We start from the raw sequence: 57,671 nt of genomic DNA on the forward strand, positions 1-57,671 counted from the left end.
TCATGAGCTATCGCGATGGCACGGTGGCGGGCGCATCGGCGCGTGTGATGCGCATCAGCTTCTCGGGCGAGCTCGCATATGAAGTGAACGTGCCGGCCAACGTGGGCCGCGCGGTGTGGGAAGCGCTGATGGAAGCGGGCGCCGAGTTCGACATCACGCCGTACGGCACGGAAACGATGCACGTGCTGCGCGCGGAGAAGGGCTACATCATCGTCGGCCAGGATACCGATGGCTCGATGACGCCATACGACCTCGGCATGGGCGGGCTTGTCGCGAAGTCGAAGGACTTCATCGGCAAGCGGTCGCTCACGCGTTCGGATACGGCCAAGCAGGGGCGCAAGCAGTTCGTCGGCCTTTTGACCGACGATCCGCAGTTCGTGCTTCCGGAAGGCTCGCAGATCGTCGCGGGTCCGTTCCAGGGCGATACCGCGCCGATGCTCGGTCACGTCACGTCGAGCTATTACAGCCCTATTTTGAAGCGCTCGATCGCGCTGGCCGTCGTGAAGGGCGGTCTCGACAAGATGGGCGAATCGGTTCTGATTCCGCTTGCGAACGGCAAGCGCATCACCGCAAAAATCACCAGTTCGGTGTTCTACGACAGCGAAGGAGCACGTCAGCATGTTGAATGAGATCAAGGCATCCGCGACGGTCGTCGACCGTGCTATCAGCGGACAAGGCGTGTGGCAAGAGTCGCCCCTCGTAGGCACCGATGCATTGATGAAAGTGCATCAGAGCGGTTCGCCGAAGGCGTTTCGTCTCATCGAGCGTCCGTTCCTGGAACTCGTGAACGTGCGCGGCGATACGCGCGATCCGGCGTTCGTGAAGTCGGTCCAGAGCGTGATCGGCTGCGTGCCGCCCGAGAAGCCGAACACCATCGCGCGCGGCAACGGCTACACGATGTTGTGGCTCGGTCCCGATGAATGGCTCGTGCAGTCCGACACGGCGCACGATGCAGCGCGTCCCGCGCCGCTCGAAGCGAAGCTGCGCGATTCGTTCGCCGGCCAGTTCTCGGCGGCGGTGGATATCGGCAGCGGCTATACGGTGCTCGACATCGACGGCCCGAAGACGCGTGAAGTGCTCTCGCGCGGATGTCCGCTCGATCTGCATCCGAAGCTGTTCGGCGAAGGGCAATGCGCGCAGAGCCACTTCTTCAAGGCATCGATGACGATCGTGCCGCTGGGCGGCGATCGCTATGAGCTCGTCATTCGCCGCAGCTTCGCCGATTACTTCGTGAAGATGATGCTCGACGCCGCCGAGCCGCTGCTCTCATGAAGCCGTTCGAGCCGCTTGGCGTGTTCAATGCGGGCGGGCAGGGCTGGCGCGTCGTCGTCGATGAACTCATCGTGAAGACGCGCGTCGGCCTGTACGAGCACGAGCATGAAGGGCCGCAGCCGGTTTGCATCGATGCGAGCCTGCGTTATCGCGAGATGCCGCATGAATCGAGCGATGGACTGATCGATTACGAAGCGTGGTGCAATCGAGTGAGTGCTTTTCTCGAGACGAAGCCGCACACGCGGCTGCTCGAAACGCTCGCGATCGAGATCGCCGCGCTCTCGTTCGACGAATGGCCCGCGCTCGATGCGCTTACGCTGACGCTGCACAAGCCGAAGATCCGCGAGGGCACGAAGCGTCTCGGTCTAGAGCTCGATTGGCGGCGCGCGGACTACGATGCGTGGCGTCTGAAGGCGGCGGCGCTTCACGCGGCTGCGCGATGAACGCGTCACGCGATACCGCCGCGCAGCTCTCCGTACGTGCATGCAAGAAGCACGATGCGGGCGCGGCGCTCGCGCTGCTCGATCGAAGTATTGCGCTGAAGCATCGGCGCATCGCGCTGATTCGCTATTTGCACGCGCAGTATCTCGATGCGCCGCTCGAAGCGCGGCATCACGATTACGTGAAGGCCATTGCGGCGCGCTTGAGCGTGGACGCGTTGATGCGCATCGCGGCTGCGGCGCGCTCGCGCTTCGATGCATGACGCAGGCGCGATGGTCGAAAGGAAGGGAGTGTAGTGCTGGCTTTGGCCAGGGAGTGAGTTTGCAGGTGGTATGAGTAGGGCGATTTTGAAGCCGCGCTTGCGCGGCTTTTTTTTGTTCGGACCGAGGGCGATTGCCACCCTCGCGCCGCCTCCGTCTTCACGCCTCAACGCAAATTCAAAACCTCCTTCCTGACCGTCTCCAACGACGCGCCTGACGCCCACGCCGACTCCCGCGCCCGCTTCCCGCCAGCCACGAAATAAGGCGTATCAACCCGCGCCAACACCTCTCGCCCGCGAATCCGATCCGCGATCTTCTCCGCCAGCATGATCGTCGGCGCATTGAGATTGCCGGTTGTAATCTGCGGCATGATCGAGGCATCGACGACGCGCAAGCCGTCCATCCCATGCACGCGTCCTTCGCCATCGACGACAGCCATATCGTCATAGCCCATCTTGCAGGAACACGAAGGGTGAAAAGCCGTCTCCGCCTTCGCTCTCACGAACGCATCGAGTTCCGCGTCGCTCTTCAGATCATCGGAAGGATGAAGCTCGCGTCCCCGATACCGCTCCAAAGCAGGCTGCCGCATGATCTCGCGCGTAATGCGAATCGCGTCGCGGAACTCGCGCCAGTCGAGCGGGTCGGCCATGTAGTTGAAAAGAATGCTCGGATGCGCGTTCGGATCGCGTGACGTCAACTTCACGCGCCCGCGGCTCGGCGAACGCATCGATCCGACATGCGCCTGGAACCCATGCATCTTGATCGGGTTCGATCCGTTGTAATTGATCGCGACAGGCAGGAAGTGGTACTGGATGTTCGGCCAGAGATCGTCATCGCGCGTGCGAATGAAGCCGCCCGCTTCGAACTGGTTGCTCGCGCCAATGCCCGTCCCGTTCAACATCCATTCGAGCCCGATTGCAGGCTGATTCCACCACTGCAACGCCGGATACAGCGACACCGGCTCCTTGCACTCGTACTGCATGTACATCTCGAGGTGATCCTGTAAATTCTCACCGACGCCCGGCAGATCGTGAACGACGGGAATTTCCAGCGCCTTCAGCCAGTCCGGCCGCCCCACGCCCGAGCGCTGCAGCAATTGCGGCGATGCAATCGCGCCGCTGCACACGAGCACCTCGCGCCGCACATGCGCGGTGACGCGCTGCCCGCCATGCAGATACGCCACGCCAATCGCACGCTTGCCCGAGAACAACACGCGGTCGGTGGTTGCATGCGTAACTATCGTGAGATTGCCGCGATGCTTCGCGCGATCGAGATAGCCACGCGCCGTGCTCGCGCGCCTTCCCTTCGCCGTAACGGTGCGATCCATCGGGCCGAAGCCTTCCTGCTGATAGCCGTTCAGATCTTCGGTGCGCGGATAGCCCGCCTGAACGCCGGCCTCGACCATCGCCGCGAAGAGCGGATTATTGCCCGGCTTGCTCGTCGTCACATGCACGGGGCCATCGCCGCCGTGATACGCATTCGGCCCAATATCGCGCGTCTCCGCCTTGCGAAAATACGGCAGACAGTCGAGATAGCTCCAGTTATCGAGACCGGGCATTGACGCCCAGTTATCGTAATCGAGCGCATTGCCGCGGATATAGCACATGCCGTTGATCAGCGACGAACCGCCGAGCCCCTTGCCGCGCCCGCATTCCATGCGCCGGTTGTTCATATGCGGCTCGGGCTCGGTTTCATACGCCCAGTTATAGCGCCGCCCTTGCAGCGGATATGCCAGCGCCGCGGGCATCTGCGTGCGAAAGTCGAAGCGGTAATCCGGGCCGCCCGCTTCGAGCAGCAGCACCGTGATGTCTTCGTCTTCCGTGAGGCGCGACGCGAGCACGTTGCCCGCCGATCCCGCGCCGACGATGATGTAGTCGTATTCGTTCGCGCTCATCGCACTGCTCCTCAAAACACGGGCTGATAGGGACCGAGCTCGACCTGCACGGACTTGATACGCGTATAGGCATTGAGCGTGACGATGCCGTTCTCGCGCCCGATGCCCGACTGCTTGTAGCCGCCCACGGGCATTTCAGCCGGCGACTCGCCCCACGTATTGATCCAGCAGATGCCCGCTTCCAGCCGATGAATCACGCGATGCGCGCGCGACAGGTTTTCCGTCACGACGCCCGCCGCGAGACCGTAATCCGTATCGTTGGCGCGCGCGATGACTTCGTCTTCGTCATCGAACGCGAGAATGCTCATGACCGGACCGAAGATCTCTTCGCGCACGATGCGCATGTCGTCCCGGCAATCTGCGAACACCGTCGGTTCGACAAACTGGCCGCGCGCGAATGCACCATCGGTGATGCGCGCGCCGCCCGCCACGAGCCGCGCGCCTTCGTGCTTGCCGCTTTCGATGAAGCCGAGCACTTTCTGCAACTGCGCCGCGCTCACGAGCGGCCCGAAGTTGGTTCGCGGATCATCGGGTGCGCCGATCCGTATGCGCTTCACACGCTCCAGAACCAGAGCTTCGAACTTGTCGATGACACCGCGCTCGACGAACACGCGCGTGCCGTTCGTGCACACTTGTCCGGAGCTGAAGAAGTTCGCGCTCGTGGCGATATCGGCGGCGCGTTCGAGGTTGGCATCGTCGAACACGATGAGAGGCGACTTGCCGCCCAGCTCCATCGTCACTTCCTTGAGCGTCGCTCCGCCCGCGCGCGCCATCACTTTCTTGCCGGTTTCGACGCTGCCCGTGAACGATATCTTCTCGATGCCCGCATGTTCCGCGAGCATCGTGCCGACGCGTCCGTCGCCCTGCACGACGTTGAAGAGGCCCGCGGGAACGCCTGCTTCGCTATAGATCTCCGCGAGCTTCAGTGCGGTCAGGGGCGTGACTTCGCTGGGCTTGAAGATCATTGCGTTGCCCGCCGCGAGCGCGGGCGCCGACTTCCAGCACGCGATCTGAATCGGGTAGTTCCACGCGCCGATGCCCGCGCACACGCCGAGCGGCTCGCGCCGCGTATAAACGAACGACGATTCGCGCAGCGGAATCTGCCCGCCTTCGATGGCGGTCGCGAGCCCCGCGTAATACTCGATGACATCCGCGCCCGTGACGATATCGACGGCGCGTGTCTCCGCGATCGGCTTGCCGGTGTCGCGCGTTTCCATGGCGGCGAGTTCGTCGTTGCGCGCGCGAAGCAGATCGACCGCGCGCCGCAGGATGCGCGAGCGCTGCATCGCGGTCATCGCGGCCCATTCGCGCTGTCCCTCGCGCGCCGATCGCACCGCGCGATCGATATCCGCCTGCGACGCCTGCTGCACGCGCGCGAGCGTTTCGCCCGTGGCGGGGTCGAGCGTGTCGAAGGTTTCGCCGCTCGTCGCATCGACGTATTCGCCGCCGATATAAAGCCGTTGCTCTCCGAATGCGGACATGTTGCGCTCCTTTAAATGTGTGCGATCAGCCGCGCGCGTCCAGCACGAGGTCGATGTATTCATATGCGAGGCGCAGCGCGCCCTTCGTGTCGAACGGTTCGCCCGCGAGCGCGCCGCGCAGCCACAGGCCGTCGATCAGCGCGGCGAGACCGCTTGCGGCACGGCGCGCGGCGGGCTTCGTCAATGCTCTGGAGAAATCGGCGCACAGGTTCGAATGCAGACGCCGCGTGTTCACGCGCTGCAGCCGCCGCAACTCGGGCTTGTGCATGCTTTCCGACCAGAACGCGAGCCACGTCTTCATCACGGGCCCGTTCACCTGTTCGACATCGAAATTCGCGGCGACGACCGCGCGCAGCTTAGAGCGCGGGTCGGCCTTCGCGGCCTTGCGGCGGCGCGACGTGCCTTGCCACAGCGAGCGCAGCACGTGGCGCATCGTGGCTTCGAGCAGGCCGTCCTTGTCGCCGAAGTAGTGGCTCACGATGCCCGTCGACGTGCTCGCGCGCTGCGCGACCGAAGCGAGCGTCGCGCCCGCGAGTCCAGACTGGTCGATGGTGTGCAGCGTGGCGTCGATGAGTTGCGCGCGGCGGATCTCGCGCATTCCGAGCTTGGGCATGGCGGCTTTGTCTTGAACCTTGCGTACCTTGGATCGAGCCGATACTAGTTTTTTTATTTTGAACGGTCAATCAATAAAAACCGGGTCGAAAGGCTTTCGGGCTGCGATGTCGGTTTCAGTCAAACGCGCGTCGCATTGAGTCACGGTCGCGGGATCGTGGCAGCGCTACCCTCGTTGCACGGGCGCGATGACTCAAACGAGTGCGGCGGGTGTATCGCGCGTGCCGTCCACGAAACAAGGAGACGATCAATGAGCAGCAATCGCGGCGTCGTTTATCTGGGGCAGGGCAAGGTCGAAGTGCAATCCATCGACTATCCGAAGATGGTCGATCCACGCGGCCGCGCCATCGGCCATGGCGTGATTTTGAAAGTAGTCAGCACCAACATTTGCGGCTCGGACCAGCACATGGTGCGCGGCCGCACGACCGCGGAGGTCGGCCTCGTGCTCGGCCATGAGATCACGGGCGAGGTGATCGAAGTGGGCCGCGATGTCGAGACGCTGTCTATTGGCGATCTCGTGTCGGTGCCGTTCAACGTGGCGTGCGGCCGGTGTCCGACGTGCAAGTCGCAGCATACGGGTGTGTGCCTGAACGTGAACCCGTCGCGCGCGGGCGGCGCTTACGGCTATGTGGACATGGGCGGCTGGATTGGCGGCCAGGCCGAGTATGTGATGGTGCCGTACGCCGACTTCAATCTGCTGAAGTTTCCCGACAAGGCGCAGGCCATGTCGAAGATCCGCGACCTCACCTGTCTCTCCGACATTCTTCCGACGGGCTATCACGGCGCGGTGATGGCGGGCGTGGGACCGGGCTCGACGGTGTATATCGCGGGCGCGGGGCCGGTGGGCATGGCGGCGGCGGCATCGGCGCGGCTGCTGGGCGCGGCGTGCACGATCGTCGGCGACATGAACGAGGCGCGTCTTGCGCACGCGCGCGCGATGGGCTTCGAGACGATCAACCTGTCGAAGGACGCGACGCTCGGCGAGCAGATCGAGCAGATTCTCGGCAAGCCTGAAGTGGATTGCGCGGTCGATTGCGTGGGTTTCGAGGCGCACGGCCACGGCACGGACAGCGGTCACGAAGCGCCCGCGACGGTGCTCAACTCGTTGATGGAGATCACCAAGGCTGCGGGTGCGATCGGCATTCCGGGTCTTTATGTGACGGATGATCCGGGGGCGGTCGATGTTGCTGCGAAGAAGGGTAGTTTGAGCATCCGGTTCGGGCTCGGCTGGGCGAAGTCGCATTCGTTCCATACCGGGCAGACGCCTGTCATGAAGTACAACCGCAATCTGATGCAGGCGATTTTGTGGGACCGGCTGCCGATTGCGGATATCGTGAATGTGACGGTCGTTTCGCTCGATGAAGCGCCGGAAGGGTATCGGGCGTTTGATGGCGGAGCACCGAGGAAGTTTGTGCTGGATCCGCACGGGTTGTTGAAGGCGGCTTGAGGTTTTCTTTGCTCCCTGCGGGTGGGGTCGGTTTTTTGGACCTCGCCGGTGGGGGCTTTTCGTTTTGCTTCATTTCGTTTTGCTTCGCTTCGTTTCGTTTCGTTTCGTTTCGCCGGATCCCGTTTTCATGCCGGTCTATTAGCGTTGCCCCTATGCGGGGCGGCAGTCACTTTCTTTGCTGCTGCAAAGAAAGTAACCAAAGAAACAGCTATCCCCATCCAAAGTACTTCAAGCCGGCCCCGGCACAGAACTTCGCAAGTGGTCCGGCAGTAGCGAGTGCCCTCATAGGCCTAACCGGGCTTGGATCGCGCACGGTCTGCCACATCGCACCGCTCAACTGACTGGTAAGGCGCCAAATAGCTCCGGCCCGCTTCGCGGCCGACCGGTCAATTGGGTCGGCGCACACTTCCTTGCTAACGCTTCTATCTCTCCGCAATTGCCGCAAGTTGGTTTCCCTTGCAGACCCGGCGGCAGCGCGTAGCGCTGTGCCGGAGCTATTTGGTGCTGAACCAGCGCGCTTAATGTTCTGGCGTGTCAGACCGTGCGCGGTCCAAGCCCGATTAGACCTTTGAGGGCACTCGCTACTGCCGGACCACATACCATCTTCTGTGCCGGGGCCGGTGTGAAGTACTTTAGATGGGGATAGCTGTTTCTTTGGTTACTTTCTTTGCAGCAGCAAAGAAAGTGACTGCCGCCCCGCATAGGGGCAACGCCAATAGACCGACACGAAAACAGGATTTCATGAAAGCGCACGCAGGAGGCCCGGCCCAAGGGCAACACCAATAGACCGACACGAACACGGGAATCCGGCGAAACGAAAACCCGTCGCCCCACCAAATCCCCCAAAATCAGCGTCATACTTACCCCATGACCGCCGATTACCTCCGCACTGCGCTCTCCGTGCGCCTCGCGCTCCCCTCCGATGCCGCGGAGATCGCCCGCATCCACGTCAAGGCCTGGCAGGCCGCCTATCGTTCGATCTTTCCCGCCGAATACCTCAATTCGCTTTCCATTCCGAAGCGTCAGGCGCTATGGACCGCGCTGATCGCGCGCGGTATGCCCCGCGTAATGCTGGCGCAGCGCAACGACGTCGCGCTGGGCTGGATCGCATGGGGCGCCTCGCGCGACCACGACAGGCGTGAAACGGACGCCGAAATCGAAGCCATCTACATCGATCCGGCGTATTGGCGCAAAGGCGCGGGCCGCATGTTGATCGATGAAGCGATCAACGCCGCGGCAAGCGAAGGCTATCGGGAAATGACGCTCTGGGCGCTCGAGGAAAACGTGCAAGGCCTGCGCTTCTACAAGGCGCTCGGCTTCGCTCTGGATGGCGTGTTCCGGACGGAACGGGTCGGCGGATGCGAAGTCTGCGAAACGCGGCTTCGCATGGCGATCTGACCGATCGCTCAGGCAACCATCGCAGGGACGGGAGACAAAGGCGGAACCTGCTTTCGGCGCTCCCGCGTCGGCGCCGTGCCGAACGCGTCGCGATAGCTCTTCGAGAAATGACAGGCGGACTGGAAGCCGCACGCCATCGTGATGTGCATGATCGACATATCGGTCTGCAGCAGCAACTCGCGCGCGCGCCGCAGCCGTAACGTCAGATAGTAATGCGTCGGCGTCATGCCCAGATGCTCGCGGAAAAGCCGCTGCAACTGCCGTTGCGACATATTCGCCAGCCGCGCCAGTTCCTCGCGCGACAAAGGCTCTTCGATGTTGTTCTCCATCAGCGAGATGACTTCGAAAAGCGACTTGTTCGCCGACCCCAGACGCGCGACCAAAGGCATGCGCTGCTGCGCGCTCGTATCGCGCACATGCTCGACGATGAACTGCTCCGCAATCTGCGTGACCCGCGCCGTGCCGACGCGCGCCGCGATCAGGTTGAGCATCATGTCCAGCGGCGCGACGCCGCCCGTGCACGTAACGCGATCGCGATCGACCACGAACAGCTCTTTGAGAAAGCGCGTGTCGGGAAACTCTTCTTTAAGCGCCGACATGTTCTCCCAGTGAATCGCGCATGCATAGCCGGCGAGCAGGCCCGCGCGCGCCAGTGCATAGGTGCCGGTGCACAGGGAGCCGAGCACGCTGCCCGTGCGCGCGAAGCGGCGCAAGGCGGAAAGATGCTCGGGCGTGGTCGAACGCTGCACGTCGATGCCGCCGACCACGAACACGATGTCAGGCTGCCCCACGCAATCCACCGGACCGGTATCGACGGAAAGCCCGTTGCTCGCCGTCACCGGGCCGCCATCGGGACTCACGATCGACCATCGATAAAGCGGCTGCCCCGTCAGGTAGTTCGCCATGCGCAGGACTTCGATCGCATTGGTGAACGCGATCATCGTGAAGTTGGGGAGCGGCATGAACGCGAAGTGCGACAGCGACGCCGTGCGATCGGAGGACATGTGAGAACTGATTCCTTGGAATCTATTGATTGGCGCCGTCATGCGCGGCGCTTTGCTACTTCTGCAATTTTGGTTTCGAGTGCAACTACCATGCCATCAGGCGAAACCCTGAGCAGCATGAGGCACTGCTCATGCTTTGCCCCATCCGCGCACCGGGGCGGGGCCAGACGGGTAAAGGAATGCACTCCTGAAGCGCACGATCGTTCCGGCGCAGTGCAGCAGAAAGCCTAAGGGAATGCGCTACACCGAATCTGAATTCGCCACTTGTCGAAAACAGACGCGCATGTCGGAAAAGGTAAAGAACACGTCTAAATTCGTAAATTGACCGGCAGGGCGAAAGACAAGAATAGACGCAACGACAAAGCCCTCGACGAAACGCTGGAAGCCCTGTCAGGCCCGAGTCGAACGACAGTTCTTTCGCGCCGCGCGAACCCCCTCTACCAAGCGACACGGAGCACATCAGGATGAGCACCCTGCACGACAACAGCATCATCATCGACGGACTGAATATCTCGAAGTTCGAACGCTCCGTGTTCGAGGACATGAGAAAGGGCAAGGTCACCGCCGTGAACTGCACTGTCTCGGTCTGGGAAGACTTCCAGAAGACCATCGACAACATCGCGGAAATGAAGCAGCAGATCCGCGAATACAGCGAAATTCTCACGCTCGTGCGCACGACCGATGACATCCTGCGCGCGAAGAAAGAGAACAAGACCGGCATCATCTTCGGCTTTCAGAACTCGTATGCGTTCGAGGACAACCTCGGCTATATCGAAGTGTTCAAGGAACTGGGCGTGAACGTGGTCCAGCTTTGCTACAACACGCAAAACCTCGTGGGCACGGGTTGCTATGAAGCCGATGGCGGCCTGTCCGGCTACGGCCGCGAAGTGATTCAGGAAATGAACCGCGTCGGCATCGTGGTGGATCTCTCGCACGTCGGCGCGAAGACTTCTTCCGATGCGATCGCCTGCTCGAAGAAGCCCGTCACGTATTCGCACTGCTGCCCGTCGGGCCTCAAGGATCATCCGCGCAACAAGACGGACGATCAGCTGCGCGAGATCGCCGATGCGAACGGCTTCGTCGGCGTGACGATGTTCTCGCCGTTCCTGAAGAAAGGCCCGGACGCGACCGTCGAGGATTATCTCGAAGCGATCGAATACACGATCGATGTGATCGGCGAAGACAAGGTGGGCATTGGCACGGACTTCACGCAAGGCTACAGCACCGAATTCTTCGACTGGATCACGCACGATAAGGGCCGTTATCGCCGTCTGACGAACTTCGGCAAGGTCGTGAACCCCGAAGGCATCCGCACGATCGGCGAGTTTCCGAACCTGACCGCGGCGATGGAAAAGGCCGGCTGGAGCGAATCGCGCATCAAGAAGGTGATGGGCGAAAACTGGCTGCGCTATTTCGGCGAAGTCTGGAACGTCTGAGAGCAACGACAACTATAAAGGAACCCTGCGATGCAACCCCAACTGCCTATCGACGTCGATCCGCAAACCGGCGTATGGACCACCGACGCGCTGCCGATGCTTTACGTGCCGCGCCATTTCTTCACCAACAATCATGTCGCCGTCGAGGAAGCGCTCGGCCTCGAGACGTATGCCGAGATTCTCTACAAGGCCGGCTACAAGTCCGCCTATCACTGGTGCGACAAGGAAGCGGAGAAGCACGGCATCGCCGGCATGGCCGTGTTCGAGCATTACCTGAAGCGCCTGTCGCAACGCGGCTGGGGTCTGTTCGACATCGTCGAAGCCGATCCGGCGACTTCGTATGCGCGCATTCATCTGCGTAACTCGTCGTTCGTGCTCCAGCAGCCGGGCAAGCAGGGCAAGCTCTGCTACATGTTCGCGGGCTGGTTCGCCGGCGCGATGGACTGGGTGAACGACACCGCGCCCGACAGCGCGAAGAAGGGCCCGCGCTCCAAATCCGTCGAGACGCAATGCGCGGCCGAGGGACACGATCACTGCGTGTTCGAAGTGTCGCCACTGGCTTAACCGCGTCGGAGACAACGCGGCAAAGTAGTTGCATGTAAAACCATTCCGAGGTCGATCGCAATGCGTTACCCGAACCTTTTCAAGCCTCTTCAGCTGAACAAGCTGACCCTGCGTAACCGCATCGTCAGCACCGCGCACGCGGAGGTCTATGCCGAACCGGGCGGCTTGCCCGGCGACCGCTATATCCGTTACTACGAGGAGAAGGCGAAGGGCGGCGTCGGCCTTGCCGTGTGCGGCGGTTCGAGTCCCGTGTCGATCGACAGCCCGCAAGGCTGGTGGAAGTCGGTGAACCTCGCGACCGATAAGGTCATCGACCCGCTTTCGCGTCTCGCCGAAGCGATGCATCGCCATGGCGCGTTCATCATGATCCAGGCGACGCACATGGGCCGCCGTTCCGCATGGCACGGCGAGCACTGGCCGCATCTGATGTCGCCGTCGGGTGTGCGCGAGCCGGTGCATCGCGGCAACGCGAAGATCATCGAAGTGGAAGAGATCAAGCGCATCATTCAGGACTTCGCGGCGGCCGCGAAGCGCGTGAAGGATGCGGGCATGGACGGCATCGAGATTTCGGCGGCGCACCAGCATTTGATCGACCAGTTCTGGAGCCCGCGCACCAACTTCCGCACGGACGAATGGGGCGGATCGCTCGAAAACCGTCTGCGCTTCGGCGTGGAAGTGCTGCAGGCCGTGCGTGAAGAAGTGGGCAAGGACTTCTGCGTTGGCTTGCGCATGTGCGGCGACGAGTTTCATGAAGACGGTCTCTCGCACGAGAACCTGAAGGAGATCGCTCAGGCGATGTCTGAAAGCGGCCTCATCGATTACGTCGGCGTGATCGGTTCCGGCGCGGACACGCACAACACGCTCGCCAACTGCATGCCGCCGATGGCGCTGCCGCCCGAGCCGTTCGTGCATCTCGCGGCGGGCATCAAGTCGGTCGTGAAGCTGCCGATCATGCACGCGCAAAGCATTCGCGATGCGGGTCAGGCCGAGCGTCTGCTCGCGAACGGCATGGTCGATCTCGTCGGCATGACGCGCGCGCAGATCGCCGATCCTCACATGGTCATCAAGATCCGCGATGGCCGTGAAGATGAAATCAAGCAGTGCGTCGGCGCCAACTATTGCATCGACCGTCAGTACAACGGCCTCGATGTGCTGTGTGTGCAAAACGCGGCGACATCGCGCGAAGAGACGATGCCGCATGTGATCGAGAAGACGCGCGGGGCTAAGCGTAAGGTCGTCGTGGTCGGCGCGGGTCCCGCGGGCCTCGAAGCGGCACGCGTCGCGCGTTCGCGTGGTCATGACGTCGTCCTGTTCGAGAAGAACGATTACGTCGGCGGCCAGATCATGCTCGCCGCGAAGGCGCCGCAGCGCGAACAGATGGCCGGCATCGTGCGCTGGTTCGACATGGAGACGAAGCGTCTCGGTGTCGATCGCCGTCTCGGTGTCGCCGCGGACGACAAGATGATCATGGCCGAGAAGCCGGACATCGTCGTGCTCGCGACGGGCGGCTCGTCGTTCACGAATCAGGTGCCCGCGTGGGGCGTGGAGCAGGGTCTTGCGGTCAGCTCGTGGGACATTCTCTCGGGCAAGGTCGAGCCGGGCAAGAACGTGCTCGTCTATGACGGCGTGTCCACGCATGCGGGCGCGGGCGTCGCGGACTTCATCGCGTCGAAGGGCAATAACGTCGAGATCGTCACGCCTGATGTGAAGGTCGCCGACGACACCGGCGGCACGACGTTCCCGATCTTCTATCGCCGTCTCTATGCGCAAGGCGTGATCCATACGCCGAACTACTGGCTCGACAAGGTGTACGAGGAAGACGGCAAGAAGATCGCCGTGATCCGCAACGAGTACACGGAAGAGCAGGAAGAGCGCGCGGTGGATCAGGTCGTCATCGAGAACGGCATCACGCCGAACGACGCGCTCTACTGGAAGCTCAAGCCCGAGTCGCTCAATCGCGGGCAGGTCGATGTGCACGCGCTCTTCGCGTCGCAGCCGCAGCCGTCCCTGAGCGAAACGCTCGGCAACGGACGCTTCCTGCTGTTCCGCGTCGGCGACTGCATCTCGATGCACAACATCCACAGCGCGATCTACGATTCGCTGCGCCTCTGCAAAGACTTCTGACGAGGGTATTGGACGATGAACCCCGTGTTTGTCATCACCGCGCTGCTGTGGCTTTCGATGGCGGGCCTCGCGTTCGCCTTGCTCAAGCGCGCAGCCTACTGGCGCGAAGGCCGCGCGACCGCGGCGGGCGTGTACGGATGGGCGAATCTGCTCACCATCCCCAAGCGCTATTTCGTGGATCTGCATCATGTCGTGGCGCGCGATCCGTATATCGCGAAGACGCACGTCGCCACTGCCGGCGGCGCGATTCTCGCGATGGCGCTCGTCTTCATCAACTACGGTCTCGCGATCTACTCGCCGTGGCTCGACCGCGCGATCTTCATCGCGGCGATCATCATGCTCGTCGGTGCGGTGTTCGTGTACAAGCGCCGCCGCGCGAAGAACGTGCCCGCGCGTCTGTCGCATGGACCGTGGGACAGCCTGCCCTTGCTGCTCGGCTCGTTCGCGCTCGGCCTCGCGTTGTTCATGCTGCTGCCCGCGTCGTGGATGTCCGGCGCGCTCGCGATCATCGTCGCATTGCTGATCGCGGCGGGCGCCTGGACGATGACTTTCGGCGCGGCGCAAGGCGGCCCGATGAAGCACGCCATGGCGGGTCTGCTGCATCTCGCGTTTCATCCGCGCCAGGAGCGCTTCAAGGAAAAGACCGGCCAGGAAGTCGTGCCGCCGACGGCCCTGAAAAAGCCCGTGCTCGATGCGAAGGAATATGGCGTCGGCAAGCCGGTCGAGTTCCGCTGGAATCAGCTGCTGAGCTTCGATGCCTGCGTGCAGTGCGGCAAGTGCGAAGCCGCGTGCCCCGCGTTCGCATCGGGCCAGCCGCTCAATCCGAAGAAGCTGATTCAGGATCTCGTCGTCGGCATGGTCGGCGGTTCCGACTCGCAATACGCGGGCAGCCCGACGCCCGGCATTCCGGTCGGCAGGCATTCGGGCGGTCCGGCCAAGCCGCTGATCTCGCAGATGATCGAAGCGGACACGATCTGGTCCTGCACCACTTGCCGCGCCTGCGTGCAGGAGTGCCCGATGCTGATCGAGCACGTCGATGCGATCGTCGACATGCGCCGCAACCAGACGCTCGTCGAAGGCAATGTGCCGGGCAAAGGTCCGATCACGCTCGCGAATCTGCGTGAGACGGGCAGCCAGAACGGCTATGACATCGGTGCGCGTTACGACTGGTCGGTGGATCTGCAGGTGCAGGTCGCGCAGCCGGGACGTCCCGTGGATGTGCTGCTGATCGCCGGCGAAGGCGCGTTCGACATGCGTTATCAGCGCACGCTGCGCGCGCTCGCCAAGGTCATGAACAAGGCGGGCGTGGATTACGCGGTGCTCGGCGGCGCGGAAACGGATACGGGCGATACCGCGCGGCGTCTGGGGGATGAAGCCACGTTCCAGCAATGCGCGTCGAAGCTGATGAACACGCTGTCGCAGTATCAGTTCCGTCGCATCGTCACGGCCGACCCGCACGTGCTGCACAGCCTGCGCAACGAGTATCGCGCGCTCGGCGGCTATTACGAAGTGCAGCATCACACGGCGTTCATGGCGGAACTCGTCGCGAACGGCAAGCTCACGCCGAAGGCCGCCGCCGTGTTCAACGACAAGAAGATCACGTATCACGATCCGTGTTATCTCGGCCGCTACAACGGCGAGACGGAAGCGCCGCGCAAGCTGCTGAAGACCATCGGCATCAAGGTCGTCGAGATGGAGCGTCACGGCATGCGTGCGCGATGCTGCGGCGGTGGCGGCGGCGCGCCGTTGACCGATATCCCCGGCAAGCAGCGCATTCCCGATATCCGTATCGCCGATGCGAAGTCGATCGGTGCGGAAGTGGTCGCCGTCGGTTGCCCGCAATGCACCGCGATGCTCGAAGGCGTGGTCGGTCCTCGTCCCGAAGTGCTCGACGTGGCGGAGCTCGTTGCCGCCGCGCTGGAGTAAAGCAATGAACGACATCAAACGAATCGATCCGCGCCGTCCGTTCATCGTCACGGCGGCGGGACTGAAGCGCATCACGCTCGGTGAAGTCGGCAATGGCGTCGTGCTCGATTTCGCGCATGGCGGCCACAAGGAAGCCGTGAAGCCGCGCCGCACGACGAAGCCCGCCACGCGCTCGCTGCTCGTCGCGGCGCACACGGACCGCGGCGCGCTCGACGATCACGCACGCCAGGCATTGGCCGCCGCCGCGTTGCTCGCGGATGATCAGACGGAAGTCGTGCTGGTCGCGTTCGGCGAGTTCAAGGACGATGCCGCCGCGCTGGGCGCGGACCGTTTCATCGAACTGCCCGCTTTCGACCGGCGCAATTACGCACCCGACGAAGAAGTGCGCGCGCTGACGGCGTGCGTCGCGGCTTACACGCCCGCGCACATCTTCATGCCCGACAACGCGACAGGCGACGGCGATCTCGGCCGCCGCTACGCCGCGCGCGCCGATGTATCGATCGCGACGCACGTCGTCGAGCTCGATGCCGCGCACGTCGCATCGTATGCGCATGCGGGCCGCGCGATCGCATCGCGTGCCTTGCCCGATGTCGTTTTGCTTGCAGCCAATGCCGTCGATGCGAAGCTGCCCTTCGTCGGCGCGGGCGAGGCGGTGAGTCCTGAAAGCATCGTGCCGGCATCGAAAGTGAGTGCTTACATCGATCTCGGCATCGAGGAGATGGACGCCGCGCAGGTCGCGCTGGAAGAGGCGGACTTCATCGTGTCGGCGGGCAACGGCGTCTCCGATATCCCTGCGTTCGAGACCCTCGCGAGCACGCTGGGCGCCGCGATCGGCGCGAGCCGCGTCGCCGTCGACGACGGCAAGTTCACGCGCGACAAGCAGATCGGTGCGACCGGCAAGACCGTCGAGGCGAGCGTGTATATCGCGTTCGGCATTTCGGGCGCTGTGCAGCATTTGCAGGGCATCAAGGATTGCCGCCATGTGATTGCCGTGAATCTCGACGCCAGCGCGCCCATTGCCAAGCGCGCGAACCTGACGATCGTCGCGGACACGCAGGAAACGATCAAGGCGCTGACCGATGCAGCCGCCGCCGCGCGCGCCGCGCGTGCGAACGGTGGTTCGATCGTGCAGACGGCGCATGTCGCCGAAGGAGTCGCAGCATGAAGATCGCCGTTCTCGTTTCCACCGGGCGTCATCCGGTCAGCGGCACCGCGCGCTATAGCCGCAACGATGCCGCCGCATTGACCATTGCCATCGACATCGCCAAGACGCATCACGCGCAACTCGACGTGCTGCATGCGGGCGATCCGGCCAATCCCGCGTTGCAGGAATACCTCGCGCTCGGCGCGCCGAAGGTCGAAGTGCTGAACACGCAGGGTGATGCCTGCGCGGCGCTCGCGCAGCGGCTCGCCGGTTACGACCTCGTGTTCACCGGCACGCGCGCCGAGGGCGCGTTCGACAGCGGCACGCTGCCTTACAAGCTCGCCGATGCGTTGAACGTGCCGCTCGTCGGCGCGGCCGTCGATGTCAACGTGACGAAGGAAGGCGTGGAAGTGCGCCAGTTCATGCCGAAGGGTTTGCGCCGCCGCGTGCGCGCCCAACTGCCCGCGCTCGTCGCCGTGCATCCGCTCGCCAATGCCGCGCCGCGCTATGCCTATGCGCGCATGCGCGAGGGGCATGTCGCGCCCGTCGCCGCGACCGCGCCGGCAGATAGGGAAAACACCGCATGGAGCGTAGGCGCGATCACGGCGAAGCCGAAGAAACTCGCTGCGCCCGAGAAGCGTTCGGGCCACTCGCGCATGCTGTCCGCGACGACGACGGAAAGCCGCGGCGGCAGCGTCGTAATTGAAGGGAGTTCCGTCGAAAAAGCACAAGTGATTCTGGCGTATTTGCGCGAGCATCAACTCGTCGACTATTGATTTCCGGCACGGCCGGGCGACCCACATACGAAAGCAGAAGCCCGCGTTCAAAGGTGTTTGGCGGGGCACCAGACGTGACGCAAAACGGAGCACACGATGAAAGTTTCGGCAGACGTTCGCGCGATGATCGAACGCCGCAAAAAGGGCCATACGCTCGAGGCGCCGTTCTATACGAGCGCGGAGATTCACGCGCTCGACCTCGATGCGATTTTCCGCAAGACCTGGATCCAGGTTGCCGTGGAGCCGGATATTCCCGAGCCGGGCGATTACACGACGGTCGAGATCGGCAACGATTCGATCCTGATCGTGCGCGACGACGACATGGAAATCCGCGCGTTCTACAACGTGTGCCGCCACCGCGGCGCGCGCTTGTGCAACGAGGAGAAAGGGTCGCTCGGCAATATCGTGTGCCCGTATCACAGCTGGACGTACAACCTCTCCGGCGACCTGATGTTCGCCGAGCACATGGGCGACCAGTTCGACCGCTGCAAGCACAGCCTGAAGAAAGTGCATGTGCAGAATCTCGCGGGCCTCATCTTCATCTGCCTCGCCGACGAGCCGCCCGCCGACTTCGCCGTGATGCGCGAAGCGATGGAGCCGTACATGCTGCCGCACGGCCTCAAGGACTGCAAGATCGCGGCGAGCATCGATATCGTCGAGAAGGGCAACTGGAAGCTCACGATGGAGAACAACCGCGAGTGCTATCACTGCGTCGCGAACCATCCCGAGCTGACCATTTCGCTCTATGAATACGGTTTCGGCTATCAGCGCTCGCCGGCCAACGAGGAAGGCATGGCCGCGTTCGAGAAGACCGTCGAAGAGCGCACGAAGCAATGGGAAGCAATGTGCCTGCCGTCCGCTGAAATCGAGCGTCTCGCCGATCTCGTGACGGGCTTTCGCACGCAACGCCTGCCGCTCGATCGCGACGGCGAATCGCAGACGCTCGATGCGAAGGTCGCATCGAAGAAGCTGCTCGGCGGCTTCGAGCGTGCGGACCTGGGCGGACTGTCGTTCTGGACGCAGCCGAACTCGTGGCATCACTTCATGAGCGATCACATCGTGACGTTCAGCGTGATTCCGCTCGCGTCGGGCGAAACGCTCGTGCGCACGAAATGGCTCGTGCATAAGGATGCGCGCGAGGGCATCGACTACAACGTCGACAACCTCACCGCCGTGTGGCGCGCGACGAACGATCAGGACCGCACGCTCGTCGAGTATTCGCAGCTCGGCGTCGCGAGCAACGCGTACGAGCCGGGTCCGTACTCGCCGTTCACGGAAGGGCTCGTCGAGAAGTTCTGCGAGTGGTACATCGGACGTCTTGCCGATTATGCGAACACGCCGGAGCAGGGCGTCGATGCATCGCACGGCGAGAAAGTCGTTTCCTTCATGCGCTAAGCGCGTTCGAACAGCAGCAAGCAGGAGCAGAACATGATGCGCGATCAGGCTACGTTCGAGCCGACCGACAGCCGTGTCACCCAGCCGAAGTTCTGGGGGACGCTGCCCGTGCGCTGGGATTGCGATACGGACGAGACGCTCGTCTGCTGTCACGTCCGGCAGGAAACGCACGACGTCAAGAGCTTTTTCTTCAAGGCGCCGGGCGAACGCACGTTTGCGTTCGAGCCGGGGCAGTTCATCACGCTCGAACTCGAGATCGACGGGGAGCAGATCAACCGCTGCTACACGATCTCGTCGGCGCCGACACGTCCGCACACGATCTCCATCACGGTGAAGCGCGTGCCGGGCGGGCCGGTGTCGAACTGGCTGCATGACAACATGGTTGCGGGCGCAACCGTGCGCGTGCTCGGGCCGTCCGGCGAGTTCACGTGCGCGCGTCATCCGGCGCGCAAGTATCTGTTCCTGTCGGCGGGATCGGGCATCACGCCGCTCATGTCGATGAGCCGCGCGCATCACGAGCTCGGCGACGATGCGGACATCGTGTTCGTGCACAGCGCGCGCACGCCGGACGACATCATCTTTTCGCGTGAGCTCGATCTCATCGCGTCGAATCACAAGAACTTCCGCACGTCGTTCGTGTGCGAGCGGGTGGGTGCACGCACCAACTGGCCGGGCGTCACGGGCTTTTTGACCTTGCCGCTATTGAAGCTGATCGCGCCTGATTTTATGGAGCGCGAGATCTTCACGTGCGGTCCCACGCCTTACATGAAGGCAGTGCGCAATCTGCTCGACGAAGGCGGTTTCGATCGCAAGCACTATCACGAGGAAAGCTTCTCGTTCGGCGTCGTCGAGGAGGTTGCGGCGGAGCTTACGACCGCGCATGTCGCTGAAGCGCTCACCACGCAGACGGATTTCGTCGAAGCGCGTAAAGAGGCGGTCGGGTTCGCTCCGGCGCCGACTGAGCCGATCGAAGCTGCGCCTGTCGAAGCTGCGCCTGTCGAAGCCGAGCCGGTCGAAGCCGAGCCGGTAGAAGCCGCTCCGATCGACACGAAGTTCAAGGTGAACTTTGCGAAGAGCCGCCGCGAGATCGAATGCGGCGGCGGCGAACACGTGCTCGACGCCGCGAAGAAGGCTGGCGTGCGTCTGCCTTCGTCGTGCACGCAGGGCATGTGCGGAACGTGCAAGGTGAAGCTCGTGTCCGGCGAAGTGAGCATGAAGCATGCGGGTGGCATTCGTCAGCGCGAGATCGATCAGGGCATGGTGCTGCTGTGCTGCAGCAAGCCTTTGAGCGATCTCGTCGTTGACAAGTGAGGTCCTGGGTCGTGCGCGTCAAACCGCGTCGTTTCTGGACAATTGAGTGTCGGAAAAGCGCGTTACGTATCAATTCTGGCTGGTGATTCTGTTCGCTACACGGCGTGGGGCCGCTTAGGGGGAAACCTGATGAAACCGATGAGAAGAATGCTCGTACTTGGGGCGATGACCGCCGCCCTCGCCGCGAGCTTTGTGGCGAACGCCGCTGACAAGCCGACTATCAAGATCGGTTACGTTGAAGGCTGGGACGATAGTGTGGCGACATCGAACGTTGCCGCGCGCATCATCGAGAAGAAGCTCGGCTATCCGGTGCAGCTCGTGCCGGTGGCGGCGGGCGTGATGTGGCAGGGCGTCGCGCGCGGCGACCTGGACGCGACGCTTTCCGCGTGGCTGCCGGTTACGCATGGCGCGTACTGGAACAACTTCAAGGGCAAGGTCGTGAATCTCGGTCCGAACTTTCAGGATGCGAAGATCGGCCTGATCGTGCCGGAGAATGTCGACGTCAACAGTCTCTCCGATCTCGAGGCGAAGAAGGCGGAGTTCGATTCGCGCATTGTCGGCATCGATGCGGGCGCGGGCGTGATGCAGAAGACGAGCGAGGCGATCAAGGCTTACAACCTCGACTACAAGCTGCTGCCGAGCTCGGGCAGCGCGATGACGGCGGAACTGGCGCGCTCCGAGGCAGCCAACAAGCCGATCATCGTGACGGGCTGGAAGCCGCATTGGATGTTCGCGAAGTACAAGCTCAAGTTCCTTGAGGATCCGAAGAAGGTCTTTGGTGAAGCTGAGCATGTGGATAATGTCGTGAATCCAGAACTCGAAAAGAAGGCTCCGCCGGTGGTGGCTTTCCTGAAGAAGTTTCAGTGGAAGCCGGGTGAGATCGATAGCGTGATGCTCGCTACGCAGAATGGCGAGAAGCCGCAGGCGGCTGCTGATGCGTGGATCAGCGCACATGGGGATCGGGTGGAGAGTTGGACTAAGTAAAGGGATTTTGAGCGTTGGGCGACGCTGAGGCGCCGTGGGTTGAAGCCTGCGGCGCTTTTTTTTCGCCGGATCCCGTTTTCTTAGTGGTCTATTAGCACTGCCCCGCATAGGGGCAACGCGAATAAACTGACGCGAAAACGGGATCCGGCGAGAAGCCGAATCCAAATCCGCAGCAAAGCGAAAAGCTACAAAAAACTTACCGCAAAACCACAGTCCGCTCCCCATTGATAAACACGCGCCGCTCGATAAACGCCTTCACCGCCCGTGCAAGCGTAATGCACTCCACATCCCGCCCGGTGGCAAGCAACCTCTCCGGCCCATAAGAGTGGTCGACGCGCTCGACTTCCTGCTCGATGATCGGCCCTTCATCGAGATCGTCGGTGACGAAATGCGCGGTAGCGCCAATGAGCTTGACCCCACGCGTATGCGCCTGATGATACGGCTTCGCCCCCTTGAACCCCGGCAAGAACGAATGATGAATATTGATCGCGCGCCCCGCGAGCTGGCGGCTCGTCTCGCCCGAAAGAATCTGCATGTAACGCGCGAGCACCATCAACTCAGCGCCTGAAGTCTCGAAGAGATCGAGCAGACGCGCTTCCTGCTGCGGCTTGGTATCGGCGGTGATCGGCAGATGATGGAACGGCAAGCCATGCTGCTCCGCCAGATGCGCGAGATCCGTATGATTCGACCCGATCCCGACGATATCCATCTTCAACTCGCCCATGCGCCAGCGGAACAAAAGATCGGCGAGACAGTGCTCGAGCTTCGACACCATGATGAGCACCTTCGGCCGCACGGCGAGATCGTGCATCGCCCAGGTCATCGAGAAACGCTCGGCGATAGGCGCGAATTCGCGCTGCAACATCGCCAGATCGAGCGCTTCCTCGGGTTTCGCGCCATGAAACACGCAGCGCACGAAGAAGCGTCCGGAGAGGTCGTCGTCGAAGACGGTGAGCTCGTCGATATAACCGTGATGCCGCTCCAGAAAACCGACGATGGCGGCGACCTGCCCCGCCGCGCTCGGGCACGAAACGGTAAGCACCAGTTGATCAAAGCGGGAATCGGCTGCCATGCGTGCTCCACATTCGAATGGTTGCAACGCCGCGAAATGCGGCGAGCGTACTCGCTAGTAAAGCAAACACGCGCGCCCGCCGGATAGAAGCGATACGCCGCCCAGCTAGTACGAAAGCGTCAGCCGGCGACGTCGCATTCGTCCAGCAGCCACTCGCTGAATGCGCGCACGGCGGCGGCCGGCTCGCGCGGCGTGACGAGCACGTAGCCGCGATCGGTGACGAGCGGCGCATCGCAGAGCGCAACGAGCTGGCCCGTCGCGATCAGTTCGTCGACGAGCGGTGCCCAGCCCAGCGCGACGCCCTGACCCATCACCGCCGCGTGCGTGACGAGCGCGTAGCTGTTGAACGTGAAGCCGCCGTGCGTGGGCGGTGCGGCGAGGCCATGCGCCTCGAACCATGCGCTCCACGAAAGCCAGCGCTCCGGAAACGTCGGCTCCAGATGCAAGAGCGGCAACGTGAGCAGATCGCCGGGCGAAACGGGCGCCTTGCCACCCGCGATCAGCGCCGGGCTGCACACCGGCGTCACCCGCTCGGGAAAGAGCTTCACCGCGCTCTTCGTGCCCCAGTCGGCGTGCGTATCGGCGAACGCGATCACCACATCCGCATGATCGCCCGATGCGCTCGGCAGGCTCTGCGACGTGATGATCTTCACGTCGACATCGGGCATCAGCGCCTTGAATTGCGGCAGGCGCGGCATCAGCCAGTAGGTGGCGAAGCCGAAGTCCGTCGAGAGCGTGAGCGTGCGCTGCGCGTGACGCGAGCGGATATCGGACGTCGCCGCGCGGATGATGTCGAGGCCTCGACGCACCGCATCGAAAAGCCGCACGCCGTCCTCCGTGAGCGTGACGCCGCGATGCCCGCGCTCGAAGAGCGCCGCGCCGAGCGACTCCTCCAGTTGCACGACGCGCTGGCTCACGGCGGGCTGTGTCGAGCCGAGTTCGCGCGCCGCGGCGGTGAAGCTTGCAAGGCGTGCGGCGGATTCGAACATGAGTAGCGCCTGCATCGGTGGCAGACGGTCCGGCCGCGGCATAACTCCCCCTTATGAACGCATAACGTTTTGCTGTCTTCACAGCCGCGAATTGAACGGCAATAGTGAGGTCGAAGGCTCAGCCGACATTCGAGCCTACTGTTCCGGATTCTATTCGAGGCACGCATTCATGCTTGATACGAAACAAAATATCCTTGTTCTGATGGCCGATCAGCTCACGCCCTTCGCGCTCTCCGCATACGGCAACCGGGTGACGAAGACGCCGCGCATCGATGCGCTCGCGCGCGAAGGCGTCGTGTTCGAATCCGCGTATTGCGCAAGCCCGCTATGCGCGCCTTCCCGCTTCTCGCTGCTCGCAGGCAAGCTGCCTTCGAACATCGGCGCGTACGACAACGCCGCCGAGTTCCCGTCCGAAACCCTGACCTTCGCGCACTATCTGCGCGCCGAAGGCTATCGCACGATTCTCTCGGGCAAGATGCATTTCTGCGGCGCGGATCAGTTGCATGGTTTCGAGGAACGTCTCACGACCGATATCTATCCCGCCGATTTCGGCTGGACGCCCGACTGGCAGAACCCCGACGCGCGTCCGACGTGGTATCACAACATGAGTTCCGTGATCGACGCGGGCCCATGCGTGCGCACCAATCAACTCGACTTCGACGACGAAGTGACCTTCACGACGCGTCAGAAGCTCTTCGATATCGCGCGCGAGCGCAACGCGGGCAAGGACGCGCGGCCCTTCATGATGGTCGCGTCGCTGACGCATCCGCACGACCCGTATGCGATCCCGCGCAAGTACTGGGACATGTATCGCGATGAAGACATCGACATGCCTTCGTATCGCGATTCGCTCGACGCGTGCGATCCGCATTCGAAGCGTCTGCGTCACGTGTACGAAGCGGATCGCACACCGCCGACCGAGCGTCAGATCCGCAACGCGCGGCGTGCCTATTACGGCGCGGTCTCGTATGTGGACGATCAGTTCGCCGCGATCCTCGAAGCGCTGGAGCAGGCCGGTCTCGCCGACGACACGATCATCGTCGTCACGTCGGATCACGGCGAGATGCTCGGCGAGCGCGGCCTCTGGTACAAGATGACCTTCTTCGAAGGCGGCTGCCGCGTGCCGCTCATCGTGCATGCGCCGAAGCAGTTTCGCGCGCATCGTGTGGCGGATTCGGTATCGCATCTCGATGTGCTGCCGACGCTCGTCGAGCTCGCGCGCAAGGACGCGCCGCAGGCATGGCCCGACAGCGTCGATGGCCAAAGCCTCGTGCCGCATCTGCGCGAGACCGGCGGCCATGACGAAGCGATCGGCGAGTATCTCGCGGAAGGCGCGATCGCGCCCATCGTGATGATCCGGCGGGGACGCTTCAAGTTCATTCACACGAGCGTCGATCCCGATCAGCTCTACGATGTAAAGGCCGACCCCTTCGAGCGCGAGAATCTCGCGAGCGATGAACGTCACGCCGCGCAAGTGGCCGAGTTCCGCGCGGAGATCGCGCGCCGCTGGAATCTCGACGCGCTGCATGAAGACGTGTTGAAGAGCCAGCGCCGCCGCCATTTCCATTTCGCCGCGACGACGCGCGGCACGATTCAGTCATGGGACTGGCAGCCGCATGTCGATGCGAGTCAGCGCTATATGCGCAATCACATCGACCTGGACGATCTCGAAGCGATGGCGCGCTTTCCGGCCGTCGAGCATTGAGCACGCATTCTCATCATCACCTCATATTCGACAGGAACGCACCATGAAAAAGGGCTTTATCCATGCGCTCTTCGCCGCCGCGCTCAGCTGCGTGGCTTCTCACGCGTTCGCCGCCGAGCCGCAGTCGTGCACGCAGGTGCGCATGGCCGGGCCCGGCTGGTCCGACATCGACGCCACCAACGCGATGAGCGGCATCGTGCTCAAGGCGCTCGGCTATCGGCAGAACGTCGCGAACCTGTCGGTGCCGATCACGTATCAGGGCATGAAGAAAGGACAGATCGATGTCTTTCTAGGCAACTGGATGCCCGCGCAGGCGCCACTCGTGAAGCCGTTCTTCGAGGACAAGTCGATCGACGTGGTGCGCCCGAACCTCTCCAACGCCAAGTTCACGCTGGCCGTGCCGGAGTATGTGGCGGCGGCCGGCGTGCATTCGTTTGCGGATCTCGCGAAGAACGCCGACAAGTTCGATAACCGCATCTACGGCATCGAACCGGGCGCGCCCGCGAATCAGAACATCAAGCGCATGGTCGACGACAAGGCCTTCGGCCTCGGCGACTGGAAAGTGGTGGAATCGAGCGAGACCGCGATGCTGACTCAGGTCGAGCGCGCGGTGCGCGAGAAGAAGTGGATCGTGTTTCTCGCCTGGGAGCCGCATGTGATGAACACGAAGTTCAAGCTCGCGTATCTCGATGGCGGCGACAAGTACTTCGGCCCGAACTACGGCGGCGCGACGGTGAACACGGTGGCACGCAGCGGCTACGAGCAGCAGTGCCCCAATGTAGGAAGGCTGTTCAAGCAGATGGCCTTCAACGTCGATCTGGAAAACGGCGTGATCACCGAGGTTCTGGAAAAGAAAGCCCATGTCGACGCCGCCGCCACGGATGCGCTGAAGCGTCATCCGGAACTGCTGAAATCGTGGCTCGACGGAGTCACCACGGCGAGCGGCGGGAACGGCCTGGAAGCGGTTCAGACCGCGCTCGGGGTGAAGTGATCAGAAGTGGTGTGAAGCGTGGGCAGGATCCGCAACGCGCTCAGCCGAGCTGCATGCTGGCGCGATCCTGCGCAGCCATCAAAAGCGCGCGCAGCGGCGACACGATCGCGACGAAATGCACCATCAGGCTATCCGGCTGCTGGAAATACCACGGCGTGTTGATGCTCATGCATTCGAGGCCGTTTTCGAGTTTCCAGCCGAGACGTTCCGTGAGCAGATTCGCGATGATGGTCTGGTCGCCGCCGTTCGCGTAGGTGCTCGATTTGTCGGGTGCGGCGCTCACGCGCTCGTAGATCTCTTCGACGAACGCGATCGTCGCGGGCTTGCGGCGAAAGCCCAGTAAGCCCGCGTTGATCACCCACGGGCCGATGTCATGCGCGGCGACGATATCGCGTCCGTCGAGCAGCGTCTCGAGCCGCTTGCGCTGATCGAAAAAGAGAATGTCCGCATCGACCCAGAACATCCATTCGTGATGCGGCAGATGCTTGCGCAGGAACCACGGCTTGAGCCATGTGCCGGACGTGCCCGGCTCGACTTCGGCGGGCGTCTGGCGGTACACATAGAGCGTGTAACCGTGGCGCTCGCAATAGCGGCGCATGTTCCGTTCCGCGACGGCGCCGTACGCGCGCACGTTGGGCGTGTAGTAGGTGACGAGCGCGATGGGTTTGCCGGGGTTGTAGACGCTGAAGTCCTCGTTCCGTTCAACGGACTCCGCGGGTAGCGGAAAGAGCGGCGTGCCTTTTTGCTGGCAATCGTTGATGTGCCCGGCGAGCGCGTCGCGGAAACTCGAATGGATGCCGCCATACGCGTCCGTCTCTTCGAGCACGATCGTCCAGAGATTGGCGTGGCGGGCCCAGTGAGGCTCGAAACGCGGACCGCAGTGCATCGTGCACAGTATGCCGCCGCGTTCGCCATGCGCTTCGATGTAGTTGAGCGGCGAAAGCAGTTCGCCTTCCTCTTGCACGGTGCCGCCGATCTTGCATTTTTCGATGCAGCCGACGAGGAACCCGCGAATGTCCGGCGTATTGCGCCAGATTTGCACGGCGGTCTGATGTGTCTTGCTGCTGCCGGACACGGCCATGAGCGCGTGCTGACGCGCATCGGCGATGGGTTCGACCGGATGCATGTTGAGCACGATGCAGTCTTCACTCATGCAGACGAGCAGCGCCATCTCGGGCATCCGGCGCAAGTGCTGCAGGATGACTTCGTACTTGAGCAACAGACGGTGGGTGCTGCCCGGCAGGCCTGTCATCGAGACAGTGGCGTGCTCGTAGCCCATGTGAGAGGCGTAGTGCCTGTGATTGTTGAGAACGTGCGGTGCGTCGACGTGAAGGATGCTCAGGCAGCGGGTGGTCATGTGTGTATCGATTGCTGAAGCGAAACGAACAGGATGCGGTTTTTTTACAGATTCGGAAGTATGGGAGCCTGCCCCGTTCGCGGCTATCGGGCATGTCTGAATTCGAAGTAGTTCGATCGACTTGCACCGCGCTATTGCAGTAGTCGCAACTGGACAGATTCGCGTCGCAATCGGTCGAGCCTGGATATATATGGAACCTTATTTTTAACAACGTCGGCGCAATGCTTCATTTCGCCGCATAGCAGATCAGAACGAGTCTTCCGCAGTTCCCCGCAGCGTCAGCTTGCGATATGCCTTCACGCCATGCGCGCGAGGGCAGGGCAGCGCTTTTTCCAACGCAATATCGACGAGACGAGCAAAGGACCAGCACATGAAAAAAGGACATGCCGCGAAGTTCGCAGGCCTCGCGTTGGCCGCGGGCGCGGCGAGCGTGCCGACGGTCGCACATGCACAAAGCAGCGTGACGCTCTATGGCATTCTCGACGCGGGCATCACCTGGGTCAGCAACACCGGCGGCTCGCACGTGGTCAAGTTCGACGACGGCATTTCCTACGGCAACCGCATCGGCTTTCGCGGCGTCGAGGATCTCGGCGGCGGACTGCAGGCGGTCTTCGTGCTGGAGTCGGGCTTTCACCTCGGCAATGGCCAGTACGCGTTCGGCGGCGCGGAGTTCGGCCGGCAGGCGTATGTGGGCCTGAAGAACCAGTGGGGCACGGTATCGCTCGGCAATCAGCTGGATATGACCGAGGAGTTCGTCTATCTCTACAACATCTCGGCGTGGGCGAGCGGCTACGCGATTCACCAGGGCGACTTCGACCGCATGAACGGCGACCGCCTGCCGAACTCGATCAAATTCCTGTCGAACGACTTCGGCGGCTTCACGTTCGGCGGCATGTATTCGTTCGGCAATCAGGCGGGCAACTTCCATCGCAACAGCGCGTGGAGCGTGGGCGCGCACTATGCGGCCAGCACGTTCAACATGGGCGCGGCGTACACGCAGCTGAACAACCCCAACGGCATCTATGCGTTCGATCCCTACGCGATGATCGGCGCGCGCACCTTCCTCGGACAGCCGACCGTGTCCGTCGATCCGGCGACGGGCGCCGTCACCGATCTGTACAGCGCGAACCCGTTTCCCGTCGACAAGCAGGGCGCGTTCGCCGTGGGCGCGGCGTGGACCATCGGCAATCTGATGCTGTCGGGAAACTTCACGTACACGACGATCAAGGGACTCGGCCAGACCTCGCACATGCAGGTGTATGAAGGCGGCGCGTCATACAGCTTCATGCCTGATCTGAGTCTCTACGGTGGCTATCAGCACACGCGCTTCGAGGGCAATCACTGGAATCAGGGCTCGCTCGGCCTGCACTATCTGCTTTCGAAGCGCACGGACGTGTACGTCTCGGGCGACTATCTGCGCGCGTCCGGTCCCATCGATGCGGTGATCGGCTACAGCTTCACGCCTTCGTCGTCGAATACGCAGGCCGATGTGCGCATCGGCATGCGCCATTCGTTCTAAGCGGCGGCGAGCCGCGCGGGGACCACGGCGCGCAATGCGCTGCGGTCCTGCCGCGGGCTCGTGTTGAAGCGCACGCGATACGTGCGCGAGAAATGCGAAGGCGATTCGAAGCCGCACGCGACGCACACGGCGAGAATCGACATATCGGTCTGCTGAAGCAGCTCGCGCGCGCGCGTGAGCCGCAGGCCGAGATAGAAGTGCGTCGGCGTGTCCTTCAGCGACGCGCAGAAGAGCCGCTCCAGCTGACGCCGCGTCACGCCGATGGATTCCGCGAGCGCATCGGGCGACAGCGGCTCTTCCATGTTCTGCTCCATCAGCTCTATCACCTGAATCAGCTTGCGGTTGTGGATGCCGTAGCGCGCGGCGATCTGCAGGCGCTGATGATCCGAGCGCTGCCTGATGCGCCCCAGCACGAACTGCTCCGACACCTGCGCGGCGAGGCTCGCGCCATGCTCGCGCGCGATCAGGTCGAGCATCATGTCGATGGATGCCGTGCCGCCCGCGCAGGTGATGCGCCGCGCGTCGATCTCGAAGAGCTCCTGGCTCGTCTCGATGCCCGGATAGCGCTCGACGAAGGCGGCCGCCGCTTCCCAATGCAGCGTCGCGCGCTTGCCCGTCAGCAGCCCTGCTTCCGCGAGGATGAAGCTGCCGGTGTCGATGCCGCCGAGCGTCGCGCCCGCGCGATCGAGGCGCCTTAACCAGTCGGCGATCGCGCGCGAGTAGCCCGAGAGCGGCTCGAAGCCCGACACGACGAACACCGTGCGCGCATCGTTCACCTGATCGAACGCGTGTTCCGCGTTGAGCGTGATGCCGTTGCTCGCGGCGACCGGCCCGCCGTCGACGGACAGGATGTGCCAGCGATACAGCTCGCCCGCGAAGCGATTGGCGACGCGCAGCGGCTCGATCGCGGACATGAAGCCGATCGACGAGAACTCGGGCAGCAGCAGGAAGTGGAAATCGTGGGGAGCGGACATCGGATCGATCGATAAAGGCGGGTCGATGAGCGAGCCGTCCACGCTAGCAAGTGCAAAAAGCGCGCGCAATCCGGCGCGCCCCGTAGGGCGGCCGGACCGGATGCCGGAGCGAATGATCGTTCAGGCGGCGGAAAGCGCGTTCGTGACCGTCTGCGCGACGGCGGCGAGATGCGGCTCGACGACGAGATCGGTGTGCTTGCCGTCGATCAGCATGACCTGCAGGCCGTGCTTCGCGACGCGTTGCCAGACCGGCAGCGGATCGCCGCGCTCCCCGTCGAGGACCGTCGCGCGCACGTAGACGATCGGACCGCCCTTGTAGCGGCGCGGCCTGTAGGTCGTCATCGCGACGCGCATCGATTCGCGCACGCGCTGGAGCACGGGCGGCAGGTCGGCCGGGGCGGACGCGGGCCTGTGCGCCTGCTTGCCCAGGCGCATGCGCACGCGATCGGTGATCGCGGCGGCCTTCCCGCGCATGTAACCGATGCGCGCGCGCGGCTCGAGCGAACGGAATTCGCGCAGCCGGTCCGCGACCACGTTCGCCTGAAAGCGCGACCAGTGCGAGAGCGGCAGGCAGCGCTCGTCAACGTAAGTATCGAGCAGGCAGAGCATCTCTATCTTCTCGCCCGCCGCGACAAGCTGCTGCGCGATCTCGAACGCGATCAGGCCGCCGAACGAGTAGCCGACGAGCGCATACGGCCCGCCCGGCTGCACCTCGCGCATGCGTGCCACATAGACCCGCGCCATCGCTTCGACGCTGTGCTGGGGCGCTGCGTCGCCGTCGAGGCCGAGCGCCTGCAGGCCGTAGACGGGCCGCTCGTTCTGCAGCATGCCCGCGAGCGTCAGGCACTCCATCACCGAGCCCGTGATGCTGTGCACCATGAAGAGCGGCCGGCCGCTGCCGGCGCGCATCTGCACGAGCGTGGAGTTTCCGGCGATCGTGCCGGGATCGGCGGCGAGGACGCCGGCGAGCCGCGCGATGGTCGGCGCGACGATCATCGTCGAAAGCGGCAGCGTGCGGCCGGTCGCGCGCTGGACGTCGGTGAGCATGTGCGCCGCGAGCAGCGAATGGCCGCCGAGCTCGAAGAAGTTGTCGTCTCGCCCGATCGGCGAGAAGCAGAAATGCTGCTCCCACAACGCGCACAGATACGCTTCGATCTCTTCCACCGAGTCGCCCGGCGCGGGCAATTCGCGCTTGGCGCGCGTGAGCGACGGATGCTCGCGGATCTGATCGAGGCATTCCGGGTTCGCGAGCGACGACACGTTGCGCGCGGGCAGGCCGTTGACCGCATCGCGCGCGGCGGCTTCGGAAGGCTTGTTGTTGTGCGTGACCGGCAGGCCGCCGACCTGCACGATGACGTCCGGCACGAGCGCGGCCGAGCCCTGGCGCGTGAGGTCGCGGCGCACGCGCGCGGCGAGCGCCGCGTTCAGTTGCGCGCCCGGACGCAGCACGAGCAGCAGCACGATGCGCTGGCCCGAGTCGCCGGCGTTGGCGCCCGTCTGCGGCACGACCATCGCGTGGCGGATCTCGTGGATCTCGCTCAGGATGCGGTAAATCTCGCCCGGGCTCACGTTGATGCCGCGCACGTTCAGCACGCCGTCGCTGCGGCCGTGCAGGCGCGCGGAACCTTCCGGCGAGAACTCGATGACATCGCCGTGCGTCCACACGCCTTCGTTCGCGGCGAAGTAAGCCTTGTGAAAGCGCGAGCCGTCGTCGTCGCCGAAGAAGCCGAGCGGCCGCGACGGGAACGGATTCGTGCAGACGAGCTCACCCGGCATGATCGTGCTCGCGCCCTGATCGAACGCCTGCACGTCGAGGCCGAGGCTCCTGCACTGCGCTTCGCCCGCATAAACGGGAAGGTTCGGATTGCCGAGCACGAAGCAGCCGATGATGTCCGTGCCGCCCGAAATCGATTGCATCTGCAGCGGCTTCACGTGGTCGCAGACCCACTGGAACTGCGAGTCGTAGAGCACGGCGCCTGTCGACATCATCGCGCGCAGGGCGGACAGATCGAGCTGCGTGCCCGGTTCGATGCCCGCATCCTCGCTCATCTTCAGATAGGCGGGGCTCGTACCGAAGACGGTCACGTGCTCCCTGGAGATGAGGCGCCAGAGCGTGTCGACGGCGGCCACGGGGCCGTCGTAGGTGACGATCTCGACGCCCGACGCGAGCACCGACATCTGCCAGTTCCACATCATCCACGAGCAGCTCGTGTGGAAGAAGAGCTTGTCGCCGGGGCCGAAGTCGCTGTGCAGGCGATGCTCCTTCACGTGTTCGAGCAGCGTGCCGCCCGCGCCGTGCACGATGCATTTCGGCTTGCCCGTCGTGCCCGACGAAAACATGATGAAGAGCGGATGATTGAACGGGAAGCGCCGCCACGTGAAGCGCTGCGCGTCGCCGCGCCCGATCAGCGCGCGCAGCTCGTGCTGGCGCTGCGTCACCGAGCTCGGCAGATCCGTTTCGTCCAGGCAGACGATGTCCGTCAGCGACGGCAACTGCGCGGCCACCGCGGCGACGTGCCCCGAGATGGAGCCGCCCGTGTCGAACGGACGCTGCATCGTGTGGGCGAACATCATCTTCGGGTCGAGCGGCGCAAAGCGGTCGAGGATCGCCTGCACGCCGTTTTCCGGCGCGGCGGTGGACAACGTCGCGCCGAGCGCGGTCACGGCGAGCGCGACGGTGATCGCGTCGCCGTCGTTGCGCATGATCGCGACGACGCGGTCGCCCTCTTTCAGGCCGAGCTCGGAGAGCGTCTGCGCGAGACGCATGACGCGCTCACGCAATGCGCCGCGCGTGTAGGTGATGCGGCGGCCGTCGGCGTAGCACGAGGTGAGCGCGGGCGCGTCGTCGGGCGCGATGCGTTTGCCAAGCAGGTTTTCGGCGTAATTCAACTCGACGTTGGGAAAAAACCGCGCCGTCTCGCATTGGTTTCCGATACAGACCGGTTCGTCCGATCCCGACCATTCGAGATCGCGTGCCGATTCGAGAAAACATTTCCAGAATTGCCGGTATTCACGGGCCGAATAAGCGTGCAATTCGGAATAGTTGGCGAACTGCTCCCCGGTGGCTCTTGCGAAAGCCTGTGTAAAGGCCGTCATGCGCGATGCACGGACCTGTTCGTGAGGCGGCTGAAACAGCGGTTCGCGCGCATACAGCCGCGCGCTCTCTCGGATGGCGTCTTGACGGTCCATTTCCTGGCACCTTTGATCTCTGGGCGACGTGTTCTGAATGGCTGTGTACTCGAGAGGCATTGCGGCAGACCTTTTTATATCCCCTGGTCGTGCCGTTGCCGAGACGAGCGTATCCCTCTCTGCGGGAGATTACAGCGCTGGAAATCCTTCCAATGTGCGAACAACCACAGAGACCGTGGCGTTTCGGCAAAGATTGACCTTGCACAATTCAACGCGGACGGGTTTGGGATAGCGAATGGCCGCAATGGTCATCGATTCCATTCCTGCGCTTCTTTCAATCGGCGTAAACACGCTGGCGCGCGCATTTCAGATTCGGTCCGAAACGGGATCACCGGCAGGGTCGCAGGCAGTCAAGTCGCGGTCGCAAGCGGGCGTTCGGGCGCCTTTATGCGGCGGTACTTTGTATGCACGCCGGCGCCCGAATCGGCGCATCGACTTAACCCTCACTGGAATGTACGCCATGAGACATTGCCTGATTTCGAAACTGCTTTTCGCCGGGACATTTGCGGCGTTCGCCGCGGCGCAGGGCGCGCAAGCGCAGGGCACGGAGGACGCGAGCTGCCGCACGGTGCGCTTCGTCGATATCGGCTGGACGGACATTACATCGACGACCGCGCTTGCATCGGTCGTGTTCGAGGGGCTCGGCTATGCGCCGCGGACGACGGTCGCGTCGGTGCCGATTTCGCTGGCGGGTCTGAAGAGCAAGCAGATCGACGTGTCGCTTGGCTACTGGTGGCCGGTGCAGCAGAAGGCGGTCGAGCCGTTCCTCGAATCGAAGAGCATTCAGAAGCTCGAACCGCCGAATCTGTCGGGCGCGAAGGCGACGCTCGCGGTGCCGAGCTATGCATACGATGCCGGCATCAAGACGTTCGCGGACATTGCGAAACATCGCGACGAGCTGGGCGGCACGATCTACGGCATCGAGCCTGGCAGCAGCGCGAACGCGAAGATTCAGAAGATGATCGACACGAACCAGTTTGGGCTTGGCGGATTCAAGCTCGTGCAGTCGAGCGAGGCGGGCATGCTGGTGACGGTCGAGCGCGCGATCCGCGAGAAGAAGCCGGTTGTGTTTTTGGGCTGGGAGCCGCATCCGATGAACATTCAGATGAAGATCAACTATCTTGCCGGCGGCGATGAGGTGTTCGGGCCGAATTATGGCGAGGCTCGCGTTTATACGCTGACGAATACGGATTTTCTGACGCGTTGTCCGAATGCGGGGAAGCTTGTTTCCAATCTTCGCTTTACGACCGATCTGGAGAACCGGTTGATGGAGCCGGTGATGAAGAAGGAACGGCCGGCGGAAGCGGCGAAGGCTTATCTGAAGAAGAACCCGCAGGTGTTGGATGCCTGGCTCGCAGGCGTGAAGACGGTTGATGGGAAGGATGGGTTGCCGGCCGTTCGGCAGTACCTTGGGCTTTGATGGGGCGAGGGTGAGGATTGGATGGTGGGCTTGTGGTTCTATGGGACGAGGGTGAAGAGTGGATGGTGTGCTTGTGCTTCTATGGACTGCCTGTTTTCGCGTCGGTCTATTAGCGTTGCCCCTATGCGGGGCGGCAGTCACTTTCTTTGCTGCTGCAAAGAAAGTAACCAAAGAAACAGCTATCCCCATCCAAAGTGCTTCAAGCCGGCCCCGGCACAGAAGATGGCACGTGGTCCGGCAGTAGCGAGTGCCCTCAAAGGTCTAATCGGGCGTGGACCGCGCACGGTCTGACAAGCTAGCAATTTAAGGGCGCTGGTTCAGCACGAAATAGCTCCGGCCCAGCGCTACGCGCTGCCGCTGGGTGTGCAAGGGAAACCAACGGTGGGCGAATGCGGAGAGATAGAAGCGTTAGCAAAAGGGCGCGCGCCGACCCGATTGACCCGTCGGCCGCGAAGCGGGCCGGAGCTATTTGGCGCCTTACCAGTCAGTTGAGCGGTGCGATGTGTCAGACCGTGCGCGATCCAAGCCCGATTAGACCTTTGAGGGCACTCGCTACTGCCGGACCACTTGCGCAGTTCTGTGCCGGGGCCGGTGTGAAGTACTTTGGATGGGGATAGCTGTTTCTTTGGTTACTTTCTTTGCAGCAGCAAAGAAAGTGACTGCCGCCCCGCATAGGGGCAGAGCAAATAGACCACTAAGAAAACAGGCAGTCCATAGAAGCAACCGACACACCCGAAGCGCCAGCAAGAACCAATTACTGCCGCCCCGCACAAGGGGCAACGCAAACAGACCGACGCGAAAACAGGAAGTCCATAGAAGCTAAAAAAGAGCGAACCAAACACGCAGGAACCCTAACAAAACAGAGGAAAGAGATGAACTACGAAGTGATAGTAACGTGCGCAGTGACGGGCGCCGGCGACACGACCGGCCGACATCCCGCGATCCCTGTGACGCCAAAGCAGATAGCGGAAGCGGCAATAGAGGCGGCAAAGGCGGGCGCCACCGTCGCCCACTGCCACGTCCGCGACCCGAACACGGGAAGAGCCAGCCGCGACCCGGCCTTATACCGCGAGGTAGTAGACCGCATCCGTTCGTCCGGCGTCGATGTCATCATCAACCTGACCGCCGGCATGGGCGGCGACCTCGAAATCGGCCCGGGCGAAGACCCGATGCGCTTCGGCAAGGGCACCGACCTCGTCGGCGGCCTGACGCGCCTCGCGCACGTCGAAGAGCTGCTGCCCGAAATCTGCACGCTCGACTGCGGCACGCTCAATTTCGGCGACGGCGACTACATCTACGTCTCGACGCCTGCGCAACTGCGCGCCGGCGCCAAACGCATCCAGGAACTCGGCGTGAAGCCGGAACTGGAGATCTTCGACACCGGCCACCTCTGGTTCGCGAATCAACTGCTGAAAGAAGGCCTGCTCGACAACCCGCCGCTCTTTCAACTGTGCATGGGCATTCCATGGGGCGCGCCGCCCGACACCGGCACGATGAAAGCCATGGTCGACAACCTGCCGCCGGGCGCGCACTGGGCCGGCTTCGGCATCGGCCGCATGCAGATGCCGATGGTCGCGCAAGCGATGCTCCTCGGCGGCCACGTGCGCGTCGGTCTCGAAGACAACCTGTGGCTCGATCGCGGCGTGCACGCGACGAACGGCTCGCTCGTGCAGCGCGCGGTGGAGATCATCGAGCGGCTGGGCGCACGCGCGCTCACGCCCGCCGAAGGCCGCAAAAAGCTCGGCTTGCCGCCTCGCGGGGAACGCCTGCTCGAAAAGCGCGCGCTCGAACAATTCGCCTGAACCAACAAGGACATCACGACATGCAAGTCAAGCAATTCGCCGCGCTCGGCGCGGGTGTGATCGGCAGCGGCTGGGTGGCGCGGGCGCTCGCGCACGGACTCGACGTCACCGCGTGGGACCCCGCGCCCGGCGCCGAGGCGCAGCTTCGCGCGAACGTCGCGAATGCGTGGCCCGCGCTGGAACGCGTCGGGTTGGCTGAAGGCGCGTCGCAGGAAAGGCTGCGCTTCGTCGAGACCGTCGAGGAATGCGTCGCCAATGCGGACTTCATCCAGGAAAGCGCGCCCGAGCGCGAGGATCTGAAGCTCGCGCTGCACGAGCGCGTGAGCCGGGCGGCAAAGCCGGATGCGATCATCGCGTCGTCGACGTCGGGGCTCCTGCCGAGCGATTTCTATGCGCGCGCCGTGAATCCGGAACGCTGCGTCGTCGGGCATCCGTTCAATCCGGTGTATCTGCTGCCGCTCGTCGAAGTGCTCGGCGGTGACAAGACTTCAGGCGATGCGATCGACTCCGCGATGAGCTTCTATGCATCCATCGGCATGCGGCCCTTGCGCGTGAGAAAGGAAGTGCCGGGCTTCATCGCGGACCGGCTGCTCGAAGCGCTGTGGCGCGAGGCGCTGCATCTCGTGAACGACGGCGTCGCCACGACCGGCGAGATCGACGACGCCATCCGCTATGGCGCGGGCATCCGCTGGTCGTTCATGGGCACGTTCCTCACGTACACGCTGGCGGGCGGCGAGGCGGGCATGCGACACTTCATGCAGCAGTTCGGCCCCGCGCTCGAATTGCCGTGGACGAAGCTCGTCGCGCCGAAACTGACCGACGAGCTCATCGACCGCGTGGTCGACGGCACGTCGAAGCAGACGAACGGGCGCGGCATCAAGGAGCTGGAGCGTTATCGCGACGACTGCGTCGCGAGCGTGATCGAGGCGATCGCCGCAGCGAAAGCGCGTCACGGCATCGAAGACTAAGGGAACCACGAGGAACCACAATGAGCTATCGCGACACAGTCAGGCCGGAGTGGGTCGACTACAACGGCCATCTGCGCGATGCGTTCTACATGCTGATCTACAGCCTCGCGACCGATGCGTTCATGGACCGCATCGGCCTCGACGAAGCGGGCCGCCGCGCGCGTCAGCGCACGCTCTACACGCTCGAAGCGCACATCAGTTATCTGCGCGAGATCAAGGAGGGCGCGGCGGTGCGCGTCGAATGGCGGGTGATCGCGCATGACAGGAAGCGCATCCATCTATATATGGAGATGTTCGAGGGCGAGGGCGCCGAGCCGGTGTCCGCGTGCGAGCAGATGTTGATGCACATCGATTCGAGCGGCGCGCCGAAGTCCGCATCGTTCGATGAAGACATCGCCGCGCGCATCGCCGCCGAGCCGACGGTCGCCGCGAAGGACGCGCGTCACGCCGGCCGCGTGATCGGCTTGCCGGCGCGCGCTTCTTCCGCCGCGCCCGCCTGAGCGCGCCAGGTGCGCAGCAGCAGCGCGTTCGTCACGACGCTCACGCTGGAGAACGCCATCGCCGCGCCGGCGAACATCGGATCGAGCCAGCCCGCCGCGGCAAGCGGAATGCCGATCAGGTTGTAGACGAACGCCCAGAACAGGTTCTGCTGGATCTTGCGGTACGTGCGCCGCGAGATGTCGATCGCGTCCGCGACGAGCGCCGGATCGCCGCGCATCAGCGTGAGGCCGGCCGCTTCGATCGCGACATCGGTGCCGCTCGCCATCGCGATGCCGACATCGGCGGCGGCGAGCGCGGGCGCGTCGTTGATGCCGTCGCCGGCCATCGCCACGATGCCTTTGCGCGATGCCTTCAGTTCTGCGACGACGCGCGCCTTGTCGTCGGGCAGCGTCTGCGCGAACACGAGATCCGGCGGAATGCCCAACGCGCGCGCGACGGCCTGCGCGCTGCCTTCGTTGTCGCCGGTGACGAGCGCGCTCTTCACGCCCATGCGCGCGAGCCGTTCGATGGCGGCGCGCGCCGTCGGCTTCACGGTGTCGCCGAACGCGAGCAGCGCGAGCACGGCGCCGTCGAGATCGATCAGCCACGAGATCGTGTTCCCTTGCGCTTCGAGTTCGCGGGCGCGCGCGGCGAGCGTCGGTGGCACGTCGAGATTCAGCTCCGCGAGCCAGCGCGCGCTGCCGATCGCGATGCGCCGCGCCCCGACGCTCGCCTCGACGCCACGCCCCGCGACCGCGCGCGCGGCGCTCGCACCGAAACGCGGCGCGCCGTTCGCGGCGGCCACGACGGCCTTCGCCAGCGGATGCTCGCTCATGCGCTGCACGGCGGCGGCGAGGCCGAGCGCTTCGTCGCGATCCTGCCCCGGCGCGGCATCGAACGCGACGAGGCTCGGCTTGCCAACGGTCAGCGTGCCGGTCTTGTCGAACGCGACGATTTTGATCGCATGCGCCTGCTCGAGCGCCTGCGCGTCCTTGATGAGAATGCCCTGACGCGCCGCGACGCCCGTGCCGGCCATGATCGCGGTCGGCGTCGCGAGGCCGAGCGCGCACGGGCACGCGATCACGAGCACCGCGACGGCGTTCAGCAGCGCCGTTTCGGCTTCCGCGCCGTGCAGCAGCCAGCCGGCGAGCGTGACGAGCGCGATCGCCAGAATCGCCGGCACGAACACCGCCGACACGCGATCGACGAGCCGCTGGATCGGCGCCTTCTCCGCCTGCGCCGATTCGACGAGCCGGATGATGCGCGCGAGCGTCGTTTCCCCGCCGATCGCCGTGGTTTCGATCGCGATCACGCCTTCGCCGTTGATCGAGCCGCCGGTCGCGCGCGCGCCCGGCTCCTTCGCCACGGGCAGGCTTTCGCCCGTGATCAGCGATTCATCGATGTGCGTGCGGCCCTCGCGCACGATGCCGTCCACCGGCACGCGCTCGCCCGGCCGCACGATGGCGATATCGCCGATGCGCACGTCCGCGAGCGCCACGTCGCGCTCGCGCGCCGGATCGTTTCGATCGCGCACGCGCGCCCGGGTCGGCCGCAGCGCGTTGAGCGCGCGGATCGCGTCGGTGGTCTGGCGTTTCGCGCGCGCCTCCAGCCACTTGCCGAAGCGCACCAGCGTGATGACGACCGCCGACGCCTCGAAGAACAGATGCTCCGTCATGCCGCCGTGCGCGAACATCTGCCAGACGGACAAGCCCCACGCCGCCGACGTGCCGAGCGCGACGAGCAGATCCATGTTGCCCGCGAACGCGCGCACGGCGCGATAACCGCCGACGTAGAACCGCGCGCCGAAGCCGAACTGCACGACGCTCGCAAGCGCGAGCTGCAGCCACGGGTTCAGCGTTGCGCCGAACATCGGCGCGAGCAGCGGCAACGTCAGCAGCGCGGAAACGACGACGGACGCGAGCTCGCGATCGAACGCATGCGAGGCCGAAGCCGGGGCGGCGGGCGGCGCTTCGGGAAGAATCGGCGCGGCTTCGTAGCCCGCTTTCGCGATCGCCGCGACGAGCTGATCGTCGGTGACGGCGCCGCTCGCGTGCACGGTCGCCTTTTCGGTGGCGAGATTGACGGCGACGCTCTCGACGCCCGGCACGCGCCTGAGCACTTTTTCGACGCGCGCGACGCACGACGCGCACGTCATGCCGCTGACGGCGAGTTCCGCGGTTCTTGGGTTTTCGGTCGATGCTGTGGACATGCTGAAACGCTCCGGTCTGGCTGGGATCGCGAAGATCCCTCACAGACACCAGTATCAGCCTTCCAATGATTGGAAGGTCAAGCGCGGAACGAGCGGCGCCGCGCGATTATGCAATTCAGTCGCGCAATCAGTCGCGCGGCGCGCCGTTCAGCGCGCCGGCCATGGCGTCGGCGAGCGCATCGGCCGCGTCGCCGCCGCGCTCGCGCAGGCCTTTCACGGCGCCGATGCGATCGGCGTCGGATTTGTTCTGCGACAGCTTCGCCTTGCCGACGAGCCGTGTCACCTCGATCTCGATGCCGACGATCGCGGACAACATCTGATCGATGAAATCGCGCGGCGCGTCGCCCATCTTCCACGGCGCGCGCTCGCCCGCTTCCATCTTGCGCGTGAGCCGCGCGACGACGCCGCGCACGTAGGCTTCGTCGTCGCGCACGGTGATGCGGCCGTGCGCGTGCACGACGAGATAGTTCCACGTCGGCACCTGGCGATGCGTCTCCTGCTTGCTCGGATAAAACGTCGGCGAGATGTAGCCGTGCTCGCCCTGGAAGATCACGAGGACGTCCGCGCCGGTCCGGACTTCGCGCCACACCGGATTCGCCCGCGCCACATGCGCGCGCAGCGTGCCGTGCTCGCCCACGGCCGCGTCGAACTCGAACGGCACGTGATTCGCGTCGAGACCATTGGGACCGTGCGTGACTAGCGCGCCGAACGGATGGGCGGCGATCAGCGCGTGCAGGGCTTCCGCGCGGTTTTCTTCGAAATGGGCGGGCAAATACATCGGGCGGACTCGCAAAGAGTGGACTATCGAATGCTACGAGACGATGTTACGCGAGAGGCGGAATGCACGTCATGCCGTGCTTTTGGGCGGCATCTGGTGCATTCTTCGAAACGTCGGCACGCTTTTGTGCGCTTTGCTTGCCTATCGTCAGCGGATAAGTTAAAACCCGAATTTCGAGTAATGCTCGCGCTGCGCCGCCTGGGGCCCTGATGCGGCGATGAACCCGCTCGCGAGCGTGCCGGACATCGATACGCCTGTCGATCCGCCGGCAACCCAATCGAAAGAAAACCGGATTCCAATTCGAATGAAGAACAACCGACGCTGGACGCTCCCGCGCGATGCCGCGATCTGGATGAGCGCGAGCCTCGCGGGCATGGCCGTTCTGGCCGGCTGCGCCACGAAGGCGCCCGAAGCGAAAGCGCCCAGCACCGCCGGCTGGGTGAAAAACCAGGTCGCCGATGCCTATACGTTCGGCTTTCCGCTCGTCGCCACCGATATCGCCCGCGAACGGGCGAGCGGCCGCGCCGGGCAGCCCGGCCGGGCGCCGCTCAATTCGTTCCGCCATGCGAGCGCGCTGCCGCCCGTGGGCGCGGCCGGATCGCCGAGCGTCGACACGCTCGAATCGGCCGCGTGGCTCGATGTCTCCGCCGATCCCGTGATCGTCTCGCTGCCCGCCGCGCCGCGCGGCCGCTATCTCGATGCCCGCGCGTTCGATGCGTGGACCAACGCGCTCTATTCCAGCGCCGACACGACGCCGTATCCGAAGATGCAGCTGATCGCGTTCGTGCCCGCGGGCTGGACCGGCACGCTGCCCGCCAACGCGACGCGCGTCGAGACGCGCACGCGCTACGTGTGGCTTTCGGTGCGCGTGCGCGTGAGCGGCCCGCGCGACGTGCACGAGGCGCGCAAGCTGCAGACCGCGATGCGCATCGACACGCTCACGCCCGCGAAGGGCTCCGTGTCGGATCCGACGCCCGTCGTCGCCGGCGCGTGGGGCGCGAGCGGCGCGAAACAGCCCGCGGTGCCGCCGCTTTCCGACGCCCTCGTGGCCGCCACGCCCGGCGCGCAGACCGAGGCGCTCGATGCGAACGCGTTCTTCGCGCGCCTCGCCCGCTCGCTCGACGACAATCCCGCCGCCACCGACGACAGCCACGCGATGAGCCAGCTCGCCGAACTCGGCGTGAAGCCCGGCGAGCCGGTGCAGTTCAAGACGACCGATGCGCCGCTGCTCGACTCCGGCCTCGCCAATGCGCGCGAGCGCCTCGCGACGGTGCCCTCGAACGCGATCACGAAGCACGGCTGGACCTGGTTCGCCGATGGCGTCGGCATCTACGGCACGGACTACACGCTGCGCGCGTATCTCGCGCGCCAGCAGACCGCGACGAGCACGAAGGAAGGCGAGGTGAAGCCCGTCGCGCGCGTGGACAGCGAAGGTCATCCGCTCAACGGCGCGAACCAGTACACGCTGCATTTCGCGCCGGACCAGCTTCCGCCGGTGCGCGGCTTCTGGACGATCACGGCCTACACGAAGGACGGCGCGCTCGCGGACGGCAAGCTTCCGCGCCTGTCGCTGTCCGATCGCGACCGCCTCAGGAAGAATCGAGATGGCTCCGTCGACGTGATCGTGTCGGCGAAGCCGCCGGGACGCGCGCAGGCGTCGAACTGGCTGCCCGCGCCGGAAGGCGAATTCCAGATCGCGATGCGTCTCTATGCGCCGAAGTCGGAAGCGAGCGATGGCTCCTGGGCGCCGCCGCCCGTCGAGCGGCAGTGAGCCGGCTGCACGAAAGCAACAAACCGAAACATGAGGGCCGCGTTTTTTCGCGGCCTTCATGCTTTTGATGCACATATGGCATAACGTTTGCGCGCCTCGACGTCGTATACTCGAACATCATCTTTCCCGGGACGGCGAAGCTCGGGCGGCGCTCATACGGCCAGCTCGTCGCCGCGCATCGAATGTCAAGCATCACCAAGTCTTCTCTTGCCTCCGCTGGCCAGACGCTGCGCGGCGTCGTGCATGCGCGCCGCACGCGGCGCATCTTCATCGGCGTGCTTATCGCGATACTCGTCATCGGCGTGCTCGGGTTTTTCGTCGCGCCGCCGGTCATCCGGCATATCGCCGAGCAACAGATCTCGAAGCAGCTCGACCGGCCTGTCAGCATCAGACGCATTTCGCTCAATCCCTACACGCTCGATTTCGAAGCCGATGGCGTGCATATCGGCGAATCGCCCGCGAATCTCGCGAAGGCGCCGGGCAGCCCGGGCAGTTTCGTCGATGTTTCGCGGCTCGTCGTGCGCACGTCGTGGTCGTCGGTCTTCAGGCTCGCGCCGGTCGTCAACGAACTGAAGATCGATTCGCCGCGCATCAGTGTCGTGCGCTTCGACGGCGAGCATTTCAACTTCTCCGATCTGATCGCGAAATTCTCGACGCCATCGTCGCCGCCTTCGGACAAGCCCGCGCGCTTCTCGGTGTCGAATATCCGGCTGGAGAACGGCCAGATCACATTCGATGACAGGCTTCTGAAGGCTAGGCACGTGATCGACCGCTTCGCGCTCGGCATTCCGTTCATCGCGACGCTGCCTTCCGCCACCGAGATCTTCGTGACGCCGCTGTTGCAGGCGCGCATCGACGGCTCGCCGCTCGTCGTGAAGGGCCGCACGAAACCGTTCTCGCAGTCGCGCGAATCGGAAGTCGCGCTGTCGCTCGACGGCCTCGACGTGCCGCAGATGGCGTCTTACGCGCCGGCTTCGGTGCCCGTCGCGGTGAAGAGCGGCAAGCTCTCGACCGATCTCAACGTGCGCTTCGCGATCTCGGGCGATACGCCGACGATCCGCATCGACGGCACCGCGGATCTCGCGGACCTTGCCATCACGGATAAAGCGAACGCGCCGCTCGTCGCCGCCCGCGCGCTGCATGTGAAGATAGCGAACGCGGAGCCGTTGCGCGATATCTATCATCTCGACGAAATCACGCTGTCGAACCCGGACGTGCATCTCGCGCGCGATCCGGCCGGCGTGCTGAACGTGCAGAAGCTCGCGGGGCCCGCGCCGGCGCAGGAGCAAAAGAAGGCGGAGGATGCGAAGAAGGAGACGCCGCCGCTCGACCTCGCCATCCGCCATCTGGCCATCAGCGACGGCAGGATCGGCCTCGACGACCAGTTGCTGAAAGCGCGCGTGCAGGGCGCGCTGACCGGTATCGCCGTGACGCTCGACGGCTTCTCGACGCTCTCGAAGACGCCCGCGAAGTACACGCTCAAGACCGCGTTCGACAAGGGCGGCGCGTTGGATGCATCGGGCAACGTGACGCTCGCCGCGAAGACGGCCGACACGAAGCTCGCGCTGAAGGCGTTCGCGCTGCCGCCTTTGCAACCGTATATCGCGAACGTGATGGCCGCGCGCGTGACGAGCGGCACACTCGGCGCGAATTTGCCGGTGTCCGTGGACTGGAGCAAGCCGGAAGGCGGCGTGCAGGTCGGCGCGGGCGACGTGACGCTCGATGCGCTCACGCTCGTGCCTAATGTGGGCGCAAGCGCGCCGATCAAGCTCGCGTCGGCGGTGGCGAAGATCGGCAAGGTCGACGTGCCCGGCCGCAACGCCGCGCTGGACAGCGTGCAGCTGAGCGGCCTCGCGCTCGATGCGACGCGCCGCAAGGACGGCAGCATCGATCTCGCCGCGCTCGCCGGTCCGCACGAGGCCGCGCCCGAGCAGACCGCGACGCACAAGATCCAGAAGGCGCATGCCGCGGGGCCGGCGTGGCGTTATCAGATCGGACAGATTTCGCTTGCCGATGCATCGGCCAATATCACGGACGAGACGCCCGCGCGGCCGCTCAAGCTGCGCGTCGCGCCGCTCGCCGTGAGCGTGAAGCAGTTCAGCGACGATCTGACAAAGCCGCTCGCCGTTGAAGGCAAACTCACGCTGAACGGGAAGGGCGCGCTCGCGATCGGCGGCAATGTCACGGTCAGTCCGCTCAAGCTTGCGCTGCATGTGAAGGGCGATCAGGTGGACGCGTCCGCGTTCGAGCCGTATTTCGGCGACAAGCTCAACGTCGACGTGCAGAGCGCGTATCTGAACGCGAACGGCGATGTCGCGATGTCGGGCAGCGGCAAGACGCTCGCGGCCACGTACAAGGGCGACGTGTCCCTCACCGATGTGCGCATGATCGACAAGCTCACGAACGACCGCTTCGCGGGCTGGAAGCTGCTCGGCCTCTCGAACGTGAAAGTGAACTACGGCGAGCGCGGCACGGACGTCGAGGCCGCGCGCGTGACCTTCGCGAATTTCTATGGCCGCGTGCTGCTCGATTCGCAAGGGCGGCTGAACCTGAAGGGCGTCGTGGCGAACGAAAGCGGCACCACGCAGCCGGTCACGAAAGAGAAGACGAAGACCGCGGAGACGCCCGCGCCCGCTTCTTCTCCCGCGAAGACCGCCGAGCAGTCCGGGCCGCCGGTCAACATGCGTTTCGGCCAGCTCGTGCTGCAGAACGGCCGCGTGAGCTACACCGACAACTTCATCAAGCCGAACTACACGGCGAATCTCGTCGCGATCAACGGCACGATCGGCGCGTTCGGCACGCATTCGACGACGCCCGCGCCCGTCGATGTATCGGCGAAGCTCGCGGCGAACGGGCCGGTGTCGATCAAGGGGCAGATCAATCCGCTGATCGAAAAGCCCGCGCTCGATCTGACGGCGAGCGCGCACGGCGTCGAGTTGACCAACCTCACGCCGTATTCGTCGAAATACGCGGGCTATCCGATCACGAAGGGCAAGCTCAATGTCGATCTGCACTACATGCTCGCCGACAACAAGCTGACGGCGAACAACCATTTGTTCATCGATCAGTTGACCTTTGGCGATCACATCGACAATCCGACCGCGACGAGGCTGCCGGTGCGGCTGGCGGTGTCGCTGTTGAAGAACTCGCGCGGCGAGATCGACGTGAATATTCCGATTTCCGGCTCGCTGGATAATCCGGAGTTTTCGATCGGCGGGCTGGTGTGGCAGGCTATTCTGAACCTCGTGCAGAAGGCGGTGACCGCGCCGTTCACGCTGCTCGCGCATGCGTTCGGCGGCGGCAGTGGCGAGGACCTCAACTACATCGAGTTCGATGCGGGCTCGGCCACGCTGAACGATGCAGGGCAGAAGAAGCTCGATACGATCGCGAAGGCGCTGACGGACAAGCCTTCGGTGCGTATGGACGTGACGGGCCGTGTCGATCCGAAGACGGACGAGCCGGCGTTGCGCGCCGCGTGGGTGGATAGCCAGGTGAAGCGCGCGAAGGTGCGCGACATGTCGAGCAATGGCGAGAACGTGGACTGGAACGCGATCAAGATTTCGGATGCCGACTACGACAAGTATCTGACGAAGGTCTACAAATCGACGGATTTCAAGAAGCCGACCAACTTCATCGGCATGACGAAGACAGTGCCCGATGAAGAGATGAAGGCCGCGCTGACGAAGAACGCGCCGGTGGATGAGGGCTCGTTGCGCGATCTGGCGCAGCGTCGCGCGCAGGCGGTGCAGGAGTACTTCGACGGGAAGATCGACAGCAAGCGGATTTTCGTCGTCGCGCCGAAGATAACCGCGGACGATATCAAGGACAAGGGCGCGGGTTCGCGCGTGGAACTTGGGCTGAAGTGAGCGGCGTTAGCCGTTTGGACGACCTTTATGAACAAAGGAATGCAAACTAATATCGGCGATACCGGCAATCAGGAAGAGGACGGGAATCAGCCGATGGGAACACCTTATGAGAAGGACGTGGTGGCGTGGGCCGAAGAACAGGCCGCGCTGCTGCGTGCGGGGAAACTTGCGTCCATCGATATCGAGCATATCGCAGAGGAAATCGAGGACGTGGGCAAAAGTGAACAAAGAGAGTTTGCGAGCAGGATGGCCGTACTGCTCGCGCATTTGTTGAAGTGGAAGCTTCAGCCAGGGCGACGGGGAACCAGTTGGTCGAATACGATTCGAACACAGCGTGCCGCAATCGAGCGCAGGCTAAGAAAGACGCCGAGTCTGAAGCCGATGCTTGCCGACGAAGACTGGATCGCCGATATGTGGGGCGATGGCAGTCAACTGGCGGCTAACGAGATGGAAATCGGTATCGCCGAACTGCCCGAGGTTTGTCCGTGGCTGATGGAAGACGTGCTTGATATGGGGTTTTATCCAAACTGATGCGCGGGCCGGCGGCGCGAGTTCGCGCAGCTGCGCAATGGGAACGCACGCTTCAATGCGCCCCCGCCGCTCCACCCCCGCCACCTTTCACCACCTTCGTAATCCATATCAGCGGAATGATCAGAATGAAGATCACCGCCGAGATCAGAAAGATATCGTTGAGCCCCATCATCGCGGCTTGCGCGTTGACGGTGAAATTGAACATTCCGCGGGCCTGCGCCTCGCCGACATCGAGCGTCGATTGCGACATGCCGAGCGATTGCAGGAACGCCGGGTTATAGATATTCGCCTGCTCGGTGAGCCGCTCGTGATGCAGCGCAATCCGGTCATCCCAGGCATTGCCCGCGAGCGACGTGCCCACCGCGCCGCAAAACACCCGCGCGAAGTTCGAAAGCCCCGCCGCCGCCGGAATCTTCGACGGCGGCAAGCCCGACAGCACGATCGCCGTGAGCGGCACGAAGAACATCGCCATCGGGATGCCTTGCAGGAGCGTTGGCAGCACGAGATGCCAGGTGTCGATCTCGATCACATATTTCGAGCGCAGCCAGAACACGAACGCGAAGCCGACGAAGGCCGCCGTCGCGATGATGCGCGCGTCGCTGCGCGGCAGCACCTTGCCCATCACCGGCGCGAGCACCACGGCGAAAATGCCGAGCGGCGCGGTGACGAGCCCGGCGTCGACCGAGCGGTAGTTCAGATACTGCTGCATCCATTGCGGCAGCAGCACGAGATTGCCGAAGAACACGCCGTACGCGATCGAAATTGCGACCGTGCCGCCGAAGAAATTACGCCCGGTGAAGAGCCGCAGATCGACGACGGGGTTCGGGTCCGTCAATTCCCACACGACGAAGAACGAGAATGCGATCGCCGCGACGATCGCAAGCACGACGATCAACGGCGACGAGAACCAGTCGAGGTCGCGTCCCTTGTCGAGCATGATCTGCAGCGACGCGACCCACGAGACGAGCAGCAAAAGGCCGATCACGTCGATCGGCGCTTTCCTCGTCGGCGATTCGCGCTCGCGGTAGATGAGCCACGTCACGCCCGCCGCGAAGAGGCCCACCGGAATGTTGATGTAGAAGATCCACGACCACGAGTAGCTGTCGGTGATCCAGCCGCCGAGCGCGGGGCCGGCGATCGGGCCGACGGTGGCGGTCATCGCCCAGAGCGAGAGCGCCATCGACGACTTCTCTTTCGGGTATGAGCCGAGCAGGATCGCCTGCGACAGCGGAATCAGCGGCCCGGCCACCGCGCCTTGCAGCACGCGCGCGAGGAGCAGCACCGGCAGGTTCGGCGCGAGGCCGCACAGCCAGGACGACAGCACGAACATCAGAATCGCGCCGACGAAAAGGCGCACCTGGCCGAGCCGCTGCGTGAGCCATCCGGTCAGCGGAATGGACACGGCGTTCGACGCGGCGAACACGGTGATGACCCACGTGCCCTCGTTGACGGACACGCCGAGATTGCCGGAGATCGTCGGAATCGCGACATTGGCGATCGACGAATCCAGCACGTTCATGAAGGTGGCGAGCGCCACCGCGAAGGTGGCGAGGACGAGTTGGCCGCCTTCGAGCGGCGGGGGCGGTGCGGCGGCGGGGGTGGGCGTCGTCGGCGGCGTGCTCATGCGGGTCCCGTGCTTGAGGCCGCAATATCGCGATGGGCGCGCCGCGGCCGAAGAAGGTCAAGCCGCCAGTGTGCCCGTGCTCAAAAAAAGCTGCTGGAGCCGCCGCGCGCCCGCTGTATCACTTCGCCGAAATATCGATATTCCCCAGATACTTCTTCGCGTACTTGTCGATCGTGCCGTCCGCCTTGACCTTGTCGATCGCCGCGTTGAGCTTCGCCTTCAGCGCATCGTCGCCCTTGCGCACGCCGTAGGCGATGCCGCTGCCGAGAATCTTGTCGTCGCGCACCGGCGCGCCGACGAACGCATAACCCTCGCCATCCGGCTTCGACAGGAAACCGCTTTGTCCCGCCGGCGCGAGCACGAGCGTCGCATCGAGACGGCCGGACTTCAGATCCGCGTACACCTGGTTCTGGTCCTGATACGGCACGACCTTCACGCCGTCGTTCTCCCAGTGCGCTTTTGCGAACGTCTCCTGAATCGAGCCTTGCAGCACGCCGACGCTCTTGCCCTTGAGCGACGCCGATGTCGGCTCGATCCCGCTGCCCTTTTTCGCGATGAGCTGCGTCGGCACGCGATACACGACCGTCGTGAAATCGATCGCCTGGCGGCGCTGCTCGGTCGCGTTCATCGCGGAGTTGATCGCGTCGAACTTGCGGCCCTGCAGCGCGGGAATCAGGCCGTCGAACGAGGTCTCGACCCACTTGCACTGCATCTTCGCGGCGGCGCACACCGCGTTGCCCACGTCGATATCGAGCCCTTGCAATTCGCCCGTCGACGACTTCGACTCGAACGGCGGATATTGCGCTTCCAGGCCGAAGCGCAGTGTATCGGCGGCGAGCGCCGCGCCGCTCGCGAACGAGCACGCTACGAGCAATGCGCTGGCGATGTGGTTCAGTTTCATCGTGGTGGTCTCCAGAATAGGCGGAAAAATCGTCAGATCGAGCGAAGGCGGCGCGCGCCTTCCACGAGCGTGTCGTCGTCCTTCGCGAAGGAAAGACGGATCAGGCGGTTGTCGGTGCCGTCGGTGTAGAACGCCGACAGCGGAATCGTCGCGACGCGCGCCTCGCGGATCAGGCGCAGCACGAAGTCGCTGTCGCTTTCGTTCGAGATCGCGTCGTAGCGCGCCAGCATGAAGAAACTGCCCGCGCTCGGCAAGAGTTCGAAGCGCGAGCCCTTCAGCGATTCCGCGAGCAGATCGCGCTTGTGCTGATAAAACGGCCCGAGATTCAGATAGCTCGCTTCGTCCGCGAGCGCCTCGGCGAAGGCCATCTGCATCGGCGTGTCGGCGGAGAAGGTCATGAACTGGTGGACCTTGCGGATCTCGGCCGTCAGCGCCGCGGGCGCAAGGCAGTAGCCGACGCGCCAGCCCGTCACGTGATACGACTTGCCGAACGACGACACGATCACGCTGCGCTCGGCCAGTTCGGGATGACGCGCCATGCCCTGATGCAGCGCGCCGTCGAACACGACGTGCTCGTAGACCTCATCCGAAAGCACGATGATCTTCGTGTCGCGCGTCAGGGCGGTGAGCCGCTCGATGTCGGCGGACGTGAACGCGCTGCCGGTGGGATTGTGCGGCGTGTTGACGAGGATCATGCGCGTTCGCGGCGTGATCGCGGCGGCGACTTCGTTCCAGTCGATGCGGAAATCTTCCGGCGAAAGCTTGATCGCGACGGGCTTCGCGCCCTGCAGTTGTACGATCGGCGCGTAGCTGTCGAACGACGGCTCGAAGTAGATCACCTCGTCGCCGGGATGCACGAGCGCGCTGATCGTCGCGTACAGGCCTTCGCTCGCGCTCGCGACGACGGTGACTTCTGTGCCCGGATCGTAGGTCGCGCCATAGAGCTTCTGCGTCTTCACGGCGATCGCCTCGCGCAGCGCGAGCACGCCCGACATCGGCGAGTACTGGTTATGTCCTGCCCGCATGGCTCGCTCGACGCCTTCGATCAGCTTCGGATCGCACGCGAAGTTGGGCGCGCCCTGCGACAGGTTGAGCGCGTGATGCTCGTCGGCCAACTGGCCGATGACGGTGAAAATGGTCGTGCCGACGTTTGGCAGCTTCGACTCGGGAATGCAGGCGCTTTGCACGGCGGGTGTCTCCGGGATTGCGGTTCAGCGATAACTGCCGGTGATTCAACCGCAGCAATAAAGCGCGGACAATCGAAACTTTGTCATACTAGCCATGCTTGCAGATCATGGCTATAGGCCGAAAACCCGATGAAACCCCTTCCTTCGCTCGATGTCCTCAAAACCTTTCTGGTCGTCGCCCAGAAGCTGAATTTCACGCGCGCGGCCGAGGTGCTGAACGTGACGCAGGGCGCGGTCAGCCGGCAGATCGCCGGGCTCGAGGCGCATCTCGGCTATGCGCTGTTCACGCGGCAGGCGCGCGGGCTCGGGCTGACGCACCACGGCGCGCTGCTCGTCGCGCCCTTGCAGCAGGCGTTCGCCCAGATCGACGATGCGCTCGCGAAAGGCGGCGCGCAATCGGGCATTCTGCGCGTGAAGTGCCCGACCTGCGCGATGCGCTGGGTGTTGCCGCGCGTGATCCGTCTGCAGAACGAGCGGCCGGAGCTGGTGGTGGAGGTGACGGCGTCGGTGTCGCACGGCGTCGAGTTCGACGCGGAGCAGTTCGATGCGGCGATCGTCTTCGGCGCGGCGCCGTCATTGAAAGGTGTGAGCGCGCATCATCTGTTCGATGAAGTGCTGACGCCCGTCTGCGCGCCCGAATTGTGGAAGCCGAAAGAACACGCCGCGCCGGCGCCCGACGATCTCGCCGGCGAGACGCTTCTGCATCCCACGCGCGACCGCCGTGACTGGCTGCTGTGGCTCGGCGCCTACGGCTACGCGGGCCTGCCGTCGACGAAAGCGCAGCATTTCGACACGCTCGATCTCGCGATGTCGTCGGCGATGCAAGGTTTGGGCGTGACGATCGGCGATGTCTCGCTGATCGAGGAAGACCTGCGGGCGAAGCGCGTGATCGCGCCGTTCCCGTTGTGCGTGCCGAGCGGCGCGGCGTATTACCTCGTGTATCCGGAGCGGCCCGCGCCGTCGCCGGCCTTGCAGCAGTTCGCGCAATGGCTCGGCGACGAAGCGGCGACAACCCGTGAGCGGCTTCAGGCTCGGACGCACGCGGCGCAGGCCTGAACCGTCATCACATGCCGTGCTTGGTCACAACGGATTCCCACTGTCCGCTCTTGACCTGATACAGCGTCGACGATGCGTTCTTCAGCGCGCCGTTGCTCTCGAACGCGATCGGCCCGGTGATGCCCTCGAACTGGTTCGACTTCAGCACCGTCCGGTATACCTTCGGATCGATGGAATTGGCTTTCTGCATCGCGTGGATGGCGGCCCACGCGGCGTCATAGCCGAACGGCGCATACGAAAGGATGGCGACGCCGAAGCGCTTCTGGAACTTGTCGCTGAACGCCTTGCCTGCGGGCAGCTTGTCGAGCGGGCTGCCGTATTCCCACGCCTGCGCGCCCTCGGCGGCGTCGCCGGCGAGCTTGAGGAAATCGGCGTCCATCACGCCGCCGCCGCCCACGAACTGCGCGTTCATGCCGAGCTGCTTCATCCGCTTGACGACCGCCGCCGCCTGCCGGTCGAGGCCGCCGAAGAAGATCAGGTCCGCGTTGGTCGCCTTGATGCGCGTGAGTTGCGCGCTGAAATCGACGGTCTGGTTGTCGCTGTATTCGCGCGTGACGATCGTGCCGCCCTTCGCCTTCACGGCTTTCTCGAACTCGTCCGCCTCGCCCTGACCGAAAGCCGTGCGGTCGTCGATGATCGCGATGCGCTTCGCCTTCGTCGTCGTCACCGCGTAGACGCCGGCGTTGCCCGCGTTCTGCGCGTCGCTCGAAATCACCGTGAACATGTTTTCGAGGCCGCGCGTCGTGATGGTCGGATTGGTCGCGGCGGGGTCGATCGTCGGAATGCCGGCGTTGTTGTAGATCGGCGAGGCGGGCAGCGTCGTGCCCGAGTTGAAGTGCCCGACGACGACCGCCACGCCATCGTCGACGAGCTTCTGCGCCGCCTGCACACCGACGCGCGGGTCGGCCTGATCGTCTTCCGCGCGAATCTCGAACTTCGCCGTCTTGCCGCCGATGCTGATTTTCTTCGCGTTGGCTTCGTCGAGCGCGAGCTGCACGCCGTTTTGAAGGTCCTTCCCGTAACCCGCATTCGCGCCTGTGAGCGGCGCGGCGAAACCCACTTTCACCGGCAATTCGTCTGCGCTCGCCGCGAACGGCACAACGCCAAGGGCGGCCGTGGCGCATGCCACCAGCAATGCCAAAGGTTTGGTACGGATGCGCATGGTTTCCTCTCCATTTTGGTTTGGCAATCGAACGAAACACGACCGTTTCAGTGCCGGCAAGACGGGTACGCTTTCCACCGTTCGGCTATCCGACGATGTAAGCACCCGCTTCGCGCGCGGCCCGGCACAGGCAGCGGACATGCGCAATTTAGGAAATCAAATTCGCCGCGTCTTGGTGTTAAGTCGCGTGCCGGATGCGGATTTCGGCACAGGCCCGATATGCCGCCAGCGCACGTCCGGGGCGGCTTCGCGCATTTCGCCGCCCGGCAGCGCGCGACGATTCCCGACAATCCCCGCCGCGCGCCTATCGCACCGATTGAAATTCCGCGGCTTGACAAAGTGCATATGCACTCATATGCTGCGAAACATGAATTCCAACTCTTCTCCTCTCGACTGCAACTGTTTCGCGATCCGTCAGGCCGCGCGCTATGTGTCGCAGCTGTACGAGCGGCACCTGAACGTGGTCGGCATCACGGCGGCGCAGTTCACGATCATCGCTGCAATCGGGCGCAAGCCGGGCGTGCAGATGGCCGAGCTGTCCGAATCGATGGTCATGGACCGCACGACGCTCGTGCGTGCGCTGCAGCCCTTGCAGCGCGACGGCCTCGTCGAGGCGGCGCAGGAATCGGCGGGTTCGCGCGCGGTCGGTCTGCGGCTCACGGCGTCGGGCCGCGACACGCTGGTGAAGGCGTCGGCACAATGGCGCGCGGCGCAGGCGGAATTCGAGGCGAAGTTCGGCGAGAAACGCGCGAAGGCGTTGCGCAAATCGCTCTTCGAACTGACGACGATGGAGTGAGTGGAGCACAGCAGGCCCGCCATGCGCGGGCCTTTTGTTTGACACAGTTAGTGCATATGCACAGTTAGATGGAGCACAGCATGCAGATCGAAGGAAAAGTGGTACTCGTGACCGGCGCCAATCGCGGCCTCGGCAAACAGTTCGCGAAATCGCTGCTCGAAGCGGGTGCGGCGAAGGTGTATGCGGCCGCGCGCGATCCGAAGAGCGTCGATATTCCGGGCGTCGAAGCGATCCGGCTCGATGTGACCAACGCCGCCGATATCGCCGAAGCCGCCGCCACGTATACGGACGTCGACGTGATCGTGAACAACGCGGGCGTGACGACGCGCGGGCTCATCGTCGATCCGGCTTCGACGCAGGGCATCCGCGATCTGCTCGAGATCAACACCTTCGGCCCGATCGCGCTGACGCAGGCATTCGCGCCCGTGCTGAAGAAGAACGGCGGCGGCGCGGTGATCAATATTCTGTCGGTGCTGAGCTGGGTCTCGCTGCCGGCGGGCGGCGCGTATCACATCTCGAAGGCGGCGGCGTGGGCGGCGACCAACGCGCTGCGCGAGGAGCTGCGCGAGCAGGGCACGCTCGTCGTGGCGGCGCATCCCGGCTACATCGACACCGACATGACCGCGCAAGTCACCGCGCCAAAGTCGACGCCCGCGCATGTGGTGAACGAAGTGCTCGCCGCCGTGGAAAAGAACCAGGAAGAAGTTCTCGTCGATGACACCGGCCGCGCCGTCAAGCAGTCGCTCTCGACCGACGCGCCGCTCTATCTGACCGGCATTCCGCGCTGAAGGAGGCATCGCCATGTTTTCTCAAGAGATTGTGCTGTGTCATCCGGTGCGCACGGCGATCGGCGCGTTCAATGGCGCGCTGAAGGACACGCAGGCCGTCGATCTCGGCGCCGCCGCGATAGCGGAAACGCTGCGGCGCGCGGGCTCGGCGCTCGATCCGGCATCGGTCGATACGGTTGTGTTCGGCAACGTGATCCAGGCCGGCAATCGCATGAATCCGGCGCGGCAGGCTTCGGTCGGCGGCGGCGTGCCGGTATCGGTGCCCGCGCTGACGGTGAATCGCGTGTGCGGGTCGGGCGCGCAGGCCATCGCGACGGTGGCGACCGAGATCGCGGCGGGCGTGGCGAAGCTCGCCATCGCGGGCGGCATGGAGAACATGGATCGCGCGCCGTATCTGCTCGACGGCGGGCGCCGCGGGTATCGCATGGGCCACGCGCAGATCTACGACAGCATGCTGCGCGACGGCCTCGTCGATGCTTTCTCCGGCGAGCATTCGGGCTGGCACACGGAAGACCTCGTGACGAAGCTCGATATCACGCGTGAAGCGCAGGACCGCTGGGCGGAGCGCTCGCAGCAGTTGTTCGCGGCGGCGCAGAAGGACGGCGCGTTCGATACGGAGATCGTCGGCATAGACGTGAAGATGGGGCGTGAAACCATCGCGTTCGCGCGCGACGAGCAGCCGCGCCCCGACACGACCCTCGCGACGCTCGCGAAGCTGCGTCCTGCCTTCCGCCCCGACGGCACGATCACGGCGGGCAACGCGCCGGGTCTGAACAGCGGCGCATCGGCGATGATCGTGACGAGCCGCGGCGAAGCAGAGGCGCGCGGCATCGCACCGTTCGTGCGGCTCGCGGCGTTCGGCGTGGCGGCGGTCGAGCCGGGCATGTTCGGGCTCGGGCCGGTGCCCGCGGTTCGGCAGGCGCTGCAGCGCGCGGGATGGTCGCTCGGCGACGTGGAGCGCTTCGAGATCAACGAAGCCTTCGCGGCGGTGCCGATCGCCGTGGCGCGGACGCTCGGCGTGCCGGAGGACATCGTCAACGTGGAGGGCGGCGCGATCGCGCACGGGCATCCGATAGGCGCGACCGGCGCGGTGCTCACGACGCGCCTCGCTCACGCGATGCGCCGCGACGGCGTGAAGCGCGCGATCGTGACGCTGTGCATCGGCGGCGGGCAAGGGATCGCGCTCGCGCTGGAAAGCATCGGCTAAGCGACACGGCCGGCAGTACGCCTGCCGGCCATCGCGTTCACTTTTTCACCGCCTTCTGCATCTCGTCGAAACCCGCCGCGGCCTTCTGCACATCGGGCGGGAAATCGTCCATCTCCTGCACCTGCCGCACTTCGATGACTTCGTTCTCCGAGCCCGGACAACGCTTCGCCCATTCGATCGCTTCTTCGCGCGACTTCACCTGGATCATCCAGTAGCCGCCGAGCACTTCCTTGGCTTCGGCGAAAGGGCCGTCGGTGACGCGCGGCTTGCCGCCTTCGAACGAGACGCGCGCGCCCATCGACGGCGGATGCAGGCCATCGAGCGCGAGCAGCACGCCGGCCTTCTGCAATTCCTCGTTGTACTTCATCATCGCGGCGACGGCTTCCGCGCTCGGCATCGCGCCCGGTTCCGCGCTTTCATAGCCGCGCGGGATCATCAGCATCATGAATCGCATGTGGATTGCTCCTCGAAATCGGTGTATAGGTGTCGGGCGTCATCGGCCCGCTCCGACACTACGACGAGCAACATCGCACGAGATCGACACATGCGCGCGACTTTCCCGCTTAAGCGTTTTTCCCTAGTCGATTGCGGTTGCCTTCGCGGCTCGTACGATCAAATAATGTAATCCATTACATCCCGATCGCCGCGAGCGACGTTTCAGCGATGTCAGATACGGTTCGTCCACGCGAGGAAGTATCGATTGCCGACGTCGCCGAGCGCGCGGGCGTGTCGGTCGCCACCGTGTCGCGCGTGCTCAACGGGCACACGAACGTTCGCGAGGCGACGCGCGAGCGAGTGCTCGAAGCGGTCGCGTCAAGCGGCTATCGCATCAACGAGCTCGCGCGCAATCTGCGCACGGCGGAAAGCCGCCTGCTGCTCACCATGGTTCCCGATTTCGGCAATCCGTTCTATGCGGCGATCGTGCGCGGCATCGACAGTGTCGCGCGTCAGAACGGCTACTTCATGCTGTTGTGCGATACCGGCGCGGACCCGTTGCGCGAGCGAAGCTATTTCGATCTCCTGCGCGGACGCCGCGCGGACGGCGCGATCTGCCTCGATCCCGCCGCCGTGCAAAAGGCGCTTGCCGAGGAATCGTCGACGCTGCCGTGGGTCGCGTGCTGCGAGTTCGATCCGGCGGCGGGCGTGCCCTATGTCGGCATCGACAATCATCTCGCCGCGGGCGATGTCGTGCGCTATCTGACCGCCAAGGGTCATCGGCGCATCGCGCTCATCAACTCGGGGCAGGGCTATCTGTATGGACGCCAGCGGCTCGCGGGCTATCGCGATGCGCTGAAGGACGCGGGCATCGAGCCGGATCCGGCATGGCTCATCGAGCTCGACAGTCTCGACTACGACGCGGGCGAACGCGCGGCCGCGCAACTCGCCGCGCTCGGGGACGCGAGACCGACCGCCGCGTTCGCCGTGTCCGACACGCTCGCCATCGGCGTGATGAACGGCTTTCGCGGCGCGGGTTTTTCCGTGCCGGACGACGTCGCTGTCGTCGGTTTCGACGATATCGCGGTAGCCGCGCACGTCGATCCGCCGCTCACGACCGTCTCGCAGCCGATGCAACTGCTCGGCGAAACCGCCGCCGAATTGCTGCTCAAACGCCTGCGCGATCCGCGCGCGGACGTGCCGGGCGTGCTGCTGCCGCATCGGCTTATCGAACGAAGGAGCGCGTGACGATGAGCCTCGCCGTGCGCTTTCAGGGCATCGAAAAGCAGTTCGGGCCGGTGCGCGTGCTGCACGGCGTCACCTTCGATCTCGCGCCGGGCCGCATCTACGGATTGCTCGGCGAGAACGGCGCGGGCAAATCGACGTTGATGAAGATACTCGCGGGTTACGAGCGCGCGAACGCGG

The 57,671-nt window shown here is 64.1% G+C and carries 47 protein-coding genes (2 of these 47 only partly in view); 31 read left to right on the forward strand and 16 right to left on the reverse strand.

The features are described from left to right. The 4 genes in view from AC1Z32_RS34270 to AC1Z32_RS34285 are tightly spaced (each overlapping or abutting the next) and all read left to right on the forward strand, a layout consistent with a single transcriptional unit that may run on beyond the window. Positions 1–629: the 3' portion of a sarcosine oxidase subunit alpha family protein gene (locus AC1Z32_RS34270; RefSeq protein WP_483483238.1), read on the forward strand. Its footprint begins 2,374 nt before the window's first position; only the last 629 of its 3,003 coding nucleotides appear in the window; the start codon falls outside the window, past its left edge; its stop codon occupies positions 627–629. Then, entirely contained in the window at positions 619–1,272 is a 654-nt protein-coding gene (locus tag AC1Z32_RS34275) for a sarcosine oxidase subunit gamma (protein ID WP_483483239.1), read from the forward strand. Before AC1Z32_RS34270 ends, AC1Z32_RS34275 begins: the two co-directional genes overlap by 11 nt. After that, positions 1,269–1,715 carry a dihydroneopterin aldolase gene (locus tag AC1Z32_RS34280; RefSeq protein WP_483483240.1) on the forward strand — a complete coding sequence of 149 codons (447 nt, stop codon included), beginning with the start codon at positions 1,269–1,271 and terminating at the stop codon, positions 1,713–1,715. The genes AC1Z32_RS34275 and AC1Z32_RS34280 overlap by 4 nt, the downstream gene beginning before the upstream one ends. After that, entirely contained in the window at positions 1,712–1,975 is a 264-nt protein-coding gene (locus AC1Z32_RS34285) for a hypothetical protein (protein WP_483483241.1), read from the forward strand. The genes AC1Z32_RS34280 and AC1Z32_RS34285 overlap by 4 nt, the downstream gene beginning before the upstream one ends. A 164-nt stretch (positions 1,976–2,139) precedes the next feature. Here AC1Z32_RS34285 and betA read toward each other — a convergent pair whose 3' ends face one another. Genes betA through betI form a run of 3 tightly spaced genes read right to left on the reverse strand, consistent with a single transcriptional unit; the run spans position 2,140 to position 5,961 of the window. Continuing rightward, the gene (gene betA / locus AC1Z32_RS34290; RefSeq protein WP_483483242.1) at positions 2,140–3,867 is read right to left on the reverse strand and encodes a choline dehydrogenase; all 1,728 of its coding nucleotides are present in this window, start codon (positions 3,865–3,867) and stop codon (positions 2,140–2,142) included. Positions 3,868–3,878: 11 nt separating this feature from the next. Beyond that, positions 3,879–5,348 (reverse strand): betaine-aldehyde dehydrogenase, encoded by a 1,470-nt coding sequence (gene betB / locus AC1Z32_RS34295; RefSeq protein ID WP_483483243.1) that lies wholly within the window; start codon positions 5,346–5,348, stop codon positions 3,879–3,881. A gap of 25 nt (positions 5,349–5,373) precedes the next feature. Continuing rightward, the gene (gene betI, locus AC1Z32_RS34300; RefSeq protein ID WP_483483244.1) at positions 5,374–5,961 is read right to left on the reverse strand and encodes a transcriptional regulator BetI; all 588 of its coding nucleotides are present in this window, start codon (positions 5,959–5,961) and stop codon (positions 5,374–5,376) included. Between the two features lie 249 nt (positions 5,962–6,210). Between betI and fdhA the strand changes: the two genes are divergently transcribed. Together fdhA and AC1Z32_RS34310 are read left to right on the forward strand one after the other, a co-directional pair. Next, positions 6,211–7,407 carry a formaldehyde dehydrogenase, glutathione-independent gene (fdhA, locus tag AC1Z32_RS34305; protein ID WP_483483245.1) on the forward strand — a complete coding sequence of 399 codons (1,197 nt, stop codon included), beginning with the start codon at positions 6,211–6,213 and terminating at the stop codon, positions 7,405–7,407. A gap of 867 nt (positions 7,408–8,274) precedes the next feature. After that, positions 8,275–8,805, forward strand: coding sequence for an N-acetyltransferase family protein (locus tag AC1Z32_RS34310; RefSeq protein ID WP_483483246.1), 531 nt, complete (start codon positions 8,275–8,277; stop codon positions 8,803–8,805). A gap of 8 nt (positions 8,806–8,813) precedes the next feature. Here AC1Z32_RS34310 and AC1Z32_RS34315 read toward each other — a convergent pair whose 3' ends face one another. Next, entirely contained in the window at positions 8,814–9,809 is a 996-nt protein-coding gene (locus AC1Z32_RS34315) for a GlxA family transcriptional regulator (protein WP_483483247.1), read from the reverse strand. 464 nt (positions 9,810–10,273) lie between these two features. Here AC1Z32_RS34315 and AC1Z32_RS34320 point away from each other — a divergent pair, with 464 nt between their 5' ends. The 9 genes from AC1Z32_RS34320 (at position 10,274) to AC1Z32_RS34360 (ending at position 21,469) form a co-directional block, all read left to right on the forward strand. Then, positions 10,274–11,245, forward strand: a complete 972-nt coding sequence (locus AC1Z32_RS34320) for a dipeptidase (protein WP_483483248.1) — start codon at positions 10,274–10,276, stop codon at positions 11,243–11,245. 30 nt (positions 11,246–11,275) lie between these two features. Then, entirely contained in the window at positions 11,276–11,809 is a 534-nt protein-coding gene (locus AC1Z32_RS34325; RefSeq protein WP_062609455.1) for a DUF5943 domain-containing protein, read from the forward strand. A gap of 60 nt (positions 11,810–11,869) precedes the next feature. Further along, positions 11,870–13,933 (forward strand): oxidoreductase, encoded by a 2,064-nt coding sequence (locus tag AC1Z32_RS34330; RefSeq protein WP_483483249.1) that lies wholly within the window; start codon positions 11,870–11,872, stop codon positions 13,931–13,933. A 15-nt stretch (positions 13,934–13,948) separates the two neighbouring features. Next, positions 13,949–15,859, forward strand: a complete 1,911-nt coding sequence (locus AC1Z32_RS34335) for a (Fe-S)-binding protein (RefSeq protein WP_483483250.1) — start codon at positions 13,949–13,951, stop codon at positions 15,857–15,859. A gap of 4 nt (positions 15,860–15,863) precedes the next feature. After that, on the forward strand, positions 15,864–17,024 hold the full coding sequence (locus tag AC1Z32_RS34340; RefSeq protein WP_483483251.1) for an electron transfer flavoprotein subunit alpha/FixB family protein: 1,161 nt from the start codon (positions 15,864–15,866) through the stop codon (positions 17,022–17,024). Next, positions 17,021–17,779, forward strand: coding sequence for an electron transfer flavoprotein subunit beta/FixA family protein (locus tag AC1Z32_RS34345; protein WP_483483252.1), 759 nt, complete (start codon positions 17,021–17,023; stop codon positions 17,777–17,779). The genes AC1Z32_RS34340 and AC1Z32_RS34345 overlap by 4 nt, the downstream gene beginning before the upstream one ends. 96 nt (positions 17,780–17,875) lie before the next feature. Further along, the gene (locus tag AC1Z32_RS34350; protein ID WP_483483253.1) at positions 17,876–19,174 is read left to right on the forward strand and encodes an aromatic ring-hydroxylating oxygenase subunit alpha; all 1,299 of its coding nucleotides are present in this window, start codon (positions 17,876–17,878) and stop codon (positions 19,172–19,174) included. A gap of 33 nt (positions 19,175–19,207) precedes the next feature. Further along, positions 19,208–20,485, forward strand: coding sequence for an FAD-binding oxidoreductase (locus AC1Z32_RS34355; protein WP_483483254.1), 1,278 nt, complete (start codon positions 19,208–19,210; stop codon positions 20,483–20,485). 129 nt (positions 20,486–20,614) lie between these two features. Continuing rightward, positions 20,615–21,469, forward strand: coding sequence for a glycine betaine ABC transporter substrate-binding protein (locus AC1Z32_RS34360; protein WP_483483255.1), 855 nt, complete (start codon positions 20,615–20,617; stop codon positions 21,467–21,469). Positions 21,470–21,665: 196 nt separating this feature from the next. Here AC1Z32_RS34360 and purU read toward each other — a convergent pair whose 3' ends face one another. Both purU and AC1Z32_RS34370 read right to left on the reverse strand, forming a co-directional pair. After that, complete coding sequence (gene purU / locus AC1Z32_RS34365; RefSeq protein ID WP_483483256.1) at positions 21,666–22,541, reverse strand: formyltetrahydrofolate deformylase; 876 nt, start codon at positions 22,539–22,541, stop codon at positions 21,666–21,668. Between the two features lie 119 nt (positions 22,542–22,660). Beyond that, positions 22,661–23,572, reverse strand: a complete 912-nt coding sequence (locus AC1Z32_RS34370) for a choline sulfate utilization transcriptional regulator (protein ID WP_483483257.1) — start codon at positions 23,570–23,572, stop codon at positions 22,661–22,663. A 127-nt stretch (positions 23,573–23,699) separates the two neighbouring features. Here AC1Z32_RS34370 and betC point away from each other — a divergent pair, with 127 nt between their 5' ends. Beyond that, positions 23,700–25,235, forward strand: coding sequence for a choline-sulfatase (gene betC / locus AC1Z32_RS34375; protein ID WP_483483258.1), 1,536 nt, complete (start codon positions 23,700–23,702; stop codon positions 25,233–25,235). A 43-nt stretch (positions 25,236–25,278) separates the two neighbouring features. Further along, entirely contained in the window at positions 25,279–26,226 is a 948-nt protein-coding gene (locus AC1Z32_RS34380; protein WP_483483259.1) for a choline ABC transporter substrate-binding protein, read from the forward strand. Between the two features lie 40 nt (positions 26,227–26,266). Here the strand turns inward: AC1Z32_RS34380 and AC1Z32_RS34385 are convergent, their stop codons facing one another. Then, a complete protein-coding gene (locus AC1Z32_RS34385; RefSeq protein WP_483483260.1) occupies positions 26,267–27,583 on the reverse strand; it encodes a hypothetical protein in 1,317 nt (438 codons plus the stop codon). Between the two features lie 370 nt (positions 27,584–27,953). Here AC1Z32_RS34385 and AC1Z32_RS34390 point away from each other — a divergent pair, with 370 nt between their 5' ends. Further along, positions 27,954–29,102 carry a porin gene (locus AC1Z32_RS34390; protein ID WP_483483261.1) on the forward strand — a complete coding sequence of 383 codons (1,149 nt, stop codon included), beginning with the start codon at positions 27,954–27,956 and terminating at the stop codon, positions 29,100–29,102. Here AC1Z32_RS34390 and AC1Z32_RS34395 read toward each other — a convergent pair. Continuing rightward, positions 29,099–30,076: a GlxA family transcriptional regulator gene (locus tag AC1Z32_RS34395; protein WP_483483262.1), complete on the reverse strand. Its 978-nt coding sequence runs from the start codon at positions 30,074–30,076 to the stop codon at positions 29,099–29,101. The genes AC1Z32_RS34390 and AC1Z32_RS34395 overlap by 4 nt on opposite strands. 120 nt (positions 30,077–30,196) lie before the next feature. After that, complete coding sequence (locus AC1Z32_RS34400) at positions 30,197–33,265, reverse strand: acetoacetate--CoA ligase (RefSeq protein WP_483483263.1); 3,069 nt, start codon at positions 33,263–33,265, stop codon at positions 30,197–30,199. 460 nt (positions 33,266–33,725) lie between these two features. Here AC1Z32_RS34400 and AC1Z32_RS34405 point away from each other — a divergent pair, with 460 nt between their 5' ends. The 4 genes from AC1Z32_RS34405 to AC1Z32_RS34420 all read left to right on the forward strand — a co-directional run bounded on the left by AC1Z32_RS34405 (position 33,726) and on the right by AC1Z32_RS34420 (position 37,955). Beyond that, complete coding sequence (locus AC1Z32_RS34405) at positions 33,726–34,685, forward strand: choline ABC transporter substrate-binding protein (protein ID WP_483483264.1); 960 nt, start codon at positions 33,726–33,728, stop codon at positions 34,683–34,685. 872 nt (positions 34,686–35,557) lie between these two features. Then, positions 35,558–36,487 (forward strand): 3-dehydrocarnitine:acetyl-CoA trimethylamine transferase CdhC, encoded by a 930-nt coding sequence (gene cdhC, locus AC1Z32_RS34410; RefSeq protein ID WP_483483265.1) that lies wholly within the window; start codon positions 35,558–35,560, stop codon positions 36,485–36,487. A 20-nt stretch (positions 36,488–36,507) separates the two neighbouring features. Next, positions 36,508–37,455: an L-carnitine dehydrogenase gene (locus AC1Z32_RS34415; protein WP_483483266.1), complete on the forward strand. Its 948-nt coding sequence runs from the start codon at positions 36,508–36,510 to the stop codon at positions 37,453–37,455. Positions 37,456–37,475: 20 nt separating this feature from the next. Beyond that, positions 37,476–37,955, forward strand: coding sequence for a thioesterase family protein (locus tag AC1Z32_RS34420; protein WP_483483267.1), 480 nt, complete (start codon positions 37,476–37,478; stop codon positions 37,953–37,955). On the opposite strand, the gene AC1Z32_RS34425 is transcribed toward AC1Z32_RS34420, so the two are convergent. Next, positions 37,898–40,144, reverse strand: a complete 2,247-nt coding sequence (locus AC1Z32_RS34425; protein WP_483483268.1) for a heavy metal translocating P-type ATPase — start codon at positions 40,142–40,144, stop codon at positions 37,898–37,900. The two genes, AC1Z32_RS34420 and AC1Z32_RS34425, sit on opposite strands and share 58 nt — an antisense overlap. Before the next feature lie 127 nt (positions 40,145–40,271). After that, entirely contained in the window at positions 40,272–40,922 is a 651-nt protein-coding gene (locus AC1Z32_RS34430) for an FMN-binding negative transcriptional regulator (RefSeq protein WP_483483269.1), read from the reverse strand. Between the two features lie 304 nt (positions 40,923–41,226). On the opposite strand from AC1Z32_RS34430, the gene AC1Z32_RS34435 reads away from it, so the two are divergent. The 3 genes from AC1Z32_RS34435 (at position 41,227) to AC1Z32_RS34445 (ending at position 47,090) form a co-directional block, all read left to right on the forward strand. Further along, positions 41,227–42,693: a DUF1254 domain-containing protein gene (locus AC1Z32_RS34435; RefSeq protein ID WP_483483270.1), complete on the forward strand. Its 1,467-nt coding sequence runs from the start codon at positions 41,227–41,229 to the stop codon at positions 42,691–42,693. Positions 42,694–42,875: 182 nt separating this feature from the next. Then, on the forward strand, positions 42,876–46,559 hold the full coding sequence (locus tag AC1Z32_RS34440) for a DUF748 domain-containing protein (RefSeq protein ID WP_483483271.1): 3,684 nt from the start codon (positions 42,876–42,878) through the stop codon (positions 46,557–46,559). Positions 46,560–46,652: 93 nt separating this feature from the next. Further along, a complete protein-coding gene (locus tag AC1Z32_RS34445) occupies positions 46,653–47,090 on the forward strand; it encodes a DUF29 domain-containing protein (RefSeq protein WP_483483386.1) in 438 nt (145 codons plus the stop codon). Between the two features lie 52 nt (positions 47,091–47,142). Here the strand turns inward: AC1Z32_RS34445 and AC1Z32_RS34450 are convergent, their stop codons facing one another. The 3 genes from AC1Z32_RS34450 to AC1Z32_RS34460 form a co-directional block, all read right to left on the reverse strand. Further along, on the reverse strand, positions 47,143–48,714 hold the full coding sequence (locus AC1Z32_RS34450) for a DHA2 family efflux MFS transporter permease subunit (RefSeq protein ID WP_483483272.1): 1,572 nt from the start codon (positions 48,712–48,714) through the stop codon (positions 47,143–47,145). Positions 48,715–48,832: 118 nt separating this feature from the next. Beyond that, complete coding sequence (locus tag AC1Z32_RS34455) at positions 48,833–49,615, reverse strand: ABC transporter substrate-binding protein (RefSeq protein ID WP_483483273.1); 783 nt, start codon at positions 49,613–49,615, stop codon at positions 48,833–48,835. A gap of 32 nt (positions 49,616–49,647) precedes the next feature. After that, positions 49,648–50,802: a methionine aminotransferase gene (locus AC1Z32_RS34460; RefSeq protein ID WP_483483274.1), complete on the reverse strand. Its 1,155-nt coding sequence runs from the start codon at positions 50,800–50,802 to the stop codon at positions 49,648–49,650. Positions 50,803–50,931: 129 nt separating this feature from the next. On the opposite strand from AC1Z32_RS34460, the gene AC1Z32_RS34465 reads away from it, so the two are divergent. Continuing rightward, positions 50,932–51,858 (forward strand): LysR substrate-binding domain-containing protein, encoded by a 927-nt coding sequence (locus AC1Z32_RS34465; RefSeq protein ID WP_483483275.1) that lies wholly within the window; start codon positions 50,932–50,934, stop codon positions 51,856–51,858. A gap of 7 nt (positions 51,859–51,865) precedes the next feature. On the opposite strand, the gene AC1Z32_RS34470 is transcribed toward AC1Z32_RS34465, so the two are convergent. Then, positions 51,866–53,020: a branched-chain amino acid ABC transporter substrate-binding protein gene (locus AC1Z32_RS34470; RefSeq protein WP_483483276.1), complete on the reverse strand. Its 1,155-nt coding sequence runs from the start codon at positions 53,018–53,020 to the stop codon at positions 51,866–51,868. Between the two features lie 367 nt (positions 53,021–53,387). On the opposite strand from AC1Z32_RS34470, the gene AC1Z32_RS34475 reads away from it, so the two are divergent. From AC1Z32_RS34475 to AC1Z32_RS34485, 3 genes are all read left to right on the forward strand, one after another. After that, positions 53,388–53,816 carry a MarR family winged helix-turn-helix transcriptional regulator gene (locus AC1Z32_RS34475; protein ID WP_483483277.1) on the forward strand — a complete coding sequence of 143 codons (429 nt, stop codon included), beginning with the start codon at positions 53,388–53,390 and terminating at the stop codon, positions 53,814–53,816. A gap of 80 nt (positions 53,817–53,896) precedes the next feature. Next, positions 53,897–54,604: an SDR family oxidoreductase gene (locus AC1Z32_RS34480; protein WP_483483278.1), complete on the forward strand. Its 708-nt coding sequence runs from the start codon at positions 53,897–53,899 to the stop codon at positions 54,602–54,604. 13 nt (positions 54,605–54,617) lie between these two features. Beyond that, entirely contained in the window at positions 54,618–55,811 is a 1,194-nt protein-coding gene (locus AC1Z32_RS34485) for a thiolase family protein (RefSeq protein ID WP_483483279.1), read from the forward strand. Between the two features lie 37 nt (positions 55,812–55,848). Here the strand turns inward: AC1Z32_RS34485 and AC1Z32_RS34490 are convergent, their stop codons facing one another. Beyond that, positions 55,849–56,265, reverse strand: coding sequence for a YciI family protein (locus AC1Z32_RS34490; protein WP_483483280.1), 417 nt, complete (start codon positions 56,263–56,265; stop codon positions 55,849–55,851). A gap of 209 nt (positions 56,266–56,474) precedes the next feature. On the opposite strand from AC1Z32_RS34490, the gene AC1Z32_RS34495 reads away from it, so the two are divergent. Both AC1Z32_RS34495 and AC1Z32_RS34500 read left to right on the forward strand, forming a co-directional pair. Further along, the gene (locus AC1Z32_RS34495; protein WP_483483281.1) at positions 56,475–57,494 is read left to right on the forward strand and encodes a LacI family DNA-binding transcriptional regulator; all 1,020 of its coding nucleotides are present in this window, start codon (positions 56,475–56,477) and stop codon (positions 57,492–57,494) included. A 2-nt stretch (positions 57,495–57,496) separates the two neighbouring features. Next, positions 57,497–57,671, forward strand: the 5' end (the start) of a protein-coding gene (locus AC1Z32_RS34500; protein WP_483483282.1) for a sugar ABC transporter ATP-binding protein. 1,313 nt of this gene lie beyond the right edge of the window; 175 of the gene's 1,488 nt are visible here — the first part of the coding sequence; the start codon lies at positions 57,497–57,499; its stop codon lies beyond the right edge, outside the window.

The organism is Caballeronia sp. 11_S32 (genome assembly GCF_056930355.1).

Excerpts from the sequence above, each read along its gene's own strand:
- AC1Z32_RS34275 (WP_483483239.1), top strand. The coding sequence starts at position 619 with ATGTTGAATGAGATCAAGGCATCCGCGACGGTCGTCGACCGTGCTATC.
- AC1Z32_RS34280 (WP_483483240.1), top strand. The coding sequence starts at position 1,269 with ATGAAGCCGTTCGAGCCGCTTGGCGTGTTCAATGCGGGCGGGCAGGGC.
- AC1Z32_RS34285 (WP_483483241.1), top strand. The coding sequence starts at position 1,712 with ATGAACGCGTCACGCGATACCGCCGCGCAGCTCTCCGTACGTGCATGC.
- betA (WP_483483242.1), bottom strand. The coding sequence starts at position 3,867 with ATGAGCGCGAACGAATACGACTACATCATCGTCGGCGCGGGATCGGCG.
- betB (WP_483483243.1), bottom strand. The coding sequence starts at position 5,348 with ATGTCCGCATTCGGAGAGCAACGGCTTTATATCGGCGGCGAATACGTC.
- betI (WP_483483244.1), bottom strand. The coding sequence starts at position 5,961 with ATGCCCAAGCTCGGAATGCGCGAGATCCGCCGCGCGCAACTCATCGAC.
- fdhA (WP_483483245.1), top strand. The coding sequence starts at position 6,211 with ATGAGCAGCAATCGCGGCGTCGTTTATCTGGGGCAGGGCAAGGTCGAA.
- AC1Z32_RS34310 (WP_483483246.1), top strand. The coding sequence starts at position 8,275 with ATGACCGCCGATTACCTCCGCACTGCGCTCTCCGTGCGCCTCGCGCTC.
- AC1Z32_RS34315 (WP_483483247.1), bottom strand. The coding sequence starts at position 9,809 with ATGTCCTCCGATCGCACGGCGTCGCTGTCGCACTTCGCGTTCATGCCG.
- AC1Z32_RS34320 (WP_483483248.1), top strand. The coding sequence starts at position 10,274 with ATGAGCACCCTGCACGACAACAGCATCATCATCGACGGACTGAATATC.
- AC1Z32_RS34325 (WP_062609455.1), top strand. The coding sequence starts at position 11,276 with ATGCAACCCCAACTGCCTATCGACGTCGATCCGCAAACCGGCGTATGG.
- AC1Z32_RS34330 (WP_483483249.1), top strand. The coding sequence starts at position 11,870 with ATGCGTTACCCGAACCTTTTCAAGCCTCTTCAGCTGAACAAGCTGACC.
- AC1Z32_RS34335 (WP_483483250.1), top strand. The coding sequence starts at position 13,949 with ATGAACCCCGTGTTTGTCATCACCGCGCTGCTGTGGCTTTCGATGGCG.
- AC1Z32_RS34340 (WP_483483251.1), top strand. The coding sequence starts at position 15,864 with ATGAACGACATCAAACGAATCGATCCGCGCCGTCCGTTCATCGTCACG.
- AC1Z32_RS34345 (WP_483483252.1), top strand. The coding sequence starts at position 17,021 with ATGAAGATCGCCGTTCTCGTTTCCACCGGGCGTCATCCGGTCAGCGGC.
- AC1Z32_RS34350 (WP_483483253.1), top strand. The coding sequence starts at position 17,876 with ATGAAAGTTTCGGCAGACGTTCGCGCGATGATCGAACGCCGCAAAAAG.
- AC1Z32_RS34355 (WP_483483254.1), top strand. The coding sequence starts at position 19,208 with ATGATGCGCGATCAGGCTACGTTCGAGCCGACCGACAGCCGTGTCACC.
- AC1Z32_RS34360 (WP_483483255.1), top strand. The coding sequence starts at position 20,615 with ATGAAACCGATGAGAAGAATGCTCGTACTTGGGGCGATGACCGCCGCC.
- purU (WP_483483256.1), bottom strand. The coding sequence starts at position 22,541 with ATGGCAGCCGATTCCCGCTTTGATCAACTGGTGCTTACCGTTTCGTGC.
- AC1Z32_RS34370 (WP_483483257.1), bottom strand. The coding sequence starts at position 23,572 with ATGCCGCGGCCGGACCGTCTGCCACCGATGCAGGCGCTACTCATGTTC.
- betC (WP_483483258.1), top strand. The coding sequence starts at position 23,700 with ATGCTTGATACGAAACAAAATATCCTTGTTCTGATGGCCGATCAGCTC.
- AC1Z32_RS34380 (WP_483483259.1), top strand. The coding sequence starts at position 25,279 with ATGAAAAAGGGCTTTATCCATGCGCTCTTCGCCGCCGCGCTCAGCTGC.
- AC1Z32_RS34385 (WP_483483260.1), bottom strand. The coding sequence starts at position 27,583 with ATGACCACCCGCTGCCTGAGCATCCTTCACGTCGACGCACCGCACGTT.
- AC1Z32_RS34390 (WP_483483261.1), top strand. The coding sequence starts at position 27,954 with ATGAAAAAAGGACATGCCGCGAAGTTCGCAGGCCTCGCGTTGGCCGCG.
- AC1Z32_RS34395 (WP_483483262.1), bottom strand. The coding sequence starts at position 30,076 with ATGTCCGCTCCCCACGATTTCCACTTCCTGCTGCTGCCCGAGTTCTCG.
- AC1Z32_RS34400 (WP_483483263.1), bottom strand. The coding sequence starts at position 33,265 with ATGGACCGTCAAGACGCCATCCGAGAGAGCGCGCGGCTGTATGCGCGC.
- AC1Z32_RS34405 (WP_483483264.1), top strand. The coding sequence starts at position 33,726 with ATGAGACATTGCCTGATTTCGAAACTGCTTTTCGCCGGGACATTTGCG.
- cdhC (WP_483483265.1), top strand. The coding sequence starts at position 35,558 with ATGAACTACGAAGTGATAGTAACGTGCGCAGTGACGGGCGCCGGCGAC.
- AC1Z32_RS34415 (WP_483483266.1), top strand. The coding sequence starts at position 36,508 with ATGCAAGTCAAGCAATTCGCCGCGCTCGGCGCGGGTGTGATCGGCAGC.
- AC1Z32_RS34420 (WP_483483267.1), top strand. The coding sequence starts at position 37,476 with ATGAGCTATCGCGACACAGTCAGGCCGGAGTGGGTCGACTACAACGGC.
- AC1Z32_RS34425 (WP_483483268.1), bottom strand. The coding sequence starts at position 40,144 with ATGTCCACAGCATCGACCGAAAACCCAAGAACCGCGGAACTCGCCGTC.
- AC1Z32_RS34430 (WP_483483269.1), bottom strand. The coding sequence starts at position 40,922 with ATGTATTTGCCCGCCCATTTCGAAGAAAACCGCGCGGAAGCCCTGCAC.
- AC1Z32_RS34435 (WP_483483270.1), top strand. The coding sequence starts at position 41,227 with ATGAAGAACAACCGACGCTGGACGCTCCCGCGCGATGCCGCGATCTGG.
- AC1Z32_RS34440 (WP_483483271.1), top strand. The coding sequence starts at position 42,876 with ATGTCAAGCATCACCAAGTCTTCTCTTGCCTCCGCTGGCCAGACGCTG.
- AC1Z32_RS34445 (WP_483483386.1), top strand. The coding sequence starts at position 46,653 with ATGGGAACACCTTATGAGAAGGACGTGGTGGCGTGGGCCGAAGAACAG.
- AC1Z32_RS34450 (WP_483483272.1), bottom strand. The coding sequence starts at position 48,714 with ATGAGCACGCCGCCGACGACGCCCACCCCCGCCGCCGCACCGCCCCCG.
- AC1Z32_RS34455 (WP_483483273.1), bottom strand. The coding sequence starts at position 49,615 with ATGAAACTGAACCACATCGCCAGCGCATTGCTCGTAGCGTGCTCGTTC.
- AC1Z32_RS34465 (WP_483483275.1), top strand. The coding sequence starts at position 50,932 with ATGAAACCCCTTCCTTCGCTCGATGTCCTCAAAACCTTTCTGGTCGTC.
- AC1Z32_RS34470 (WP_483483276.1), bottom strand. The coding sequence starts at position 53,020 with ATGCGCATCCGTACCAAACCTTTGGCATTGCTGGTGGCATGCGCCACG.
- AC1Z32_RS34475 (WP_483483277.1), top strand. The coding sequence starts at position 53,388 with ATGAATTCCAACTCTTCTCCTCTCGACTGCAACTGTTTCGCGATCCGT.
- AC1Z32_RS34480 (WP_483483278.1), top strand. The coding sequence starts at position 53,897 with ATGCAGATCGAAGGAAAAGTGGTACTCGTGACCGGCGCCAATCGCGGC.
- AC1Z32_RS34485 (WP_483483279.1), top strand. The coding sequence starts at position 54,618 with ATGTTTTCTCAAGAGATTGTGCTGTGTCATCCGGTGCGCACGGCGATC.
- AC1Z32_RS34490 (WP_483483280.1), bottom strand. The coding sequence starts at position 56,265 with ATGCGATTCATGATGCTGATGATCCCGCGCGGCTATGAAAGCGCGGAA.
- AC1Z32_RS34495 (WP_483483281.1), top strand. The coding sequence starts at position 56,475 with ATGTCAGATACGGTTCGTCCACGCGAGGAAGTATCGATTGCCGACGTC.